Origin of the sequence: Microbacterium sp. NPDC089320, from assembly GCF_040684875.1 — a bacterium.
Classification (GTDB): Bacteria; Actinomycetota; Actinomycetes; order Actinomycetales; family Microbacteriaceae; genus Microbacterium.
The window spans coordinates 615,899-672,314 of sequence record NZ_JBFBGY010000002.1 but is presented as its reverse complement, the minus strand read 5'-3'; the positions used below and the strand labels follow the sequence as shown (position 1 = coordinate 672,314).

Sequence of the window (56,416 nt, the reverse complement as noted above, 5' to 3'; positions counted from 1 at the left end):
GGGGAGGTCGGGCACGAGCACGATCACCGAGTAGGCGACGATGAAGCCGAGTCCGAGCACCGTGAGGGGAACCGTGGAGGCCGATTCCCAGCGATGCAGCCTCGTGTCGGCATCCCCGGGGTCGTGCGCGGCGGGCGGGTTGTTGGGCACCGCGTCGGTCATCGCGACCACCGTCTCACGCGACGCGGATCCCAGGGGATGCGGCGCACGGCGCGCACGGCGCGCACGCTCGGGGGCTCTGGCGACGGGCGCGCGCTGCGGTCTCCCGAGACCCACCGCAGCCAGAGGGTGTCCTCGCTGCCTTCGAGCAGCAGTGCACGCGCCACGAGGGTCAGGGGAACCGCCAGCAGAGCACCGATCGGCCCCATGATCACGGTCCAGAACACGACGCCAAAGAAGCTCAGCGTCAGGCTGAGGCCGACCGCATCGCTCACGAACAGGGGCTGGATGAACACCTGCAGGAGGACGTTCACGACGCAGTACACGACCACGACTCCGAGCAGCAGCGGCCATCCGCCCACCAGAAGGGCGAGGATCGCCGGGGGAACGAGCCCGATGACGAACCCGATGTTCGGGATGAAGTTCGTCACGAAAGCCAGGACGGCCCAGAGGACGGGGGCCGGGACCCCGAGCCACCACAGCGCGAGGCCGTCGAGCGTCGCGACGATGGCGCCGAACACGGTGTTGACCACGTAATAGCGCCGGATGTTCGTGTTCAGCCGCGATATCCGTGCGATCGTCGCGGCTCTCCGCGCGCCGAACACGGTCGATGCGTGCGAGTAACGTCCGGCGTCCACCGCCATCACGACCACGTAGGCGCAGACCAGGAAGAGAGCGACGGCGATGCCGATCACGGCGCCGCTCACGCTCCGGGCGACAGTGATCAGCGCAGGCACGACCACGCTCGCGGCGTTGTCGCCGTCGGCGTCCGGGGCTCCGATGCCCTGAAGGACCCAGCTGTCGAGCTGCGATGCGACAGGGGCGAGATCGCCACCGGGGGAGAGATCGCCGAGAAGGTGCGCGAACTGGTCTCCGGCGATCCAGAGCAGCCAGCCCATCGCGAGCAGCACGGAATAGGCGAGGACGACGATCGCCGTCACGCCGAGCGACTGCGGCCACCCGCGTCGGACGAGTGCGCTGCTCGCCGGGCTGCAGATCACGACGACCACCAGCGCGACGGCGAGCGGCGCGATCACGTCTCGGAGCAGCCACAGCCCCGCGAGCGCGATGGTCGCGCACGCGAGCACCACGAGGATGTGGGTGCCTGCGGCGCGGGACATGCTCACGGCGCGTCTGCAGGTGATCCGGAGGCGCCCGGGAACACGGTCGCCCAGTCGTCTCGCACGCTCACGACGACGTATCCGGCGTCGACGGCGCCGGATAGAGCCGTCTCGGCTCCGGCATCGTAGGGGGTGTCTTCGCGGGAGTCGTCGTCGTGGTGGATCAGCAGGGCCAGGCCGGGGCGGGGGCCTCGGCGCGCGAAGTCGAGCATCGGCATGTCGCCGTTGGAGTTCCCGGCCGCGAAGAGCGGTCGACGTCCGATCCTGCTCCAGATCCGCACCGGCTTCTCCGGCCCGTCGTCGAAGAACGCCAACGACGGCGCGTAGCGCACCACCGCCTTCTCCGCGTCGTAGCCGAGCCCGAAGGCCGAGCCGATGACACGCTCCGGCGGGATGCCGTAGTTGCTCTGCGTCATGGGGCGCATGAAGTCGCGCTCGCCGCCCGACACGATGTAGCAGGTGAAGCCATGACGTTCGAGGTACCGCAGGAGCTCCACCATGGGCTGGTAGACCGCGTCGGCGTAGCGTCGCTGAAGCACGGGATGCGTCGCGGTCGCGAAGAACTCGGACACTGAGGCGGCGTACCTCTCTACGCTGACGCCGTCGGTCAGTCCGCCGAGGGCTTGCAGGATGACGGCCAGATCGGAGTCGTCGCCGGAGTAATGCTTGTCGATGGCTCTCCCGAGCCACGCGAGATCGCCGCTCACCGCGGCCAGGTAGGGCTGCTTGTGAGCGAGCTCCGGGTCGAGCTCGGCGGCGATGCGCCACTGTTCCACGACGTAGTGCAGCTGAGTCGGCATCGGCTTCTCGGACCACAGGGTCCCGTCGTTGTCGAAGACGGCGATGCGCTCTGCGACGGGGACGGCGTCCGGGCCGTCGGTGACCGACCGGACGAACCGCTCGATGGCGTCCCGCGTCGCACCCTCGCGCCAGGATCGCAGCTGTGCCGGGTCGTCCATCGCGCTCTCGATTCTCTCGATGACGGTGCGTCGTGCGGGCCTCTCGTCGGCCATCCTGACACCCACCGAGCGAGCGGGGGCCGCCTCGTCACCCGCTTCGGGCGAGGTGATCCCGGGCCGACGTGAGACTGATTCGAAGAAAAACCGCACGCCGGTCTTATTGCTAGCTAAGCTAGTAGTCATGGAACGCTACAATCACCTGCGCTGGGTGGGTCTGGTCTTCATCAGCATCGCCGTCTCGCTGATCATCGTCGACTCGACGATCGTGAACGTGGCGATTCCGGCCATCGTCGAGGACCTCGGCATCACGTCCACAGAGGTGCAGTGGGTGCAGGAGGCGTACACGCTCGTATTCGCCGCGCTGCTGCTCGTGTTCGGCAGCCTCGCGGATCGGTTCGGACGTCGGCGAGTGATGATCACCGGAGTCGCGGTCTTCGCGGCATCCTCGGTGCTCGCGGCGCTCGCTCCCGATGGCGGGATGCTGATCATCGCCCGTCTCGCGCAGGGGGTGGGCGGATCGATGATCCTGCCCACCACACTGTCGATCATCAACGCGACCTTCCGCGGGCGCGAACGCGGCATCGCCTTCGCGGTGTGGGGGTCGACGATCGGTGGAATGGCGGCCGTGGGCCCCCTGCTCGGAGGATGGCTGACGACCGCCTTCTCGTGGCGGTGGGCATTCGGGATCAACATCCCTCTGGGCATCATCATCATCGTCGGTGTGCTGCTCACGGTGGCGGAGTCGCGCAGTGACCGGACGACCAGGATCGATGTGGTCGGGGCGATACTCTCGGTGATCACGATGGCCAGCCTCGTGTTCGCTCTCATCGAGGGACGCACGTACGGCTGGTGGCTCGTCGACCAGCGCCCTCAGATCGGCGACTGGACGTGGCCGCTGGACGTCTCTCCGATCCCGTTCGCCTTCGCGCTGGCGGTCGTGGCACTCGTCGCTTTCATCCTGTGGGGTCTGCACAGGCAGCGCCAGGACAAGCCGACGCTGCTGGCCCTGCGTCTGTTCGCCATCCCCTCGTTCCGCAACGGCAACATCGCGGCGACCGTCGTGTCGCTGGGAGAGTTCGGGATCATCCTCGCCCTGCCGCTGTGGCTGCAGTTCGTCCTGGGCTTCGATGCCCTGCAGACCGGGCTCCTGCTCCTCGCGCTCGCGCTCGGATCGTTCGTCGCGAGCGGCGCCGCGGGGGCGGCGAGCGGCAGGATCGCTCCGGTCTGGGTCGTGCGTGTCGGCCTCATCGCCGAGATCATCGGGGTCGCCGGTGTCGGCTTCGTCATCGCACCCGACGCGTCATGGGTGCCGCTGATCCCGTTCCTCTTCGTCTACGGCCTCGGCGTCGGCCTCGCGACCGCCCAGCTGACGGGCGTGGTGCTCGCCGACGTCCCCGTCGACGACAGCGGCGCGGCGTCGGGAACGCAGTCGACGTCTCGACAGCTCGGCGCAGCACTCGGCGTGGCGGTGCTGGGAACGGTGCTCTTCACGAGCACGGCAGGGATCCTCGCGTCATCGCTCGACGCGCGCGGCGTTCCGGCCGATCAGCGCGATCAGATCGTGTCGGCCGTCGTCGACAGCGCGGGCGCGGCGATCAGCGGACTCGAGGCGCAGCCCGAGACAGCCGAGATCGCCGACGATGCGAAGGCGGCGTTCTCCGACGGCACGCGTTTCGCTGCATGGACCGCGGCAGGATTCCTCTCCCTGGGTCTGCTGTCGACGATCTCCCTCGGGGCGGCTGCGACGTCTCGGCGCGAGGAGGATCACTCGGACGCGACCCGGACGGCCTGAGCGCGTCTCGCCGGTGACCGCGGCCGTCGTCGGCTGTACTGGTCAGGGGCCGGGTGGCGGCTCGAAGTGCGGGATGGGGTCGGGTCGCTCGCCGCGCTGTCCGTGGTGCGCGGCGCGGGCGTCCTCCGTGGCGGGCACGGCGTAGACGGGCGGCGCAGCGAGAGCTCTGCGAGGGAACCGACGACCTGTGATGGTGCTGGCTGTCACCTTCAGCACGAACTGCTTCGGAGCCGCGGTCCACGATCGCAGGTGTTCGACTCCGACTCGGTGCAGCTCGGACTCGCTGGTCACCTGCATCGCCACGCCGCGGACCACCACGCTCCAGAAGTCGGCGTCATCCGCCCCGTCGACCTCGACAGCCACCGGCGACCTCGAGGCGACGGCCAGGAACTTGGAATCCAACGCTGATCGGATGTAGATGACGCGATCGACGCAGAGGTGGTTCACCGGCCGGATGTCGGGAGCCCCGTCCGCCTGGACGAATGCGAGTCTGCACAGCTCGGTCGTGCTCACGAGGTTCCAGCACTCGTCCGGGGTGAGGGCGACTGCGTCAGCGTCGTGGTCTGCATCGGTATCGGTCATCCCGAACCTCCTGTATCGGCGGGCATCGATGCGCGGTGGTCGTGTCGTCAGCCTGCAGTGGCGTGCCGGACGGCACAATCGGCCCCTCACCCTGCGGGGGTGAGCGCGGTTCCCACGAGGCGATGAGATCCGGTCATGCTGGATGAGCCAGGGGCCGCCGGGGGGCGACCGTCGGCACGAGTGGCGTCTTCGGGCAAGGGCGTCACGCGGGATGCCTCGCCTCGGCGATACTCCCTCGGGCGAGGCATCCTCTCCCTGGTCGGCCAGCCGCGGTGCGCGAGTGTCGGGATTCACGGGTTCGGAAGTCTCCGCAGAGAGGTGATGCATGAGAGTCGTCCGGGCAGCGCGACGATACCCTGTCATCGGCGTCACTGTGCTCGTGCTGGCTGTCGTGCTGGTCCTGCACCTCGTCGACGCCGCGACCGCCGGTCGATGGGTCGCCACGGCCTATGTCGCGCTGTTCATCGTGTGGACATCGGTCGGAATGGTCCGCGAGCTCATGCGTGGTCATATCGGGCTCGACGTGCTCGCGATCGTGGCGATGATCGCGACGCTCGGCGTGGGCGAGTACATCGCATCGCTCATCGTCGTGCTCATGCTCGCCGGCGGGCAGGCCCTCGAGGACTTCGCGGGTCGCCGCGCGAAGCGCGATCTGTCCGCACTGCTCGACCGGTCTCCCCGCTCCGCGCACGTTCTCGTCCAGGGCGACGGAGCGGGCTCGGACGACGTTCGAGACACACCCGTCGACGACGTGGCGGTCGGAGACGTCATCCTGGTGCGGCCGTCCGAGATCGTGCCGGTCGACGGCGTGCTGCTGTCGGACGCGAGCAGCTTCGATGAGTCCTCGTTGACCGGCGAGAGCATGCCCGTCGTGCGGGGGACCGGCGATGAGGTGCTGTCGGGTGCGATCAACGGCACGCGAGCGGTCAGGATGCGCGCGGTGCGCGTCAGCGAAGACAGTCAGTATCAGCAGATCGTCGCTCTCGTGCGGGCGTCGGAGGACTCTCGGGCCCCGGTGGTGCGATTGGCCGACCGGTTCGCGATCCCGTTCACCGTCGTGTCGATCGCTCTCGCGGCGACGGCATGGATGCTGTCGGGCGACCCGACACGGTTCGCCGAGGTGCTCGTGCTCGCAACGCCGTGTCCGCTGCTGATCGCGGCTCCGGTGGCGTTCCTCGGCGGGCTCTCTCGTGCCGCGAAGGCGGGCGTGATCATGAAGGGCGGCGCGGTGATCGAGCAGGTCGCGAGGGTGCGATCCGCCGCGTTCGACAAGACCGGCACCCTCACCCAGGGCCGCCCGGAGCTCGTCGACGTCCGAGCGGAGGTGGGTTTCGATGCGGACGAGGTGCTGTGCCTCGCTGCGTCCGCTGAGCAGTATTCTTCGCACGTGCTCGCCGACGGCATCCGCCGGGCGGCGGAGAGCCGTGGACTGACGCTCCGTGCCGCGGAGAGCGCGCGTGAGGAGGCGACGAACGGAGTCCTCGCTCGGATCGGTGGGAAGGCGGTCGTCGTGGGCAAGCCTGCTCTCATCGAATCGCTCACCCAGGACACCGTGCGGGCGTCACTGGGCGCGAGCGAGGCCGCAGCATACGTGGCGGTCGATGGTCGTTTCGCGGGTGTGATCGTGCTGTCGGACTCTCCGCGGCCGGAAGCCCGCTCAGTGATCGACTGGCTGCGAGCTCATGGGGTCGGTCGCGTGATGATGCTCACGGGCGATGTCCGGCCGACGGCCGAGTCGGTCGCGCGCCAGGTCGGGATCGACGAGGTTCATGCCGAGCTGCTGCCGCCGGAGAAGGTTCAGCTGGCGACCGATGTCCGGCCGAGGCCCGTGATGATGGTGGGAGACGGTGTGAACGATGCGCCTGTGCTCGCCGCCGCCGACGTCGGTGTCGCCATGGGGGCGCGCGGCGCGACTGCCGCGGGAGATGCTGCCTCCGTCGTCATCCTGGTGGACTCGCTGGCGAAGGTCGTCGATGCGCTCGCCATCGGCCGGCACACGCTGCGCGTCGCCCTGACCGCGATCTGGATCGGCATCGCCCTGAGCGTCGGTCTGATGATCGTCGCGATGACGGGGATCATCCCTGCGGTCGTCGGCGCGCTCGTGCAGGAACTCGTCGACCTTGCGACGATCCTCTATGCCCTCCGAGCGCTCAGCGGGCCGCGCGTCGACTCTGACCTGCTCGGTCACAGCGACACGTCACGACCCGACATCGTCGCGCAGGCCCCCGAGAAGCACTGAACTCACGCGTCCGCCGCATCGACGGTCACGGCGTTTCCCCAGACCCAGCACCGGTAGGTCTGGTCTCCGGCGCGGAACTCGACGCCCGCGGCGAGTGGCGTCGACCGGGCGAGCTTCGCATCGACCAGGACCGCTTCGGGCCCGAAGCGCACCCAGACCCGAACGGCGCGATACGGCTGCGGGTAGATCGTGACCGGCTGCTCCCGAAGCCGCAGCTCACGGTCCGTCAGCGACTGCAGGGGTCCGGCGCGTGCTGCGGCGAGGATGGCCTGATGCTGCGCGCGCATGTCGTAGTGGGCCGCAAGACGCTTGCTCGTGCCCATGCCGGCTCCCTTCTCCGGCCCGATGGCAAGGGTAGCAAGATTCGAAGTTATGTTCTATTCTCGAACCATGCGACCGGCTCCTGCTCATCTCCCCGCCACTCTATGGATGGTCGACGACATTCCGTCGCGCATGGTCTTCGCCGGGCGTCGGTGGAAGGTCACCGACACCCCCACGCGGCTCGGAGATTCCGGCCGGCCAGTGGCGTCGGCGTCGGGGTCGGCGTCGCAGCGAGGGTCGCACGGGTGGCGATTCCAGGGCACCGACGACGACGGTCGCTCGCTGGTGTTCGACGTCTTCGAGGGGGCGGACGGCTGGCACGTGCACCACAGCTACGACTGAGCATCTCGGAGCGTCTCCCGAATCGTCCGTCCGCAGCCGGGACTCCGCACGATGCAACGAGAAAAGCCGCCTGGAACCAGGCGGCTTTTCTCGTAGGTGTGTGCCCCCGACAGGAGTCGAACCTGCGACCTACGGTACCGGAAACCGGCGCTCTATCCACTGAGCTACGGAGGCGTACCGGTCGACAATATCACTGCTCGGGAGTGGTCTCCGACCCACCGGCCTCGGTGACCGGCGCGTCGCCCAGTTCGCCGAGGGCCGCGGCCAGCTTCTCGGCGAGGTAGCGGTGGCCGTCGGTCGACGGGTGCTTGCGTCCGACCTCGACGTCGATGACCGACAGATAGTTCTGCTCTGTGATCCAGTTCTGCGCGACGGGGGAGATGTACCACCAGCCGCGAGCCGCGGCGAGTTCGCCGAGATCGGTGTCGATGCGCGCGGTCTCCGCCCCGACGGGGAGCTCGTGCGGCGCCGGGCCGAGGATGACGATCGACGCCTGCGGGAACTTCGCCGTCATGGCGTCCCACGCCGCGGTGACGGCCTCACGATATCCGGCTGCGCCCTGCGCCCGGTCGTTGATGGAGCCCTGCAGGATGATCAGGTCGGGGGCGAGCGTCGGGTCCAGTGCGGCGATGCGCTCGCCGAACGCAGGGCCGTCGAGTCCGGGCTTGAGGTAGCCGCTGCCGCGGACTCCGTCGACGATCGTCTCGCCACCGATGAGGTCGGCGAGCAGATAGGCGTATCCCTGGGTGGGCTCGGTCGCCGCCGAGCCGTAGGTCCAGGAGTCTCCGAATACGAGAACGGTCGGATGCTCGGGCAGGAGAAGCGGAACCGGCGCGATCGCGACCGATTCATCGGCTGCTGCCGCCGCCCCGACGGGTGCCGAGGCCGGCACCGGAACCCAGGGCCGCCACACGCCGAGGACGACTGCCGCGAGCGCCAGGATCACTGCGACGGCGAGGCCCGCGACGGGCAGACGGTGGCGGGCGGATGCGGCCTTCATGGCATGACTGTAGATCACGATTCCGCCCTCGCAAATTCGGGTTCGTGACGCGCCGTAAACTGGGAGGCCTATGAACCCTGAATCGCTCGCCACAGCCCTCCTCGCCGTCCTCGCACCGATCGCCGAGGAACGACGTCCTGGCGAGCCGCTCGCGCTCACCGCGTCGGACATCGTGTTCGAGCGCCCGCGCAACCGCGACCACGGCGACTGGGCCTCGAACATCGCGATGCGCCTGGCGAAGCCCTTCGGCACAAACCCGCGCGAGCTGGCGCAGCAGATCGCCGACGGCCTCGCGCGGGTCGACGGGGTGCAGACCGCAGAGGTCGCGGGCCCGGGCTTCATCAACATCCGTCTGGACGCGGCCGCCGCCGGCGCACTGGCCAAGGTCATCGTCGATGCGGGCGCCGAGTACGGTCACAACGACACGCAGGCCGGTCACAGCATCAACATCGAGTTCGTGAGCGCGAATCCGACCGGCCCGCTGCACATCGGTCATACGCGCTGGGCCGCGCTGGGCGATGCGATCGCCCGTGTGCTCGCGGCCTCGGGTGCGAAGGTCGCCAGGGAGTACTACATCAACGACGCGGGCGTTCAGATGGAGCGTTTCGCGAACTCGGTGCTGGCCGCGGTGAAGGGCGAGCCGACGCCCGAGGGCGGATACGCCGGAAGCTACATCGGCGACCTCGCCGCTCGTGTCGTGGCCGCGCGACCTGACCTGCTCGAACTCGCCGCCGACGAGCAGGTGGTCGTGACGCGCGAGCTCGCCTACGGCTTCCAGCTCGAGGAGCAGAAGCAGTCGCTCTCGAAGTTCAACGTCGACTTCGACGTGTGGTTCTCCGAGCGCACGCTGCATGCCAAGGACGCCGACGGCGTCAGCTTCGTCGATCGCGCCGTCGACCGCCTGCGCGAGCAGGGTCATGTCTTCGACGACGAGGGCGCCGTCTGGGTGCGCACGACCGACTTCGGCGACGACAAGGATCGCGTGATCCGTCGCTCGAACGGCGAGTACACGTACTTCGCCGCCGACGCCGCGTATTACCTGAACAAGGGCGACCGCGGCTTCGAGTACAAGCTGTACCTGCTCGGGGCCGATCATCACGGCTACGTCCACCGTCTCAAGGCGATCGCCGGGGCGGCAGGGGAAGATCCCGAGAAGAACGTCGAGGTGCTCATCGGTCAGCTGGTCTCGGTCGGGGGAGCGCGCCTGAGCAAGCGCGCGGGCAACATCATCGAGATGGACGATCTGCGCGAATGGCTCGGCACCGATGCGTTGCGCTATTCGCTCGAGCGTTCGCCGGCCGACTCGCCGCTCGCTCTCGATCCTGAGCTGCTGCAGAAGCGCACGAACGACAACCCGGTGTTCTACGTGCAGTACGCGCATGCCCGCACGCACAACGTCGCGCGCAACGCCGCCGATTCCGGAGTGGATCGCTCGGAGTTCGCCCCCGAGACGCTCACGCACGAGACCGAGAGCGCTCTGCTGGGCGCTCTGCAGGAGTTCCCGCGCATCGTGGCGTTCGCGGCCGAGGTGCGCGAGCCGCACCGCGTCGCGCGCTACCTCGAGGAGCTCGCCGGCCTGTACCACCGCTGGTACGACAACTGCCGTGTGATCCCGCAGGGCGACGACCCGATCGAGACGGTGCACCGCACGCGCCTGTGGCTCAACGACGCCGCCGGCCAGGTGTTCCGCAACGGTCTCGATCTCCTCGGCGTCTCCGCACCCGAGCGCATGTGACCTCTGCCGCCGTCCGGGCCGTAGGGCAGGATGGCAGCATGAGCGACGACAACCACACCCTTCCTTATCCCTCCGCGGGTTCTGAGCACCCGACGCTCGTGATCCCGGGCGGCAAGGACGGCGGGGATGCCGGTGCGACACCGCCCCGGCGGGCGCGTAGGCGCTGGCCCTGGGTGCTGCTCATCGTCGTGGTCGCTCTCGCGGCCCTCGCCGTCGCCGCCGAGCTCATCGCCCGCGCTGTGCTGCCCGGCATCGTGCGGAGCATGGTGATCGAACAGCTCGATCTGCCCGCCGATCAGCAGCTCGATGTCGAGACCGACGGCCTGCTCGTCCCACAGCTGATCGGGGGAACGCTCGACGCGCTGCATCTCTCGACCGACTCGGTCACGCTGCAAGGGGTCACGGGCGCCGTCGACGTCACCGCGACGGGGGTCCCGCTGCGCGGCGGCGACCTCGCGTCGGCCTCCGGCACGATCCGCATCGACGAGTCGCAGTTCACAGCCCTCCTCTCGAACACGGACCTGCCGATCGAGACGGTCACGCTCAAGTCGCCGAACGCGACGGTCGCTGGTTCCGTGACGGTCCTCGGGCTCGCGATCCCGGTCTCCCTGACCGTGACTCCCGGGGTGGCCGAGGGGGATCTCGAGCTCACACCGGTCGGCCTCACCGTCGGCGGACTCGAGGTCGATGCGGATCAGGTCGGGTCGAGTCTGGGAGCCCTGGGGGAGCAGCTCACCCGGACGCAGCGCATCTGCATCGCGGATCAGCTTCCGGCCGGCATCACTCTCACGAACCTCGAGATCGAGGGATCGGAAGCGGTGATCGACGTCGACGTCGACGGCGCGATCGCCACGGATGAGACTCTGCTCCAGACGGGCACCTGCCCCTGAGGACGGATCAGTCCTCGTCGCTCCCGAGCCGGGCCTCGCGCTCGGCCTTCTGGGCCTCCCGCAGCTCGGCAGTCGCGAGGGCGACCTCCGCCTCGGCGCGCTGGACGCGGCGCTGCGGGAAGGTCGTCGCGCCGAACCGCGCGTGCACACGATCCTTGCGCTCTTCCTCCGACGTGACGATGTAGGCGCTGGCGATCAGGATCACCTGCGTCGACAGGTTGAGCCAGATGAGCAGCGCCAACAGGGTCGCGAACGAGGCGAGGAGCGGGTTGCTGGTCGCGCCGCCGATGAAGAGTCCGGAGAGCTCCTGCAGCACCAGCAGTCCGACTCCGCCGATGAGCGAGCCGACCCACAGGGAACGCGCCGAGGGGTGCAGACCGGAGAGCAGACGGAACACACCCGCGATGAGCACCGTGTCGAGTGCGAGCACGACGACCAGTGAGACGATCCGTATGCCCCACGACGACGCCGGCGAATCCTCGGGGATGCCGAGCAGCCCGCTGATCCAGGTGATCCCGAGTCGGCCGGCGAACGTGACTCCCGCGGCGGCGACGAACAGCACGGCCACGCCGACCGCGAGCAGGAGATTGCGGAGAATGACCCAGATGAACAGCACGTCTGCGTGGGCCGTCCCGGCGAGGACGCGTACGGCCGTGCGCAGCGACCCGACGGCGCCGAGCGCCGAGCCGATCAGCGCGATCGTCGAGATGGCTCCGGCGACGGAGAGGGAGATCGGCTCTTTGAGATCGTCGGGGTTCACGACTCCGTCCTCCCCGATCAGGCCGGGAACCACGGACTGCACGGCCGAGATGATGGCGTTCCAGGCGTCGGGGTTGCCGGCGAGCCACAGAGCGGCGATGGAGAATCCGAGGAGCACGGCGGCGAAGACACTGAACAGCGCGCGATACGTGACGCTGTCGGCGAGCATCGCCCCCCGACGCTCGGAGTAGAGCAGGAACGCGCGGACAGGACGCCGTGTCAGAGCCCAGCGGATCGCTGACGCGCTGACGCGTGCGATCAGGCCGGGGCGTCGGGCATCGGGCGCTGCGGAATCGGTGCTCATCTTCACCACCTTACGAGTCCGCGTGATGTGCCCGGAGGGGGTTGACGCCGGGCGTCACCATGACTGAGGCGGCATGCGCGGTGCCATAGAATCGGGGGCAACCTCGCAGTGCGCGCATCCGCCCGAGACCCGTCCCACGATTGGTGTTCCTTGCTTTCCCCTGCCGACTCGCTCGCCCCGGAATGGCTCGTTGTGCCCGACGACGCGAATGACCTCCCCGCCGCCGTATGGCCGGCCTCCGCAGAGCGCGGCGACGACGGAGCGCTGCGGCTCGCAGGACTCTCCGCCATCGATCTCGCTGAGACGTACGGCACGCCACTGCTCGTGATCGACGAAGACGAGGTGCGGTCCCGAGCCCGTGCCTTCCGCTCGGCCTTCGACACGGCTGCCGCCGACCATGACACGACGGCGCGGGTGTATTACGCAGGCAAGGCGCTGCTGACCACGACGATCGCACGCTGGGTGGTCGATGAGGGTCTCCGCATCGACGTGTGCACCGGTGGTGAACTGGAAGTCGCGCTCGCGGCGGGCGTCTCTGCAGCGTCACTGGGGTTCCACGGGAACAACAAGTCCGTCGCCGAGCTCGAGCGTGCGGTCGAGGTGGGCATCGGCACGATCATCGTCGACAGCGCGATCGAGATCGAACGGCTTGCGGCGATCACCGCCCGGACGGGCGCCGTGCAGCGGGTGCTGGTGCGGGTCATCAGCGGCGTGCATGCCGAGACCCACGATTTCCTCGCGACGGCGCACGAAGACCAGAAGTTCGGCTTCCCGCTGGCCGAGGCCGAGCAGGCCGTCGCCCGCATCCGAGAGATTCCCGGACTCGAGTTCGTCGGCCTCCACTGCCACATCGGATCGCAGATCTTCGGCGTCGCCGGCTTCCGCGAGTCGGCCTCGCGCGTGCTCGAGCTGCACGCCGCACTGCTCGACGGAGGAGCGGTTCCGCAGCTCAACCTCGGCGGAGGATTCGGCATCGCCTACACCAGCGTCGACGACCCGACGCCGATCGAGACGCTGGCGGGCGAGATCGTCGCCGCCGTGGCCGAAGGCTGCGCCGCGCGGGGCATCGCCGTGCCTGCGCTGTCGTTCGAGCCGGGCAGGGCCATCGTCGGAACCGCCGGGGTGACGATCTATGAGGTCGGGACGACCAAGGACGTCGCGCTCGACTCGGGAGCCACCCGACGCTACATCAGCGTCGACGGAGGAATGAGCGACAACGCCAGGACCGCGCTGTACGAGGCGCAGTTCTCGGCCCGTCTCGCCTCGCGGACCGGCACCGGCTCGCCGCAGCTCAGCAGAGTCGTCGGCAAGCATTGCGAGTCCGGCGACATCGTCGTCGACCATGAGTACCTGCCGGCCGACGTCTCACCCGGTGACCTGCTGGCCGTCCCCTCGACCGGGGCGTACTGCGCACCGCTCTCGAGCAACTACAACCACGTCCCTCGCCCCCCGATCGTCGCGGTGCACGACGGCCGATCGGCGATCATCGTTCGCGGTGAGACGATCGCCGACGTGCTGTCTCGCGACGTCGGCGTCGCGGACGCCGAGAGCAACGGGTGAATCCGCGCGACGAACGACGCGGACCCCGACGACGCACGACTGAACCACCCTCCCAAGGAGAGATGCAATGACGACTGAGTACCGACGACTTCGCGTGGCGCTCCTCGGCGCCGGAGCGGTCGGCTCCCAGGTGGCCGCCCTTCTGCTGCGGCACGGCGACGAGCTGGCCGACCGTGCGGGTGCCACATTGGAGCTCGCCGGCATCGCGGTGCGCGATCTCGATGCGCCCCGCGACACCGATCTGCCGAGGGAGCTGTTCACGACCGATGCCGAGTCGCTGATCCTCGGCTCCGACATCGTGATCGAGCTGATCGGCGGCATCGAGCCCGCTCGCACGAGCATCCTGCAGGCGATCGGCTCCGGCGCCGACGTCGTGACCGCCAACAAGGCGCTGCTGGCCACTCACGGTCCTGAGCTCTTCGAAGCGGCCGACCGCGTGGGCGCATCCGTCTACTACGAGGCAGCGGCCGCAGGCGCCATCCCGATCATCCGCCCGCTGCGTGACTCGCTCGCGGGCGACCGCGTGGTCCGCATCATGGGCATCGTGAACGGCACGACCAACTACATCCTCGATCGCATGGAGACCGAGGGTGCCGATTTCGCCGACGTGCTCGCCGACGCGCAGCGCCTCGGCTACGCCGAGGCCGATCCGACCGCCGACGTCGAGGGATACGACGCCGCGCAGAAGGCGGCGATCCTCGCGAGCCTCGCCTTCCACACGGCCGTTCCGCTCGATGCCGTGTACCGCGAAGGCATCACGACCATCACCGCGTCGATGATCGACGAGGCGCGCGCGGCCGGGTTCGTGATCAAGCTGCTCGCCGTCTGCGAGCGCATCGAAGCGAACGGCACCGAGTCGATCTCCGTCCGCGTCTACCCGGCTCTCGTGCCGACATCGCACCCTCTCGCATCGGTGCACGGGGCCAACAACGCCGTGTTCGTCGAGGCGGAGGCTGCCGGCTCGCTGATGTTCTACGGCGCGGGCGCCGGCGGGGTGCAGACCGCATCCGCCGTCCTCGGCGACGTCGTGTCGGCGGCTCGACGCCACATCGCCGGCGGCGTCGGCGTGGGGGAGTCCACCAGGGCCAACCTGCCGGTCGTGCCGATCGGTCATGTCACCACCCGCTACCAGATCACCCTCGAGGTGTCGGATGCGCCGGGTGTGCTCGCGACGGTGGCGGGAATCCTCAGCGACGGAGCGGTCTCGGTCGCCACCGTCGTGCAGACGGTCGAAGGAGAGGATGAGCCCACCGCTCGTCTCGTCATCGGCACGCACCGGGCCACGGACGCCGCGCTCAGCGCCACGGTGGACGCCCTTGCCGCCAGCTCTGTCGTCGAGCGGGTCGTCTCGGTGCTCCGCGTGGAAGGCGAGTGACCATGGCGGCAGGGCGCACGGTCGAGGTGACCGTTCCCGCGACCAGCGCCAACCTCGGTCCCGGTTTCGACACGCTCGGACTCGCGCTCAGCGTCTATGACACTCTGCTCGTGACCGAGCTCACGGCCGGCGAGCTCGAGATCGAGGTCTCAGGTTCCGGCGCGAGCGAGATCCCTCGGGATGCCTCGAATCTGATCGTCCGCACGATCGCCCATGTGTACGCCGATGTCGATCGCCCCCTCCCGGGGCTGCGCATCATCGCGGAGAACGGCGTGCCGCACGGGCGCGGACTCGGTTCCTCCGGCGCGGCGGTCGCGGCGGGCATCCTCGCGGCCAAGGGGCTGCTCGACGGAGACGTCGAGATCGACGACGCCGACATGCTGCGCCTCGCCACCGAGATCGAGGGGCACCCCGACAACGTCGCCCCGGCGTTGTTCGGCGGGCTGACGATCGCCTGGATGGGCGAACGAGGCCCCCAGCACAAGAAGCTCCTCGTACACCGCGGCGTCTCGCCTCTCGTGCTCGTGCCCTCGTACACGATGTCGACGTCGAAGGCGCGGTCGCTGCAGCCGCCTCACGTGTCGACGGCGGATGCGGTCTTCAACCTCTCGCGCTCGGCCCTCCTCATCGCGGCGCTGACGCAGAGTCCGGAGCTGCTGCTCGACGCGACGGCCGACCGGCTGCACCAGGACTACCGAGCCGAGGCGATGCCCGAGACGCAGAGGGTCGTCCAGACGCTTCGCGCAGCAGGCTTCGCCGCGGTGGTGTCCGGCGCCGGGCCCAGCGTGCTGGTTCTCGCCGACGGCCCCGGAAGCCGCCAGGACGCCGTGGAGCTGGCCGCGTCGACGACCGACACCCCGTGGGATGCGCTGCTGCTCGCGGTCGACGTCCGTGGTGGTACAGTGGGGAATCGAGCGGAGGGCTCCACGTGACTGCGTGAATCTGGCCCCATTGCAACTCTGCAAGACCCGCACGCAAACCCCTGTCGCACTGCTCTCACCGAGAACGTTGTTCTTTCCGAGAACCCAGTGCAGAGGCTGGCTGGCGCCGAGCGTCAGCCCGTGCGGTCGCGCGCAGCACCCGTTGTGCGCGTGCCGCTCATGTCCCCGAGACCAAAGAGGGAGTACTCGTGGAGAATTTCTCCGAGACCCAGAACGACCAGGCGGCACCCGCCGCCGAGGCTGCGGCGAAGGCCGCGAGCTCCGACGCCGCGACGACCGCCGCGACCGAGGTCGCACCGGCCCGCAAGCGTGCTCCGCGCCGTGCGAGCACCGCGACCGCCGCCGCGAAGGCCGAGAAGGCCGCGGCATCCACCGACAGTGCACCGGCGTCTGAGGCTCCTGCAGCCGAGGCGCCCGCCGCCGAGGCGGCCCCCAAGGCGAAGGCGCCGCGTCGTAGCCGTGCCAAGAAGGCCGACGCAGAGAACACCGAGGCTCCGGCACCGGCCGCCGAGGCTCCTGCCGCCGCCGCTGAGGCTCCGGCAGCCCCCGCGTCTGCTCCCGTCGAATCCGCCGAGGCACCGGCCGCGAAGACCACGGACGACGCAGCCTCCGCAGACGCGGCGTCTGCGGACTCCGGTTCCGGCGATGAGCCGAAGAAGACCACCGGCCGTGGCCGCCGCACGGCCAAGAAGCCTGCAGCCGAGCCCGAGGCTCCCGCATCCGACAAGTCCGCTGACGCCGCGCCTGCGGAGGCAGCGCCGGCGGGCGACTCCTCCTCGGACTCCGCCGAGGGTGAGGAGCAGTCCGGTCGCGGTCGCAACCGCAACCGCAGCCGCAACCGCGGACGCGGCCAGAACGGCAACGGACAGGGTGGCGAGCAGCAGCAGGCTCAGCAGCAGAACACTCCCGCCGACGACGAGGGCGGCAACGGCCGCAATCGTCAGCGCAACAAGCGCCGCGGTGGTGCACCGACCGACGAGTTCGACACCGAGATCGGCGAGGACGACGTTCTCGTCCCGATCGCGGGCATCCTCGACGTGCTCGATAACTACGCTTTCGTCCGCACCACCGGATACCTCGCCGGACCCAGCGACGTCTACGTCTCGCTCGGACAGGTCAAGAAGTACAACCTCCGCAAGGGCGACGCGATCGTCGGTTCGATCAAGCAGCCTCGTGAGGGCGAGCAGCAGGGGCGTCAGAAGTACAACGCTCTCGTGAAGGTCGATTCGATCAACGGCCTGTCCATCGACGATGCCGCCACCCGCGTCGAGTTCGGCAAGCTCACCCCGCTCTACCCGCAGGAGCGTCTGCGTCTCGAGACGGCGCCCGAGAAGCTGACCCAGCGCATCATCGACCTCGTCGCCCCGATCGGCAAGGGTCAGCGCGGTCTCATCGTCGCGCCTCCGAAGGCCGGCAAGACGATCGTCCTGCAGCAGATCGCCAACGCGATCGCCCAGAACAACCCCGAGGTCCACCTCATGGTCGTGCTCGTCGACGAGCGCCCCGAAGAGGTCACCGACATGGAGCGCACCGTCAAGGGCGAGGTCATCGCCTCGACCTTCGACCGCCCCGCCGAGGACCACACCACGGTCGCGGAGCTCGCCATCGAGCGTGCCAAGCGTCTCGTCGAGCTGGGTCGCGACGTCGTCGTGCTGCTCGACTCGATCACGCGTCTCGGCCGTGCGTACAACCTCGCGGCTCCGGCATCCGGCCGCGTGCTCTCGGGCGGTGTCGACGCGTCCGCTCTGTACCCGCCGAAGCGGTTCTTCGGTGCTGCGCGCAACATCGAGAACGGCGGATCCCTCACGATCCTCGCCACGGCTCTCGTCGAGACCGGCTCCAAGATGGACGAGGTGATCTTCGAGGAGTTCAAGGGAACCGGCAACAGCGAGCTGCGTCTGTCGCGTCAGCTCGCCGACAAGCGCATCTTCCCGGCTGTCGACGTCAACGCCTCGAGCACCCGCCGCGAAGAGATGCTGCTGTCGACCGACGAGGTCAAGATCACCTGGAAGCTGCGTCGTGCCCTCGCCGGCCTCGACCAGCAGCAGGCGCTCGAGGTCGTCCTGGGCAAGCTCAAGGAGACCCACTCGAACGTCGAGTTCCTCGTGCAGATGCAGAAGTCGATTCCGACGCTCCCCTCGGGCGCGCACGGACACGACAGCAACATCCGCTGAGCGGAGCCCAGGTGTTCGAGTCCGTCCAGACTCTGATCGACGAGCATCGCCGGGTGCAGGAGGAGCTCTCCGACCCGGCGGTGCACGCCGACGCTGCTCGGGCGAAGCGCGTCAACCGTCGCTACGCCGAGCTGTCGAGGATCGTCGCCGCCTACGAGGCGTGGGTGGCGGCATCCGACGACCTCGACGCCGCGCGCGAACTCGCGCGGGAAGATGAGGCGTTCGCGGCCGAGATCCCGGCACTCGAAGAGGGACTGCAGACGGCGCAGGAAAGACTGCGACGCCTCCTCATCCCACGCGATCCCGACGACGCCCGTGACGTCATCATGGAGATCAAAGCGGGGGAGGGCGGCGCGGAATCGGCGCTGTTCGCGGCCGACCTGCTGCGGATGTACATCCAGTACGCGGCGTCGAAGGGGTGGAAGACCGAGCTTCTCGAGCGCAACGAGTCAGACCTCGGCGGCTACAAGGACGTGCAGGTCGCGATCAAGGGTTCGTCCACCGACCCCGCGCAGGGCGTCTGGGCTCACCTGAAATACGAAGGCGGGGTGCATCGCGTGCAGCGTGTGCCGGCCACCGAGTCGCAGGGGCGCATCCACACCTCGACCACCGGTGTGCTGGTGTTCCCCGAGGTCGATGAGCCCGACGAGATCGCGATCAACCAGAACGACCTGAAGATCGATGTCTTCCGGTCGTCGGGTCCGGGCGGCCAGTCCGTGAACACCACCGACTCGGCGGTGCGCATCACGCACCTGCCCAGCGGCATCGTCGTGTCGATGCAGAACGAGAAGTCGCAGCTCCAGAACCGCGAGGCCGCGATGCGCGTGCTCCGCGCACGCCTGCTGGCGAAGCAGCAGGAGGAGCTCGATGCCGCAGCGTCCGATGCGCGCAAGTCGCAGATCCGCGGCATGGATCGATCCGAGCGCATCCGCACGTACAACTTCCCCGAGAACCGCATCGCGGACCACCGCACGGGGTTCAAGGCCTACAACCTCGATCAGGTGATGGACGGCGCACTCGAGCCGATCATCGAGAGCGCGATCCACGCCGACGAAGAGGCGCGACTCGCCGCGGTCGGCTCCGACTCCTGAGCAGACGCTCCGCTGCGCGGGATCGCGGCGCTGATCAGGTGCGGGCCGCGTACCGGTGCTCCGGCCGCCCGGTCGCACCGTAGCGCAGACGCACCTCCACGACCGTCCGAGCAGCGAGAGCCGCGAGGTGCCGCTGCGCGGTGGCGCGGGAGATCCCGACGCGCTCTCCCACTTCGGCCGCCGACGCCTCGCCGTCGCCGAGAGCGGCGAGCACGAGCTGCTCGGTGGCTGATCGCGAGACCGACACCGGTTCCCCGGCGCCATGGAGGATCGCCAGCGCGCGATCGGTGTCCTCCTGTCGGAGGGGCCGGTCGCCGGCGAGCAGATTGCGATACCTCGCATAGCGCTCGAGCAGTCCGACCAGTGCGCGACGATCGAACGGCTTCAGCAGGTACCCGACGGCGCCTGATCTGAGCGCCCGTCGAATCGTCGGCGCGTCGTCGGCGGCCGAGATGAGGATCGCGTCGACACCGCTCTCGCGCACGAGGGCGATGCCGTCGCCATCCGGAAGGAAGATGTCTGCCAGCACAAGGTCAGGACGCGACGAGCGGATGCCGTCCCGGGCCTCGGCGAGGGAGCGCACCGGCTCCAGGGCCGAGAACCCCGGCTGGTCGTCGACGATGCTCTGGTGCAGCCGTCCGACACGGAAGTCGTCGTCCAGGATCAGCACCCGCAGGGGATCGGTCATGGGTTCTCCTCAGTCATGGGGGTGTCGGTCACAGCGCCTCCGAGTCGCGCGGCGAACACCGCGCCGTGCTCGTCGCCTCCGCCGTCGATGACCCAGAGGTCTCCTCCGCTGCGGCGCGCGATGTCTCGAGCCAGCGGGATGCCGAGGCCGCGACCGTGCACGCGATCGGGGTCGTCCTCACCCGGGGGACGAGGCGACAGAGGGTCGATTCCCGCGAGGCCCTGTCCTGAGTCCGCGACCGTCACGACGAGCGCATCGCCGTCGCCGAGAACGGCGACCTCGACCCAGCGGGGGATCCGTGTTCCGGCGACGGCCGCGGTCACCGCGTTGTCGACGAGGTTGCCGACGACGGAGGCGACGTCCTCCGGTTCTGCCACGCTGCCGAGAAGCTGACTCTCGTCCGCGATCCGCAACGAGACTCCGCGCTCACCGGCTTCGATCCCTTTGGCGCCCAGGAAGGAATGCAGAAAGGGATCGCTGAGCAGGTCGAGTCCGGCGACCGGGAACGCGACCGAGCCGCGCTCGACGAGTTCATCGAGAAATCCCCGGGCGTCATCGACCCTGGCCGCGTCGATGAGTCCCGCGACCACGTGCATCCGGTTGGCGAACTCATGACGCTGCACGCGCAGCGCCGCGGTCACGGCTCGTACGGTCTCCAGTCGTTCCGTGAGCGCGACGAGGTCGGTGCGGTCACGGATGATCAGCACGTGTCCGAGAGGCCTGCCGTCGCGGATCACCGGTCGAGAATCGAGGTAGAGCACACGGTCGTTCACGACGGCGCTCGACGTCGCCGGCGCCCCCGTGGCGGTCTTCACGACAGCGTCCGGAAGGGCGAGGTCTGCGAGCGGTCGTCCGACGGTCGCCTCGAGGCCGAGCAGCCGGTCGGCTGAATCGTTGCTCACGCGAACGACCCCGGCCGTGTCGACGGCGAAGACACCGTCATCGACGCCGTTCAGCACCGCTGCCTGGTTCTGCACGAGAGCCACGAGCTCCTCGGGCTGCACGCCCAGGGTCAGTCGCTCCCAACGACGGCGCAGCAGCAGGAACGCCAGGAGAGCGAGGGTCAGCGCGCCGGCGGCGGCGGCACCGATCACGGCGAGCAGGGGAGGCAGGTCGTCGAAGACTCCTGTGCGCTCGAACCCCACGCTCACCTCGCCGACGGGGATCCCCGCCTCGTCCAGCACGGGGACCTTGGCACGAGCAGACTCGCCGAGGGTTCCGGTCTGCCAGTCGACGACCTCGTTGCCGGCGAGCACCTCTGCGAAGGGCGTGCTGACCAGCTGGCCCAGGCGCGAGGGCGTGGGATGGGCGAGGCGGATGCCGTCTTCGTCGGCGATGACGACGAACAGCGCGCCGGTGCGGTCCGAGACGTCCGATGCGAGGCGCTGCAGGGCACCCGTCCTGAGGTCGTCCGGGTCCGGCACCTCGTCCGCCGCCGAGATCCGAGCGACCTCGTCGCGGACCTGCGGATCCTCGGCGAGCGTTCGGGCGATGCCGAGGGCGGTCGACTCGGCCTCCGCGCGGAGCTGCTGCACGGCGAGAACGAGATACACGCCGGTGCACAGCAGCACGACGAGCGCGACCGTGGCGAGGTGCAGCAGCAGGGCGCGGGTCGCGAACCGAGGTCGCGTCGTCGTCGTCGACACCGTGGTCCTCTCTGAGCCGTCTGCGCGCAATATGCGCAGAACCCACGCTACGCGCACAACATCGAGGAATGCGGCATACCGCGCTCTGGAGGGACGGATTGCCTAGTCTCGTCAGGATCCGTCGCAGTGGACGGAGCTTCGACGAAGGAGTCACAGCATGATCGATGCACTCACCGGACTGCCGGCGGCGGTGGAAGAGGCGCCCACGTACGACGTCGCCTTCGTGCCACCGGAGTGGGTTCTCGTCCTGCTCGGTTTCACCATGGTGCTGGCGTTCATGACGCTGATCATGACCAAGCGACTCACGCCCATGGTGGCGCTGATCCTCGTGCCGACCGTGTTCGGGCTGTTCGCCGGTGCAGGCCTCGGCATGGGCGACATGATCCTCGACTCGATCGCCACGATGGCTCCGACGGCCGCACTGCTGATGTTCGCCATCATGTTCTTCGGCATCATGATCGACGTCGGCCTGTTCGATCCGCTGATCCGGCTGATCACGCGTCTGCTCGGGGATGACCCGGCGAAGGTCGTACTGGGCACGGCGATCCTCGCCGGTGCTGTCTCCCTCGACGGTGACGGCTCGACGACCTTCATCATCACGACGTCGGCGATGCTCCCCATCTACCTGCGCCTGGGGATGAGCCCGGTCGTCCTCACATGCGTCGCCGGGTTGATGAACGGCACCCTGAACATCGTTCCCTGGGGCGGGCCGACCGTGCGGGCCGCGACCGCGCTCGGGCTCCAGCCGACCGACATCTTCGTCCCCATGCTGCCCGCCCTCGGCGTCGGCATCGTCGTGACGCTGGGCTTCGCGTGGATGCTCGGACTGCAGGAGCGACGTCGCCTCGGGCGGCTCGGATCCGACGAGCTGCTGACCGGGGCTGACGGCGGCGCCTTCTCGACTGTGCCCAAGATCTTCCGCGGTGCCGGACCGAAGCCCGGCGCCCGTGCCGCGCTGCGCACCGGGAACATCGTCGTCGTAGCTGGCGGACGCGGCCCTGTCGCGGCGGCGGATGTCGACCCCGCAGACACCGCCATGGCGGACACCATGCTCGATCCCGCCCGCTCCACGCTGCGGCCCCGGCTGATCTGGTTCAACCTCGCCCTCACGGTGGCCGTCATGGTGCTGCTCGTGCTCGACATCATGCCGCTTCCCTACGTGTTCATGGTCGGCGCCGCCGTGGCGCTGCTGGTCAACTTCCGGGGAATCAAGGAGCAGGCGTCCGAGATCGTCGCGCACGCTCCGAGCATCGTCGGCGTGGTGTCGATGGTCATCGCCGCCGGCGTGCTGGTCGGCGTCCTGTCCGGAACCGGCATGGTCGACGCGATGGCGACATGGATCACCGACGTGCTGCCACCCGCACTCGGTCCGTTCCTGGCGCCGATCACCGGGGTCCTGTCGATCCCGTTCACGTTCTTCATGTCGAACGATGCCTTCTACTACGGCATCCTGCCGGTGCTCTCGCAGAGCGCCGCGGCCTTCGGCATCGACCCCGTCGAGATGGCGCGGGCGTCGATCATCGGACAGCCGGTGCACCTGCAGAGTCCTCTCGTTCCGGCGATCCTGCTGCTCGTCTCGCTCGCCGGCGTGAATCTGGGCGATCACCACAGAAAGGTGCTGTGGCGCGCGGCGATCGTGTCGCTGGTGATGCTCGTCGTGGGCATCCTGTCGGGAGCGATCCCCTTCTTCGTCGCGCAGTGAGGGCGATATGCTCAGCGCGTGATCACCTTCCTGTTCCGCGCGCTGATGTACGTCGTCTCGGCCGGCCTGGGCCTCATCGTGGCGGATCTCGCACTCGAGGGATTCCAGATCCAGTGGGACAAGTGGTGGGGATTCGTGCTCTGCGTCCTGATCTTCGCGGTCGTGCAGAGCGTGCTGTCACCGTGGGTCAGCAAGATCGCCGATCGCTATGCTCCGGTCCTGATGGGCGGCATCGGGATCGTCTCCACGCTCATCGCCCTCGTGATCGTCGTGCTGCTGCCGATCGGCGGGCTGCGCATCGTCGATCTCGCGGGCTGGCTGCTCGGGTCGGTGATCGTCTGGCTCATCACAGCACTGGGGAGCGTGCTGCTGCCGCTGATCTTCCTTCGCAAGAAGGTCGAGTCGGTGAAGTCTCGCCGGGGGACGGCCTGACCGGTCGGCGGTGTCAGATCGAGTAGTCGGGTGCGGTGAGCACCGCTCTGGTGTTTTCGCCCACGGCACGTGCACGCGGTTTCGCCGGCACGCCGACGAGGATGCTGTCAGCGGGTGCATCGCGGGTGACCACCGCATTCGCTCCGACCACTGAGCCCGCGCCGATGGTGATCGGACCGAGGATCTTCGCCCCCGCGCCGACGGCGACCCCGTCACCGAGGGTGGGATGCCGCTTGCCGGCGTCGCGTGTACGACCGCCGAGGGTGACCCCGTGATACAGCATCACGTCGTCGCCGACCTCTGCCGTCTCGCCGATGACCACCCCCATGCCGTGGTCGATGAAGAAGCGCCGCCCTATCCGCGCTCCCGGGTGGATCTCGACGCCGGTGAGCCACCGCGCGATCTGCGAGTTCGCCCGAGCGAGCAGTCGCAGCCTGCGGCGCCACAGTCCGTGCGAGACCCGGTGGGCCCAGATGGCGTGCAGGCCCGGATAGAGAAGAGCGACTTCCGCAGCGCTGCGCGCGGCCGGGTCGCGAAGCCGGGCTGCGACGATGTCCTCGCGCATTCGGCCGATCATGTCCATCGAGCGGGTCAATCTTCGCGCAGGTGCTCGTACAGCGCGGTCGACAGGTAGCGTTCGCCGAACGAGGGGATGATGACGACGATGGTCTTTCCCGCAGCTTCGGGGCGCTGGGCGACCTGCAGAGCGGCCCAGATGGCGGCGCCGCTCGACATGCCCACCAGGATGCCCTCTCTGCTCGCCGTCTCCCGCGCGACGCGGATGGCGTCATCGAAGGTGACGTCGATGACCTCGTCGAGGACATCGCGATCGAGGATGGGGGGCACGAAGTTCGGGCCGATGCCCTGGATCTTGTGCGGCCCGGGGTGTCCCTCGGTCAGGATCGGGGAGTCCTTGGGCTCGACGGCGACGATCTGCACGCCGGGGACGCGCTCCTTGAGCACCTGGCCGACGCCCGTGATGGTGCCGCCGGTGCCGATGCCGGCGACGAGGTAGTCGACCGAGCCCTCGGTGTCGCGGAGGATCTCCTCGGCCGTGGTGCGGCGGTGGATCGCGGGGTTCGCCTCGTTGGCGAACTGCTTCGCCAGCACAGCACCCGGCGTGCGGGCGGCGATGGCCTCGGCCTCGGCGACCGCGTGCGTCATGCCCTTGGTGGGGTCGGTGAGGACGACTTCGGCGCCGAACGCCTTGAGAAGCAGGCGGCGCTCCTTCGACATCGACGCGGGCATGGTGAGGATCACCTTGTAGCCGCGCGCGGCGCCGACCATCGCCAGTGCGATACCGGTGTTGCCGCTCGTCGCCTCGACGATCGTGCCCCCGGGCTTCAGCTCGCCCGAGGCCTCTGCAGCGTCGACGATCGCGATGCCGAGCCGGTCCTTGACGCTCGAGGCGGGGTTGTAGAACTCGAGCTTGGCGAGCACGGTCGCGCCGAGGCCCTCGGTGACCCGGTTCAGACGGACCAGGGGAGTGTTGCCGAAAGCGGTGGTGATGTCGTTGTGGATTCCGGGCATGGGGAGAGCCTTCCTGTGCGGGGGACTGCGCGCTCCAGCCTATGCGAGGGCCCTCGGGCGGTGGGCAATATGACACCTGTCGCGCGCTCTACGCTGGATCCATGTCCGATCTCTCCCTCGCTTCCGCCGTGCACGCGGCGGCCCGACAGCTCGCCGACGCAGGCGTCACGGATCCTCTCGTCGACGCGGAGCTGCTCGCCGGTCACGTCCTCGGCGCACGGCGCGGTGAGGTGCAGGCGTCGATCATCCGCGGCGATGCGATGAACGCGGCGGATGCCGAGGCGCTGCGGGCGCTCGTCGCTCGGCGCGCCGCGCGGGAGCCGCTGCAGCACATCACCGGGACGGCGCCGTTCCGGCACCTCGAGCTCGCGGTCGGCCCCGGCGTCTTCGTCCCACGGCCCGAGACCGAGACGGTCGTGCAGTACGCGATCGACGCGCTCCTCGGGTCCCCCCTGCCCGAGCCGATCGGCATCGATCTCGGCACCGGCAGCGGCGCGATCGCCCTCGCCATGGCGACCGAGGTGCCCCATTCGCGCGTCTTCGCCACCGAGCTCTCACCCGACGCATACCCGTGGGCGGCGCGGAACACCGCGGGCGTGGCCAACCTGACCCTCGTGAACGAAGACCTCGCGCACGCGTTCGCAGAGCTCGACGGCACCGCATCCGTGGTGATCTCGAACCCGCCCTACGTCCCCGACGCCGCGGTGCCGCGCGACCCCGAGGTGCGCCTCTTCGATCCGTCGATGGCGCTGTACGGGGGAGAGGACGGCCTCGACATCGTGCGGGTGCTCAGCGTGCGCGCGCTCGAGCTGCTGCACCCGGGCGGACTGCTGGTCATCGAGCACGGCGAGCTGCAGGGCGAGGAGATCCGCAGCATCCTCACGCGCGACGGCTGGCGGGCCGCCGCGACGCACCGCGACCTCACGCTGCGCGACCGCGCGACGACCGCTCTGCGCCCCTGACGCCCGAACACGAACCGCACAGGCATCCCAACTAGAATCGGATCGTCATGTCCTCCATCTTCGATTGCGGCGACGAGGCCCAGCTCCTCGCCGGCATGCGCCACGCCCGCCAGGCCATCGCCCGCGGCGAACTCATCGTCATGCCCACAGACACGGTCTACGGCGTCGCCGCCGACGCGTTCTCTCCCGCGGCCGTTCAGCGACTGCTCGACGCCAAGGGTCGGGGACGCAATCAGCCGCCGCCCGTCCTGGTCGGCACCAAGGAGACGCTGCACGCTCTCGCCGAGTCCGTGCCCGAGCCCGTCCAGCGCCTCGTCGACGCCTTCTGGCCCGGCGGACTGACCATCGTGCTCCCCGCACAGCCCTCGCTCGTCTGGGATCTCGGTGACACCGAGGGAACGGTGGCCGTCCGGATGCCTGAGGGGCGTGTGGCCCTCGAACTGCTCGCCGAGACCGGCCCGCTGGCGGTGTCCAGCGCGAATCTCACCGGTCGCGCGTCGGCGATCTCGGCGTTCGACGCCGAGCGGATGCTGGGTGACAGCGTGTCCGTCTATCTCGCAGACGGCGTGAGCCGCGACGGGATCGCATCGACGATCGTCGACGCGACCTCCCTCGTGCCCCGGGGAGCGGAGCCCGCCACCGGCGGCGTGCGCATCCTCCGTGCCGGCGCCGTCAGCCGCGAACGGCTGGCGGAGGTGCTCGGCGATCTTCTCGAGCCCGAGGTGCAGGCTCCGGAAGCGGACGGGGATTCGTGAAGCAGTACCTCTTCACGATCATCCTGACCGCCGCGATCACCTTCGCGTTGACCTGGGCGGTCTGGAAGCTGAGCCTGCGCTACAAGCTGTACCCCGGCATCCGTGAGCGGGATGTGCACACGACTCCCACTCCGCGCCTCGGCGGAGTCGCGATCTTCCTCGGCATCGCGGCGGCGATCGGGGTGTCGGCTGCGAATCCGTTCTTCACCACGATGTGGATGCCGCCGCAGACGATGTGGTCGATCCTCGCGGCGTCCCTGCTGATCGCCGTCATCGGCGTCGTCGACGACCTGTGGGATCTCGACTGGATGATCAAGCTCGGCGCGCAGTTCCTGGCCGCCGGGATCATCACCGTGGGCGGGGGACTGCAGATCCTCTCCCTGCCGTTCGGCGACCTGATCGTCTTCTCGAGCTGGCTGAGCATCACGATCACGATGTTCGCGATCGTGATCGTGATGAACGCGGTGAACTTCATCGACGGCCTGGACGGTCTCGTCGCCGGCGTGTGCCTGATCGCCAACGGCGTGTTCTTCGCCTACTCCTACATCCTGACGCGTGACACCGGCGCCTCCAGCTACTTCAATCTCGCCTCCTTCCTCGCGGCGGTGCTGATCGGCGCCTGCCTCGGCTTCCTGCCCTTCAACTGGAGCCCGGCGAAGCTCTTCATGGGCGATTCGGGAGCGCTGGTGATCGGGCTGCTCATGGCGACGTCCGCGATCGCCGTGACCGGCCAGCTGGAGCCCTCGGCCCTCGATCCCGAACGGCTCGGACGATCGCAGCTCCTCGGCGCCTTCATCCCGATCCTGCTGCCTCTGCTGGTGGTGCTGCTGCCGCTGCTCGATTTCGGGCTGGCTGTCCTGCGCCGGATGAACGCGGGCAAGTCACCGTTCTCCCCCGACCGCAAGCACCTGCACCACCGCATGCTCGACCTCGGTCATCGCGACCGCGACGCCGTGCTGATCTTCTACGCCTGGACCGCGGTCATCTCGCTCGCCGTGCTCCTGATGTATGTGGGAGCGCGCGAGGACTGGCCGGGCCAGTACCTCCCCGGAGTCGTGTTCGGCCTGGTGGGAATCGCCGCATGCCTCGTCATCACCCTGAATCCTCTGCGCCGACGGAAGCCCGCGGCGTCTGCTGAATCCGACCCGACACCCGTGGAGTCCCCGTGAGCCCGAGCCCTGTTTCCAGCAATCCGATCCTGCGGAAGACGCTGATCTGGTCCGCGGTGTCGATGGCGGTCCTCGCGATCGTCGCCGGGGGGATCGGACTCCTCGTCGCCGGCACGGAAGGCCTCGTGAGCGGTCTGCTGGGTGTCGTGCTCGCGATGCTGTTCCTCGGCATCACCGCGCTCAGCATCCTCATCGCCAACCGCTGGTTCGGCGATCCGCTCTACGTGCAGCTGTTCTTCGCGATCGTGCTCGGTGGCTGGCTGCTGAAGCTCGGGCTCTTCGTCGTGATCATGATCGTGCTCAGCGGTCAGCCGTGGATCGCGCCGATGGTGTTCTTCCTGTCGATCGTGACCGGCGTCGTCGCGACCCTGGTCATCGACGTGCTCGTCATCACGCGTATGCGCCTGCCGAATGTGAGTGACGCGTCGCTGCCGTCCGAGGCGCCGACGGACCGCGCGCCGGGGGTCGAGCTGCCCACCGTGGTGCCGGAGGACCGTGCCCCGGGGCGCCACCACATCGTGCCCGAACCCCCTGAGCAGGACGGGTCAGGGGAACAGCCCGCGCGGTCTTAGGGCACCCTCTTATTCTGATAGTGTTGAGACGTGCCCGCCGCTCGCCCGCGAGCGCTTGCGCTTGAAGCACACCGACCATCGTCGCCCCGGTTCTGACCGGTGCCCCGAAGCTGGAGCCCGCGCTGTTCAATCTTGCTGCGACCCTGATGCCCAAACTCGCCTCTGACGGCGAGTTCCACGGACCTTCGATCGACGAGTTCTTCCCGGAGATCCTCTTCACTGTGGTGGGCATCCCCGTCCACCGAATCCACCTCGTCCAGTTCATCGCCGTCGTCGCCGTCGTGCTGATCCTGGTCCTCGGAACCCGCCGGATGAAGGTCGTCCCCGGGCGCTTCCAGAGCGTCGTCGAGATGGGACTGGACTTCGTCCGCTCCAACATCGCGCACGATCTGCTCGGTCGCAAGGACGGCAACCGATTCCTGCCGATCCTCACCACGATCTTCTTCATGGTGCTGTTCATGAACATCACGGGAATCATCCCGTTCCTGAACATCGCCGGAACGAGCATCGCGGCTGTTCCTCTGACGCTGGCACTCGTGAGCTACGTCACGTTCATCTACGCGGGCATCAAGAAGAGCCCCGTCGGCTTCTTCAAGAACGCGCTGTTCCCGGCCGGCGTGCCGTGGCCGGTCTACATCATCGTGACCCCGATCGAGTTCCTCTCGACCTTCATCATCCGTCCGGTCACGCTGATGCTCCGACTCCTGATGAACATGGTCGTCGGACACATGCTGCTGGTGCTGTGCTTCGCAGCCACCCAGTTCTTCTTCTTCACCGCAGGTGGCGGCTGGGCCGCTCTCGGTGTCGGAACCCTCGCCTTCGGCGGCGCCTTCACCCTCTTCGAGATTCTGGTCGCCGTCCTCCAGGCATACGTCTTCACCGTCCTCACCGCGGTCTACATCCAGCTCGCGGTCGCAGAAGAGCACTGAGCGGGTCGGCAACTGCCGTCCCACCCAACGAAAGGAAAAACCCGTGGACGCTACTACGGTTCTCGCAGACATCAACGGTCACCTCGCATCGGTCGGCTACGGCCTCGCAGCGATCGGTCCGGCCATCGGCGTGGGTATCGTCGTCGGCAAGACCATCGAGGGTGTCGCTCGTCAGCCCGAGCTGGCCGGCCGCCTCCAGGTCCTCATGTGGATCGGTATCGCCTTCACCGAGGCGCTTGCATTCGTCGGCATCGCCGTCGGATTCATCCCCTTCCCGTAATCCGAACCGACTTCTGAAGGAGACAGGATGCTGAACGCTCTTGTCACGAACCTCGCAGCAGAGGGTGAAACGCACAACCCGCTGATCCCTGCGTGGTACGACATCATCTGGTCGGGTCTGTGGTTCCTCGTCATCCTCGTCGTCGTGTGGAAGGTCGCCCTTCCGAAGTTCACGGCAATGCTCGACAAGCGGTCCGCCGCGATCGAGGGCAACATCGCCAAGGCCGACGAAGCACAGAAGCAGGCTGAGGCTGCGCTCGAGGAGTACACCCGTCAGCTCGCCGAGGCACGCACCGAGGCTGGTGAGATCCGCGAGGCCGCCCGTGAGGACGGCAAGAAGATCGTCGCCGAGGCCAAGGACGCCGCATCGACCGAGGCCGCGCGCATCACCGCGACCGCGCACACGCAGATCGAGGCCGAGCGTCAGACGGCTCTCGTCTCGCTGCGCAGCGAGGTGGGCTCGCTCGCCATCGACCTCGCCGGTGGCGTCGTCGGTGAGACGCTCTCCGACGACGCGCGTGCGACCGCGGTCGTCGACCGCTTCCTCGCCGACCTCGAAGCATCCGAGAAGGCGGCTCAGTAATGGGCAGCGCGACCACTCAGGCACTCGCGGCATCCACTCAGGCGCTTGCCGCAGCGAACGGCGTCACACTCGACACGGCCAGGGAGCTGTTCGCAGCCGCCCGTGCCGTGGCCGAGTCGTCCCAGCTGAGCGGCGCGCTCGCCGACCCCGCGGCTCCGGCCGTGGCGCGACAGAACGTCGTCGCAGCGGTGTTCGGCGGGTTCTCTCAGGATGCCCAGAGCATTCTGAGGGCCGTCGTCGCCGAGCGGTGGTCCTCCGCGTCCGAGCTCGTCGACGGTGTCGAGGAACTCGCCATCCGCGTCGCGGCGATCGCTGCGCCGCAGACGGACATCGGGGGAGAGCTGTTCGGTTTCTCGCGCGTGATCGCCGCGAACCCGGAACTCGAGCTCGCGCTCGGGAGCCGGCTCGGAGCAGAGGACGCGAAGGCCGCGCTCGTCGAGAAGCTGCTCGCCGGCGGCGTCAGCGACGCCACGTCGCTGATCGTCACGTCGCTGGTGCGTCAGCCTCGCGACCGCCGCATCCGTCAGATGCTGGCACGCGCGACGCGGATCGTCGCCAGCCAGGGCGACCGGGTCGTCGCGACGGTGCACACCGCGAAGCCCCTCACCGACGCTCAGCGCACCCGTCTCAGCGCAGCGCTCTCGCAGCGCTACGACGGCACGGTGTCGCTCAACGAGGTCCTCGACCCCGCCGTCGTCGGAGGCCTGCGCGTGCAGATCGCCGATGACGTCATCGACGGCAGCATCTCCGCCCGTCTCGCCGATCTTCGCCAGAAGCTCGCCGGCTAACACGACTTCGCGCGGGGAACCGCGCACCCAGATACAAAGGGAAGACAATGGCAGAACTATCGATCAGCCCCGACGTCATCCGTGACGCGCTGAAGGACTTCGCCGCAGCATACGAGCCCTCGGGCGCAGCGGCGACCGAGGTCGGCACCGTCATCGACGCCGCCGACGGCATCGCGCATGTCGAAGGACTGCCGGGCGTCATGGCGAACGAGCTCGTCGCCTTCGCGGACGGCACCAAGGGCCTCGCGCTCAACCTCGACGAGAACCAGATCGGTGTCGTCATCCTCGGAGACTTCACCGGCATCGAGGCTGGACAGGAAGTCACCCGCACGGGCGAGGTCCTCTCGGTCCCCGTCGGTGACGGCTACCTCGGCCGTGTCGTCGACCCGCTGGGAAACCCGATCGACGGTCTCGGCTCGATCGCGACCGAGGGCGTGCGCGAGCTCGAACTGCAGGCGCCCGGCGTCATGCAGCGCAAGTCGGTGCACGAGCCGATGCAGACCGGCATCAAGGCCATCGACGCGATGATCCCCGTCGGCCGCGGCCAGCGCCAGCTCATCATCGGCGACCGCCAGACCGGCAAGACGGCCATCGCGATCGACACGATCATCAACCAGAAGGCCAACTGGGAGTCCGGCGACGTCAACAAGCAGGTCCGCTGCATCTACGTCGCGATCGGTCAGAAGGGTTCGACCATCGCTTCGGTGAAGGGCGCGCTCGAAGAGGCCGGCGCCCTGGAGTACACCACCATCGTGGCGGCTCCGGCGTCTGACCCCGCCGGATTCAAGTACCTCGCTCCTTACACGGGTTCGGCCATCGGCCAGCACTGGATGTACGGCGGCAAGCACGTCCTCATCATCTTCGACGACCTGTCGAAGCAGGCCGAGGCCTACCGCGCCGTGTCGCTTCTGCTGCGTCGTCCGCCGGGCCGCGAGGCATACCCGGGTGACGTCTTCTACCTGCACTCCCGTCTGCTGGAGCGTTGCGCGAAGCTCTCCGACGAGCTCGGCGCCGGCTCGATGACCGGTCTTCCGATCATCGAGACCAAGGCGAACGACGTCTCGGCGTACATCCCGACCAACGTGATCTCGATCACCGACGGCCAGATCTTCCTCCAGTCCGACCTCTTCAACGCCAACCAGCGCCCGGCGGTCGACGTGGGTATCTCGGTCTCGCGAGTCGGCGGTGACGCTCAGGTCAAGTCGATCAAGAAGGTCTCCGGAACGTTGAAGCTGGAGCTCGCGCAGTACCGCTCCCTCGAGGCCTTCGCGATGTTCGCGTCGGACCTCGACGCGGCATCGCGTCGTCAGCTCTCCCGCGGCGCGCGTCTGACGGAGCTGCTCAAGCAGCCGCAGTACTCGCCGTACCCCGTCGAGGAGCAGGTCGTCTCGATCTGGGCCGGAACGAAGGGCAAGCTCGACACCCTCGAGGTCTCCGACGTGCTGCGCTTCGAGCGCGAGCTGCTCGACTACCTCCGTCGCAACACGAAGGTCCTCGACACCCTGCGCGAGACCAACGTCCTCGACGACGACACGGTGGCTGAGCTCGACAAGCACACCGACGCTTTCCTCCTGGAGTTCCAGGGTGGCAAGGGGCAGGCCATCGGCGCCCCCGGCCACGAGGAGCACGCTGCAGCTGAGGCTGATGACGTCAACCAGGAGAAGATCGTCAAGGGTCGTCGCGCGTAATCGCGTGAGGAACTGATTTCATGGGCGCTCAACTCAGGGTCTACAAGCAGAAGATCTCTTCTGCTCAGACGACCAAGAAGATCACGAAGGCGATGGAACTCATCGCGGCTTCGCGCATCCAGAAGGCGATGGCACGCGTCAAGGCGTCCAGCCCCTTCGCGCGAGCCGTGACGAGGGCCGTGTCCGCCGTCGCGACGCACTCGAACGTCGACCACCCGCTCACCCGCGAGCCCGAGACGATCCGCCGCTCCGCGGTCGTGATCTTCTCCTCGGACCGCGGTCTCGCAGGAGCCTTCAACTCGCAGATCCTCCGTGAGGGTCTCGAGGTGGCGGAGCTCCTGCGCGGGCAGGGCAAGGAGCCGGTGTTCTACCTCGTCGGTCGCAAGGCCGTCGGCTACTTCCAGTTCCGTCGCATCGCGGCCGCTGCGGAGTGGACCGGCGACACCGACACCCCGTCGTTCCACACGGCGGAGGAGATCTCGGCCACGCTGCTCGAGGACTTCTCGCGCGGTGCGGACGAGGGCGGCGTCGACGAGATCCACCTCGTGTACAACCGCTTCGTCAGCATGATGACGCAGTCGCCGGAATCCGTGCGCCTGCTTCCGCTGGAGATCGCGGAAGCCGATGACTCGGAGGCGGGCAGCGCTGTCTACCCGCTGTACGAGTTCGAGCCGGATGCCGAGACAGTCCTCGACGCGATCCTGCCGGTGTACATCCAGAGCCGGGTCTTCAACGCTCTCCTGCAGTCGTCTGCCGCAAAGCAGGCCGCGACGCAGAAGGCGATGAAGTCCGCCAGCGACAACGCCGACAAGCTCATCACCGACTACACCCGTCTGCGCAACAACGCGCGTCAGGCGGAGATCACGCAGCAGATCGCGGAGATCGTCGGCGGCGCCGATGCCCTCTCGTCGAGCAAATAGACCATCAGGAAAGAGACGAAAATGACCACCACCGCCACGGCTGACCAGCCGGCGACCGCGGTCGTCGGGCGCGTCGCACGCGTCAACGGTCCGGTTGTCGACATCGAGTTCCCGCACGACTCGATCCCGGACATCTACAACGCTCTGAAGACCACGATCGCCATCGGCGAGGAGTCGACGGAGATCACGCTCGAGGTCGCGCAGCACCTCGGCGACGACCTCGTGCGCGCCATCGCCCTGAAGCCCACCGACGGCATCGTCCGTGGCCAGGAAGTGCGCGACACCGGCGAGGCCATCTCGGTTCCCGTCGGCGACGTCACCAAGGGCAAGGTCTTCAACGTCATCGGCGAGGTTCTCAACAGCGAGCCCGGCGAGACGGTCGAGATCACCGAGCGCTGGCCGATCCACCGCAAGGCGCCGAACTTCGACCAGCTCGAGTCGAAGACCACCATGTTCGAGACCGGCATCAAGTCGATCGACCTCCTCACCCCGTACGTGCAGGGTGGAAAGATCGGTCTGTTCGGTGGCGCGGGTGTCGGAAAGACCGTCCTCATCCAGGAGATGATCCAGCGCGTCGCGCAGGACCACGGTGGTGTGTCGGTGTTCGCCGGTGTCGGTGAGCGCACCCGTGAGGGCAACGACCTGATCCACGAGATGGAAGAGGCGGGTGTCTTCGACAAGACCGCCCTCGTGTTCGGCCAGATGGACGAGCCGCCGGGAACGCGTCTGCGCGTCGCCCTCTCGGCTCTGACGATGGCGGAGTACTTCCGCGACGTGCAGAAGCAGGACGTGCTGCTCTTCATCGACAACATCTTCCGCTTCACGCAGGCCGGTTCCGAGGTCTCCACGCTGCTGGGCCGCATGCCCTCCGCCGTGGGGTACCAGCCGAACCTCGCCGACGAGATGGGCCTCCTGCAGGAGCGCATCACCTCGACGCGTGGTCACTCGATCACCTCGCTGCAGGCGATCTACGTGCCCGCCGATGACTACACCGACCCGGCTCCGGCGACGACGTTCGCCCACCTCGACGCCACCACGGAGCTCTCCCGTGAGATCGCGTCGAAGGGTCTGTACCCGGCCATCGACCCGCTGACCTCGACGTCGCGCATCATGGACCCCCGCTACTTGGGCGAGGACCACTACCGCGTCGCCACCACGGTCAAGCAGATCCTCCAGAAGAACAAGGAGCTGCAGGAGATCATCGCGATCCTCGGTGTCGACGAGCTCTCCGAAGAGGACAAGATCGTCGTGTCGCGTGCACGTCGCATCCAGCAGTTCCTCTCGCAGAACACCTACATGGCCAAGAAGTTCACGGGCGTCGAGGGTTCGACGGTTCCGCTCAAGGAGACCATCGAGTCGTTCGATGCGATCACGCGCGGTGACTTCGACCACGTCGCCGAGCAGGCCTTCTTCAACGTCGGTGGCATCTCCGACGTCGAAGAGCAGTGGGCGAAGATCCAGAAGGAGAACGGCTGACCATGGCATTGCATGTCAGCCTCGTCTCCGCGGATGCGGAGGTCTGGACGGGAGAGGCGAGCCTCGTCGTCGCCAAGACCGTCGAGGGCGAGATCGGATTCATGGCGGGCCACGAGCCCGTCCTGGCGATCCTCGCCCAGGGCGAGGTCCGGATCACGCAGACGGATGGCACCAAGGTGCTCGCCAACGCGCAGGACGGCTTCCTCTCGATGGAGAGCGACGTCCTGACGATCGTGGCAGGCAACGCGGCTCTCATCGCCTGATCAGTTCTGTTCATCGCGTCCGCCTCGACCCCCAGTGGGGTCGGGGCGGACGCGTCTGTATCCCCGAGGTCTCATGAAGATTCTGCTGCCACCGTCCGAGACCAAGCGAGCCGGCGGAAGCGGTGCGCCTCTCGACGAGAGCTCATTGGCGCTCCCCGGTCTGGCCTCCGAGCGCCGAGCGGTGATCGATGCGCTCATCGATCTGGCGCAGGACGAGGGCGAGGCACGCCGTGTGCTGAAGCTGAGCGCGAGGCAGGCCGGCGACGTCGAGCACAATCGGATGCTGCGCTCCGCAGCGACGATGCCGGCCGTGGATCGGTACACCGGGGTTTTGTACGACGCCCTCGACGCGGGCAGCCTCAGCACCGTGTCCCGTCGCTGGCTCGCCTCGCATGTCCTGGTCCACTCGGCGCCGTTCGGCCCCATCGGCGCCTTCGACCTTATTCCGTCGTACCGGCTCGCGGCGGGGACCTCGTTGCCCGGTCTGCCTCCGCTTCGCAGGCATTGGGCGGACGCGACCACGGCGGCGCTGTCACGCGACGCCCCCGATTTCATCCTCGATCTCCGCAGCGAGGCCTACGTCGCGCTCGGTCCTGTTCCGGACTCCGTGCCGTCCGCATATGTGCGCGTGGTCACCGAACACGGACGAGCCCTCAACCACTTCAACAAGAAGTCGAAGGGGCTGCTCGTGCGTGCGCTGGCGGAGGACCGGCCGAGGGTTCGATCGCTGCGCACTCTCCGGACGTGGGCGTCGAGCAGAGGGCTCGTGTTTCGCCCTGCTGATGTCGCCGGTGTCGAGGAGCTCGTCGTCGCGGAATGACGGCGCGTGACGGTCAGGGCACGGTCTCCGCGTGTGTCGTTGCCCCACGTATCTGCACACCGATATGGTGGGTGTCGCGGCGCGCACAGCGTCCGCTCCATCGGATCCGGAGGGGATCATGTACAACGACTATTACGACAACGGGGCGGCTATCGCCGGTCTGTTCGTCGTCTTCCTGATCAGTCTGCTCTTCGCGCTGGCGTTCTATGTGATCTCGTCGATCTTCCTCATGAAGATCTTCGAAAAGGCCGGCGTTCAGGGCAAGTGGCGCGCGTGGGTGCCGGTGTACAACACGATGATCTTCGCGAAGCTCGGAGACATCTCTCCGTGGGTCGTCCTCATCGGCATCGGTCTCTCGTTCATCCCGTACCTCAACTTCCTGACGGGCATCGCTCTCGCCGTGGTTCTCGCTCTCGCCGCATGGCGGGTCGGCCTCAAGCTGCAGAAGGACGCCGTCTGGGTCGTCCTGTTCGTCCTGCTCTCGATCGTCTGGTACGGCATCAACGCGTTCGACAAGTCGCGCTGGAACCCGAACATCGTTCCCGCGCCGTGGGCCGGGAACAGCTTCCTCGCGGACTCCACCGTCTGGGACGGCGTTCCCGTCCAGCCGCGCCCTGCCGCCGGTCCCGGGTACGGCGCCCCGCAGGGCTACGGTGCCCCTCAGCAGGGTTACGCACCTCCTGCCCCGCAGGGATATGCGCCTCCCGCTCAGCCCGGCTACGCTCCGCCGGCCCAGCCCGGCTACGCGCCTCCCGCTCAGCCCGGCTACACGCCGCCCGCGGCTCCGTCGACCACCGGTGCTCCGCCGGCTGCGCCGTCGACTCCGCCCACGGCACCGCCCACCGCACCGCCGGCTCCGCCCGCAGCGCCTCCGGCTGCTCCGCAGGTTCCGCCCACGGATCCCACTCAGCCTCCGGCCTGATCTCCACCACAGAGCCCTCGACATCCGTCGGGGGCTCTGTGCTGTGCGCGGTGCGCCGCGGCGTGGTGAAGAGGAAGGGGCGGAAGACGATAACGTGGAGGCATGCTCATGACGCTGCCCAGAGTCGGCGCCGCAGGACTCCCCGCGATGGCCGAGGGGGCACGTGCGGCCGTTGCGGCGTCCACTACGATGTGTGAGTGTCCTGGGGCAGCCCGACCCGCAGGAAATCCGGAGGCGACCCGTGGCTGAGACGACGACGAAGACGCGCCGCGTCACGATTGCGCAGCGTTCGCTGCTCCTCTCCTGGGCAGGCGTCACCGACGTGGGTCGGCGGCGTGAGTCGAATCAGGACGCATTCTTCGCCGATTATCCGCTCTTCATCGTCGCGGACGGCATGGGTGGTCACGCCGGCGGGGAGATCGCGAGCCAGAGCACGATCAAGCGGCTCGACGCCGTGGTCGCTGCCGGCGCGGTCGATCGCGGATCCATCGAGGGTGCGCTGGAGATGGCGGTGGCCGACATCGCCGACCATCCGGAGACCACCGACGAGGGCACCGGGACGACGCTCACCGGCGTCTTCCTCGAGTTCGAGGACGACGAACCGCATTGGACGTCGCTCAACATCGGCGATTCACGCGTGTACCTCCTCAGAGACGATCGGCTGGTGCAGATCACCACCGACCACTCGGTCGTGCAAGAGCTCATCGCCGCAGGCAAGATCAGCCCCGAAGAGGCGGAGGGTCACCCGTACAGCAACGTGATCACTCGAGCGGTCGGGGCGAGCGAATTGACCGCTCCCGACTACGTCACGATGGATGTGCGTCCGGGAGACCGCTTCGTGATCTGCTCGGACGGACTCACGAAAGAGCTGACCGACTACGGCATCCAGCACTTCCTCCGCGAGAATGCCGATCCGGCGGCCGCCGTCGACGCGATGCTCGCTGCGGCCCTCGAGAACGGTGGCCGCGACAACGTGACGCTCGTCATCGTTCAGATCGCGGAGGAGACGTCGTCGGTGCCGGACGAGTCTCCCTCCCCAACGGGCGAGTTCTCCGACTAGCGTCGCGGCCCTGTGGAGGGGGGCTCTGAGGGGCCCGCCTGAGGTCCACTGGAGGCATGGACTCTCTGCCGATTGCGATCCCTGCTGCTCCGGTGCCGGCTCGCAAGCCTCCGACACCGTTCATCGCGGCGCTGGTCCCCGTGGCCGCCGGAGTGGCGCTCTGGCTCGTCACCGGCTCGCTGTTCTCGCTGTGCTTCGCCGTTCTCGGCCCGCTGATGATCGTCGCGTCACTGATCGACGGGTCACGGTCCCGACGCAGGGCGTCGCGTGCGGCTGCGACCGACAGTGCTGCGGCGTGGTCGCTGGCCGAGGCCCAGTTGACCCGGCTCCACGAGGACGAGCGCCGACTGCGATGGCATCGGCATCCCGACGCAGCGGCATGTCTCGCGCAGTCGCCACTGCGCGGTCTCGAGCCACCCGACGCCGCCATTCTGGTCGTGGTCGGCAGCGGCACCGGCGACAGCGCCGTGCAGGCGTCGGGCGGTGACGGAGACCGAGAACGCGACTTCCGGATGCGATGCACCAGGGTCGAGGGCGTGCCGACGACGGTTCCCCTGGGCAGTGGCATCGCACTGCGTGGTTCGTCCCCCGTCGTCGCCGCCGCTGCCAGGGCGCTCGTCGTGCAGCTGTGTCTGAGATTCGGGGTCGCGCAGATGTCCGTCGCCGGCAGTCGTCTCGACGAGCTGGGGCTCGCGGGTTTCCCGCACGCCCGCTTCGAGCGGCGGGGCTCGTTCCGACTGGCCGTCGCGCGTGGTGCTGATCCGCGGCCGCCGGCCGACGCCGTGATCTGGCTGTTGGACCGCGACGGCACCGTTCCCGAGGGGGTCACGACCGTCATCGACATCGCGGAGCCCCGTCGCGCGAGCATCCGCACGCCGCAGGGAATCGCCGAGGTCGAGGCCGAGTGCCTGTCCCATGATCAGACCGTGGCGATCGGGGCGAGTCGCGCAGAGGGAGGAGATGACCTCGATTCCCTCCCCGCATCCGTGTCGTTCGGCGAGCTGTTCCAGCCGGAGTCGACGGACGGTCTGCCGGCCGTGGTGGGCCGGGGCGAACGGGAGGACATCCTCCTCGACATCGTCGATGACGGGCCGCACGCGATCGTCACCGGGACCACCGGAACGGGCAAGAGCGAACTGCTGGTCTCGTGGGTGACGGCGATGGCATCTGGCCATGGGCCGGATCGAGTGACGTTCGTGCTCGCCGACTTCAAGGGCGGCACCGCCTTCGAGCCGCTGCGCATGCTTCCGCAGGTGGCTGCGGTGATCACCGACCTCGATGAGGAGGGTGCCCGGAGGGGCGTCTCCAGCCTGACGGCCGAACTGCGACGCCGAGAGTCCGTTCTCGCTGACGCCGGCGCGCGGGACATCCGCGAGATCGGCATGGCGAGACTCGTCATCGTGGTCGACGAGTTCGCGGCGTTGCTGCACGACCACCCTGACCTCGGAGCCGTCTTCACGGACATCGCCGCACGGGGAAGGGCGCTCGGCATGCACCTCATTCTCGGAACACAGCGCGCGTCGGGTGTGATCCGTGATGCGTTGGCGGCCAACTGTCCGCTCAGGGTCAGCCTGCGGGTCGCGGACGCCGCTGACAGTCGGGCGGTCATCGGCGCCGACGACGCGGCGGAACTCCCCGGCGGGGTCGCGTCGAGAGGCTTGGCGCTGGCCCGCCGCCCCCAGGACGCTGAGCCGATCGCGATGCGGGTGGCTCTGACGGGCGTCGCCGATCTGAGAGCGGTCGCGTTGCGATGGGCTGACGCCGACACGCCTGTCAGTCCCTGGCTGCCGCCGCTTCCTCGAATTCTCCCTCTCGCGCAGCTGCAGGCGCAGGCGAGGACGAACAGCGGGGTCATCTTAGGCCGAGCCGACGATCCGGAACGCCAGGACCAGCCGCTCGAGCTTCTGTCGATCGGATCCGATCGAGGAATCGTCTTCCTGGGAGGATCCGGATCCGGTCGCAGCTCGGCATTGCGGGCGCTGGCGAGGCAGCATGCGGCGCCCCTCTGGGTGCCGACCGATCCGGAGCAGTCCTGGGACGCTGTCGTCGCCCTCGCAGAACACGGGAGCCCGCGTGGGGGACTCATCCTCTGCGATGACGTCGACGTGAGGATCGGTGAACTTCCCGTCGAGTACGGTCAGCACCTCGCCCAGCTCTGGGAACAGGTTCTACGCAACGGGGCCGGAACCACGATCGCGATCACAGCGACGAAAGCGTCGGCACCCCTCGGGCGGGTTCTCGACGCGCTGCCGCGGCGCGGGCTGCTCAGGATGCCGAGCAAGGTCGATCACCTTGCCGCGGGTGGTGACGCCGCGGGTTTCGATGCGCACCGACCTCCGGGACGGATGCGGCTGGGGGACCGGGAGGTCCAGCTGCCCTGGGTCCCGGAAGAGCGACTGCGGTCGTCGGCGAAGGCCTCGCACAGCTCTCGACGTCGGGAACGGGAGGGGGAGGGGTGGACTCCGCGGTCTGCGATCACGGCGCTCGTCACGCCGGGGGTGTCTGCGACCGCCGAATCACTGGCGGCTGCGTACCCCGAATGTGACGTCGTCCTGCTGGACGGTGCGACGCGAGAGGCGCGTGCATCGACGCGCCCGGCCATGGTGCTCGGCGACGCAGACGTATGGCAGCGCCATCGGACGTTGTGGCAGCGGGTGCGTCACGAGGGCGAAGTTCTCATCCGAGTCGAGAACGCCGCCGAGCTCCGGCAGCTCGCCGGTGTACGAGAGATCCCTCCGTATGCGCGATCGCACGCGGGCCGGGCCTGGTCGCTCGTCGGAGACTCCGGCCCGAGTCGGGTCGTCATCCCGGCACTCGCGCCGCGGCGATGACAGGCTCTCGTCGAGGTCAGATGGCGTTGCCGGGACGGATGATGCCGACAGGCGCCCCGCCGCCGAGCACCTCGAGGGGCAGTGCCGCGGCGAGTGTCGCCACGTCCGCATCAGTGAGAGCACCTGCGCGCGCGAGCAGAGTCGCAGCCACGACGGTCGATGCGCGGGCGCCGCCGTCGAGCATCTTCAGGGCGACGGTCGTCCCGTTCGGGGCGACCATGACCATGACACCTTCGGCGCCGCCCTTCGCGAACACGCCGAGGGTCTCGATCGCGATGGTGTCGGGACGGCCGGGGCCATCGATCGTCCACGGGTGCTCGCGCACGGCGCGCACCAGCGACCCGGCGACGCGGTGCAGCGCGAACGGAGAGCGGTCTGACGCGGTGCCGATCCGGTGTATCGACCGGGCGAGGCCGGTCAGCGTGATCGCGTAGACCGGAGCACCGCAGCCGTCGATCGCCGTGTGGGCGACCTTCTCGCCGGTGAGCCGCTCGATCACCTCGCGAATGTGCAACTGAAGCGGGTGTGCGGGGTCCAGGTAGCTGTCGGTGGGCCAGCCCGTCGCGACGCAGGCGCGGAGCATGGCCGCGTGCTTGCCCGAGCAGTTCATGCGGATGCGCGTCTGCGCACCATGTTCGCGCACGAGCTCGTCGCGGGCTGCGGTGTCGCCCGGCCACGCCGGTGGGCAGCCCAGGTGATCCTCCGTGAGGCCGCCCTCGGTGAGCACGTCGCGAACCACGGAGGCGTGGCGATCCGTGCCGCTGTGGCTCGCGGTCGACATGGCGAGCTGCTCGCCCTCGAGAGCGGCGCCCGCAGTGATGCACGCCACGGCCTGCAGAGGCTTGAGGCTCGAGCGCGGAAGGATCAGGGCGTCGGCGTTGCCGTATCGAGCGACGATGTCGCCGTCGGGTGAGAGAACCACAGCAGCGCCCGCGTGACGGGACTCGATGAACCCGCTGCGTTCGACGACGGCGAGTTCCACGGCATCTTGAACGGTGAGAGTCTCCAGCACCTCCCCAGGATATCGTCGGTCGGGTGCGCGACGCGCCACCCCGCCCATCACCCGGCACCCTCCGGGTGGCAGACTGTCGATATGGCAGATCGACTCGCGCCGCTCGGCGAGCACCATTACTCACTCACCTCGACCTGGACCGGGAACTCCGGCACCGGCACCAGCGGCTACCGCGAGTATCGGCGTGACGTGACGCTCGAAGTCGACGGCAAGCCCGAGATCCTCGCATCAGCCGACAAGCCGTTCCGGGGCGATCCGTCGCGGTGGAATCCCGAGGACCTGCTCCTCGCCTCGTTGTCGGAGTGCCACCTGCTCTCGTACCTGCACGCCTGCGTCACTGCGGGCGTCGTCGTCGTCTCTTACCGTGACACGGCCTCGGGCATGATGCGCGAGGACGGGCGTGGCGGCGGCGCGTTCGTCGAGGTGATGCTTCGCCCCGAGGTCGTCGTCGCGGACGCCTCGATGATCGATGCGGCCGAACGTGCGCACGCGCAGGCGAACGCCTGGTGCTTCATCGCGAACTCGATGAACTTCCCGGTGCGGCACGACGCGTCGGTCCGAGCGCAGCAGAGCTGAGCGGCGACGTCGTCAGCGGCGTTCGTGGGGGAGGGCCTGCTTGATCTTCTCGATCGTGCCCTGAGCGGGCGCCTCGTTGTAGGCGTCGGCGAGCTCCTGCCCGGACAGGGCGTGGATCGCCGCCATGATCTCGTCCGTCGCGAGTCTCCGGGCGCGACCGCTCGTCGCGGGTCCGTGAGGCGACAGGTCGAGAGGCTCGCCGAAGCGCACGGTGATGCGCTCCTTCAGAGTCGGCATCTTGGCGCCGACCGGCATCACCTTGTCGGTGCCGATGAGGCCGACCGGAACGACGGGTGCACCGGTCTGCAGAGCGAGGAACGCCACTCCGGTGCGCCCCTTGTAGAGTCGTCCGTCCGTCGAGCGCGTGCCTTCGGGGTACAGGGCGACGGCGAGTCCCTCGTCGAGAAGCTGTCGCTGCACGTCGAGGGCGTCGAGCGCAGCCTTTCCCGCTCCGCGGCGGACCGAGATCGCTCCGATGGACTCGAAGAACGTCTTACTGAGCCAGCCCTTGAATCCGGGGCCCTCGAAATAGCTGGACTTCGCGAGGAAGTGCACGGGTCTCGGCGCCGCCACGGGGATCGCGATCGAGTCGATGAACGACAGGTGATTGCTCGCGAAGATGACCGGGCCGTCCTGGGGGACGTTCTCCCTGCCCTCGATGCGGGGCCGGTAGATCGTGCGCGCGAGTGGGGTGATCAGGCTGCGACCGAGTGCGTAGGCGAAGCCGGCGTGTCGAGGCTTCTCAGTCTCTGCGGGCGAAGTTTCGGGCTCCACGGACTGCTCTGACGTCATCAGAGCAGATTACCCCGGCAATCATGCCCCCGTGGGAATGAAGCGCCCGAGCGCGCCTCCCAGCATCAGCAAAGGGGTGTGCGAGATGATGGGGTGTCCCGCCCGCGATCCTGAGGTTCAACTGTGCGCAAGCGTCCGCTCATCGTCCTGTCCACCGTCGCCGCGGCGACCCTTCTCCTGGCCGGGTGCTCCGGAGACTCGACGCCCGAGTCCACAGGTACGCCCGCCCCTTCCGCCGAGACGTCCTGCCTCGCGGACCTCGCGTCCGGCGCGGGCTCCGACGCTGTGACGGTCGAAGGCTCCGGCGCGGAGGCCAAGGTCACGGTTCCGGAGGGCACCGACCTCGCCGAGGCCCAGCGTTCGGTCGTGGTCGAGGGTGACGGTGAAGACGTCATGCCCGGTGACCTCGTGTCTCTGCGCTACCAGCTCATCGATGCCACGACCAACGAGGTGCTCAGCACCTCGGAACGCGGTCCTGACGGTGTGCTGTCGGCTCTGCTCGCCGCGCAGCAGCCGCAGCAGATCGTCGACCCCACCCAGTCCACGGTCTTCACGGTCGCGGCAGAATGCCTCCCGATCGGTTCCAGCGTCGTCCTGACGCTCCCCGCCGCGCAGGAGGGCATGAACCCGAGCGTCCTCTACGTCGAGACGATCGAGCAGCTCCCCACGACCGCATCCGGCTCTGAGGTCGACGCGCCCGAAGGCATGCCGACCGTCGAGCTGGATGACGCCGGCTCGCCGACGATCACCCTCCCGGATTCCGAGGCTCCCACCGAGACCGAGGTGGCCGTCCTCAAGCAGGGCGACGGCGCCGTCGTGGGCGCGGGAGATCTGGTCACTGTGCAGTACCGCGGTGTGAAGTGGTCGGACGGCTCGGAGTTCGACTCCAGCTGGAGCCGGGATGCCGCACCGTCGCAGTTCCAGACCAGCGGTGTCGTCACGGGCTTCAAGATGGCACTCGAGGGCCAGAAGGTCGGCTCGCAGGTCATCGTCACCATGCCTCCCAAGGACGGCTACGGCGAGGGCGAGCTCAACGACACCGATCTGACCGGTGAGACGCTCGTCTTCGTCGTGGACATCCTCGCGACCACGCCGATCGAGCAGGCTCCGTAAGACGGCGGAGTCGGGGGCTTGCCATAGGCTGGCGGCATGCGTCGTATCATCGTCCTCGGCTCCACCGGTTCCATCGGCACCCAGGCGCTCGACGTCATCCGCGCGAATCCTCGTCGCTTCGAACTCGTCGGGCTCGCGGCCGGAACCAATGCCGAGATGCTCGCTGAGCAGGCTGCGGCATTCGGCGTCGAGAGCACCGCGCTGGGCGCAGCCGAGGCCGAGCAGCTCGTGCGTGACGTCGAGGCTGACGTGGTCCTCAATGCGATCACCGGGTCGATCGGACTCGGCGCAACCCTGGCGGCGCTGAAGGCCGGCAGAACGCTTGCTCTCGCCAACAAGGAGTCTCTCGTCGTCGGGGGCGAACTGGTTCGCGCGGCAGCCGCCCCCGATCAGATCGTCCCCGTCGACTCCGAGCACTCGGCTCTCGCGCAAGCGCTGCAAAGCGGCACCCATGCCGAGGTGCGACGCCTGGTCGTGACCGCGTCCGGCGGTCCGTTCCGCGGCCGTACGCGAGACCAGATGCTCGACGTCACGCCGCAGGAGGCTCTCGCGCACCCGACCTGGGACATGGGACGCATGGTCACGACGAACTCGGCGACGCTCGTGAACAAGGGCCTGGAGGTGATCGAGGCGCACCTGCTGTTCGACGTCGCCTACGACGACATCGAGGTCGTGGTCCATCCGCAGTCGATCGTGCACTCGATGGTCGAGTTCATCGACGGTTCGACGATCGCGCAGGCATCTCCGCCGGACATGCGCCTGCCCATCTCGCTGGGGCTCGACTGGCCGAGCCGTGTGGGCGGCGTCGGACAACCCCTCGACTGGACTCGCGCGACCTCATGGACCTTCGAGCCGCTCGACGACGATGCCTTCCCGGCGGTCGACCTCGCCAAGGCCGTCGGCCGTGCGGGTGCGACCTTCCCCGCGGTCTACAACGCGGCCAACGAGCAGGCGGTCGATGCCTTCCACGACGGGCGTCTGCCGTTCCTCGGGATCGTCGACACGATCTCTCGGGTCGTCGATGCCCACGAGCCGCCGCAGACGCTCACGGTCGAGTCGCTGGCCGACGCGGAGGAGTGGGCGCGTCGCAAGGCCGATCAGCTCATCGCCCGGGCCTGACCGAGCGGTCCGCGGCAGCATCCCGCCGGGTCCACTCGGTCGATCAGCGAGCGGATGCCATCGCCGGCATCCGCGCCCGGGTCAGTCCTCGCCAGGGTAGGGGACGGGCCAGTGCGAGTCGGGCACGGGCCATCCGGCTGCTCGCAGTGCACGGCGCGCCAGCTCACGGGCCGAATACGGCGTCCGGACGCCCCGGATGTCGCGATAGTCCTGATGACCGGGGCCTGCCCACAGGATCGAATCGCCTTCTCCGACCAAGCCCACGGCTGCGACGATCGCCGTCTCGGGCGGCGAGTACTCATGGATCTGTGCGTCGGGGCGCGCGGCTCGTGCACCGGCCACGAGTGTGGCCCTGATCGAGTCCGGGTCTTCGAAGCGGGGATGATGGTCCGTGATGACGAGGATGTCGCTGCCCTCGACCGCCGTGCGGGCCATGTCGTAGCGCTTGCTGGCATCGCGGTCGCCGTCGGCGCCGAAGAGCATGAGCACCTTGCCCGGGGTCACACGGCGGACTGCCGCGAGAGTCTTCTCGAACGCGTCCGGGGAGTGTCCGAAGTCCACGAACACGACGGGGCCGGTGTCGCCGGACACGAGCTGGGTGCGTCCGGGGAGGTGCGCGAGGATCCCGCCGTCGCGCTCCAGAGCCGTGGCGATGCGGTCCCATTCGTAGCCGCCCTCGAGCAGCATCACGATCGCGAGCGCCGCGTTCGCGGCCATGTGCGGACCGATCACGGGAACCGTCGTGGTGAGAGATCCTGCCGGACCGGTCAGGGTGAAGGTCGTGCCGGTTGCGCGCTCATCGTCGATCACGACGACCCAGTCGGCGCGGGCCGCGGCGTCGGGATCGGCGGCGATCGAGGGCGTGCCGACGGTGACCACGGGGATCTCCGAGCGCTGGACGACGGTGGCCCCTGACGGCGAATCGAGGCACACCACTGCACGGGTCGCGCGATCCGGGCGGAAGAGGGCCAGCTTCGCCTCGAAGTACTCCTCCATGTCGGCATAGTCATCGAGGTGGTCGTGGCTGAGGTTCGTGAAGCCGGCGACATCGAAGCGGATGCCGTCGACCCGGTGGCGCGAGAGCGCCTGTGCGCTGACCTCGACGGCCACGGCTTCGACGTCGCGCTCGCGCATCAGGGCGAGGAGCGCATGCATCTCGGAGGCCTCGGGAGTGGTGAGTCTCGAGACGATCACCTCGCCGGCGATGTGCCGTTCGGCGGTCGACGAGAGCCCGGTGACCACGCCGAGCTGGTCGAGGATGCCCTCGAGAAGGTGCGAGACGCTCGTCTTGCCGTTCGTGCCGGTCGTCGCGAACAGCAACGGGAGCGGCGCGCCTGCTCCCGTGCCGTAGACCCAGGCGCTGAGCGCACCGAGAACCGCCCGCGGGTCGTCCACCACGAGCACAGGCAGCCCCGCCGGTTCGGCGATCTCGGCGCCGTCCTCATCGGTGATGATCGCGACGGCGCCCTTCTCGGCGGCGGTGACCGCGAAATCGGCGCCATGGCGGTTCACGCCTCGGATCGCGACGAACGCCTCGCCGGGGCGGAGATCGGCGGTGGCGAGGGTGATGCCGGACAGGGTGACTCCGGTCACCTCGCCGCGGACGTCTCGGGCGAATCGAGAGGCGAGTTCGGACAGCTCACGCCGGGGCGGATTCGCGGGGCGGAGCACGGGAGGCAGGCTCGGTTGTTGTTCAATCGACATGTCGCTTCCATGTTCTCACGCTCGCGGCGAGATGACCGGGTGCGGCACGTCTCCCCGGCCGCATGCGACCGGGGAGACGTGCCGGTTCGTCACGCCGCGCGGCGGTACGCCAGTACCGAGACCACGAGCGCGGCGAGGCCGGCGACGAGCCCGCCGGCGCCGAGCGCGGTTCCGACCGCGTTCGACGGTGCCTCGTCGTCGGCCGCGTCGGCCCCCGCGGAGTCCGCGTCCTCGGCATCCTCCGCAGAGTCATGCTCGCCGTGTCCGTCGGCAGACGCCGCGGCGACCTCGACCACGGGCGCAGGCGCATCGAGGCTGTGCGGGTCCTCGCCGTCGTCGGCGAGCTGAGTCCACTCGGTGCTGCCGTCGACGCATGTCTGGATCACCGGGAACGCGAGAGACGCGGGTGCGTCCTCGTCGAGGCCGACCGCCATGCTGACCGCGCCGCGCAGCTCGTTGGGCACCGGTGTGACGGCGGTGTAGGTGACAGCGCTGACGAGCCCGTCATCGCCCTTCTCGATATCGATCGTCCAGTCGCTGTCCGCGGTGGGCGCGACCGATGCGAGCCCCTCCGGCATGGAGACCTTCAGCGAGGTGGTCGGAGAGTTCTCGCAGCCGTGGGCGAACGAGAAGGTCAGAACGCCGTGATCTCCGGCGATCAGCTCGTCCGGGCTGACGCTGACGTGCGCACTGGCCATCGTCGGGATGGCGAGAGCGAGAATCGCACCTCCGATGAGTCCGGCGGTGACGGTGCGGCGGGTGGTGGTGGAACGCATGGTGATACTCCTGTGTGCTGATCTGCGGGCGCGACGGTGTGCGCGTCATCCGCGGGAAGGGAAACGCCTCGGGAAGGCGATGCGAGATCAGGCGAGTGCAGGAGGTCCGCGGCGCGACACGGAAGCCGCGAGATGATCCTCGTCGGGTGCGCGGATCGAGAACACGGGGAGCACAGGATGCTCGGCCAGAGGCCGGAACACCGCGACCGCGTTGCGCAGGCGAGCGTGCACCCATCGTGCGATCGCCCGCACCGACGATTCGCCGTGGCACACGAGAGCCGTGGTGAGCAGCGCGGCGATGACGTGTCCCACGATCATGAGCAGGTCCGGGGCGGTCGCGGTGACCACGGGGCCCAGCGCTGCGAGATCGAGGTGGTGCTGATGCCCCGACGGTGCCATCGTTCCGGTCGGCGTGCCGAGCAGCTGGAACACCAGGTGGAAGAGCCCCTGGCTCATCACCACGGTCAGGGCGGTTCGTGCACGAGACACACGGGCGCCGATGAGCAGTGCGGCGAGCGGGACGAGGAGCGTGGCGACAGCGAGCACGAGGAGCGGATGCGGGGCGGCTCCGCCCGCGGTGGTGTGTGACGCGGCGGCGATGAGCGTGGCGGCGCCGGATGCCGTCGCTGCGCGCAGAAGTCGCAGCTGGCGGGAGGTCACGAGACCAGCCTATCCGTGCCGCGCCGTCGCGCCGTGCAGCTCTCGGGGCTGATTCCTAGGCGTCGAGCACTAGCTTGGGGGAGTGGAAGCACTGCTCTATCTGGCCGGCATCGTGTTCATGCTGATCGGCCTCGGTCTGTCGATCGGTCTGCACGAGGTCGGTCACCTCGTGCCGGCCAAGCTGTTCGGCGTGCGCGTCGGTCAGTACATGATCGGCTTCGGCCCACGGATCTGGTCCAAGCGGATCGGCGAGACCGAGTACGGGTTCAAGCTGCTTCCGCTCGGCGGCTTCATCTCGATGTCGGGGATGTATCCGGCATCCACGACCTCCGGTCCCGCCAAGGGCGTCTTCCGCGCTCTCGTGCAGGACGCGCGCTCGGCCAACGACGAGACGATCGCGGAGGGCGCCGAGGATCGCGTCTTCTACCGGCTCCCCGTGTGGAAGCGCGTCGTCGTGATGCTCGGTGGCCCGCTGATGAATCTGCTCCTCGCGGTCGTCATCTTCACCGTGCTCGTCTCGGGGATCGGCGTGCAGCAGGGAACCACCACGATCGCCTCGGTCAACGAGTGCGTCCTCCCCGCGGGGTCGTCGGCGACCGAATGCGCGCCGGACGACCCTGCCACGCCCGCGGCAGAAGCCGGGGTCCGGCCGGGTGACGTCCTGGTGTCCGTGGACGGGCAGCCCGTGTCGACGTTCGCGCAGGCGACCGCCATCGTGCAGGCGGCTCCGGGGGATACCCTCGAGCTGGTGGTGCTGCGGGGCGGCGCCGAGGAGACGCTGAGCATCACCCCCATCGAGGCGGAGCGCACCATCACGGATGCGAGCGGCCAGCCGGTCATCGGCGATGACGGGCAACCCGTCGTGCGAGAGGTCGGCTATGTCGGCATGGCCGCGCAGATGGGTTTCGTGCAGCAGCCGCTCTCCGCCGGACCGCAGATGGCCGCCGACACCGTCGCCCGGGTGGGGTCGATGATCGTGACACTTCCCGTTCGGATCTGGGACGTGGGCGTCTCGCTGGTCACCGGTTCGGAGCGAGACCCGAACGGCCCGCTGAGCGTGGTCGGCGTCGGGCGCATCGCGGGTGAGGTCGCGGCGACCGATGCGCCCGTCCTCAATCGGTTCTCCGTGCTCCTCGGGCTTCTCGGGTCGCTGAATGTCGCACTGTTCGTGTTCAACCTGATCCCGCTGCTGCCGCTCGACGGCGGCCATGTCGTGGTCGCGCTGTGGGACGGCATCCGACGTGCCTGGGCGAAGCTCTTCCGTCGTCCGCCGCCCGCTCCCGTCGACGCGACGAGGCTCGTGCCGCTGACGGTCGTCGTGGCCACGCTTCTCATCGCGATGGGGGCCGTGCTGCTCCTCGCGGACGTGTTCAACCCCGTGAAGCTCTTCGGCGGCTGACCGGCCGTCGCCGCAGAGCAGACCTGACCGCGCCTGTCGCCGATCAGCTGAGCGCGTGCGACACCAGACGCTCGAGAGTGCGGATGCCGTCGCGCGACAGGATCGATTCCAGGTGCCCCTGGACCGATGCGAAGCGATCGCCGCGAAGCGCGTAGACATCGCCCGAGTCCGGGTCGGCCGACACGTCCACCGCCCCGACCGACGTCGTGCCGGGCGCTACGCGTGCCGTGAAGGTGTTGTAGAAGCCGATCGAGGCGTCCTCGCCGAACACGGGCACCGACTTCTGCAGCCCCTGGTGCGGCGCGGCGAGGGGTGTCAGCGCGATGCCGAGACGATCACTGAGGATCTGGTGGCTCAGGCACACCGCGAGAAGGGGCGACCGGGCATCCACGCGGCGCGACACGACATCTCGCAGTCGGCTGATGCGGTCGCTCTCCACGTCACGGGGATCACCGGGTCCAGGCCCCGCAACCACGAGGTCTGCGGCATCGAGCTCTGCGTCGTCGGCATCGCTCCAGGCGCGGATCGTGACATCGAGACCCAGATGGCGCAGCTGGTGCGCCAGCATCGTGGTGAAGCGGTCCTCCGCATCGACGACGATCGCCGACCGGCCTGCGAATGGGCCGGTCAGATCGTCGCCCTGCGGATTCAACCAGAAGTCCGCGAGTCGCGCGTTGCGTGACGAGAGAAGATCCGACACGGCCGAGTCATCGGCGAGGCTCTGTGGCTCGCCCGGGGCGTCAGCGTCGTCGCGTGCCTCGGCGACGCGGTCTCGGTCGATCGCGCCGATGGCACCGAGGACGCCGGCGGCCTTGCCGTGGGTCTCCGACACCTCGCCGTGCGGATCCGAGTGCCGAACGAGCGTCGCACCCACCGGGACGCTGAGCGAGCCGTTCTGCAGATAGACGGTTCGTATCAGGATCGGTGCATCGAGGTCGTGCCCTCCGTCGACGTTCGGAGTGAACAGGGCGGCGACGCCGGAATAGTAGCCGCGCGGCTTGCTCTCGTGGCGATGGATCACCGCGCACGCGTTCTGCATCGGAGAGCCGGTCACGGTCGGCGCGAACATCGTCTCGCGGAGGATGTCGCGGGGGTCCAGAGTGCTGCGCCCGCGGAGCATGTACTCGGTGTGGGTGAGGCGCGACATCTCCTTCAGATGCGGTCCGGTGATGCGCCCGCCGTCGGAGCAGACCGCGCTCATCATCTTGAGCTCTTCGTCGACCACCATGAAGAGCTCCTCGGTCTCTTTGGTGGAAGAGAGGAAGTCGACCAGCGTCTCGCGAGTCGCACCGCCGGCCGGGTGGCGGAAGGTGCCCGAGATCGGGTTCATGGTGACGACGCCGCCTCGCGCGACGACGTGCGCTTCCGGGCTCGCTCCGACGGCGATGTGGCCGGGCGTCACGACCGCGAACGTCCAGTACGCGCCGCGTTCGTGCGTCAGCAGGGCGCGGAACCAGGTGAGGGCCGCGGTGCGGTCGTCGACATCGATCTCGGCGGTGAAGTCGCGACGGATCACGAAGTTCGCGCCTTCACCGCGGCCGATCTCGTCGGCGATCACGGTCTCGACGATCGCAGCGTATTCGTCGTCGGCGATGTCGAAGCCGCCCTCACGCAGCGGGACCGGGGCGGACGGCAGCGCCGAGACCAGCTCAGGCGCCGGGAGGTGCAGGTGCTCGTCGACGACGATGCAGCGCAGTGGCGCGCCGTCGTCCTGGGCGACGAACCCGCGTTCGCGCACCTGACGGTACGGGACCATGGCGAAGATCTCCCGCGGAGCTCCGTCGATCGTGAGCGGGATGTCAGCGAGCAGGTCGACGTCGACGACCTCGCCCGTGAGCAGTTCGACGGTGTCGGCGCCATCGCGCGCTATCAGCACGAAAGACGCAGACGGATCTGCTGTGAGCTCGGCAAGACGTGAGAGGGTCATCGGTGTCTCCTGTGCGTGGCTCCGGCTCGGCTCAACGAAAAGACCGCCCCGGAGGCGGTCTGGATTCGTGGGAACGCGAACACACCGCCTAAGAGGCGGGCCACCAGGTGAAGTTCGCGAGCATGGGCTGAAAACTATCACACCGACGCGTCCCGGATCGGCCGCATGACGCGAGATGCGCACCGCCCGGCGTCCAGCCCGCGTGCATCCAGGCGGCGTAGGCTGGGAGTTGTGCCAGCCGTGAATCTTGGGATGCCGAAGATCCCCGAAGTCCTCGCCCCGCGCCGCAAGTCTCGCCAGATCAAGGTGGGCAAGGTGCTCGTGGGCGGCGACGCCCCCGTCACCGTGCAGTCCATGACGACGACGAAGACGACGGACATCAACGCGACGCTCCAGCAGATCGCCGAGCTGACCGCATCCGGATGCGAGATCGTCCGTGTCGCGGTGCCCCACCAGGACGACGCGGACGCGCTGAAGATCATCGCCATGAAGAGCCAGATCCCGGTCATCGCCGACATCCACTTCCAGCCGCGCTACATCTACACCGCGATCGACGCGGGCTGTGGCGCCGTGCGAGTGAACCCCGGCAACATCCGCGAGTTCGACGGCAACGTCGGCAAGATCGCCGAGGCTGCCAAGGCCGCAGGCGTCTCGCTGCGCATCGGCGTCAACGCCGGTTCGCTCGACCGCCGCATCCTCGCCAAGTACGGCAAGGCCACGGCGGAGGCGCTCGTCGAGAGCGCCGTCTGGGAGGCATCGCTGTTCGAGGAGCACGACTTCCACGACTTCAAGATCTCGGTCAAGCACAACGACCCGATCGTCATGGTCAAGGCATACCGCCAGCTCGCCGAGCGGGGCGACTGGCCGCTGCACCTCGGTGTGACCGAGGCGGGTCCCGCCTTCCAGGGAACCATCAAGAGCGCCACGGCGTTCGGAATCCTGCTCGGAGAGGGCATCGGAGACACCATCCGCGTGTCCCTGTCCGCTCCGCCTGCCGAAGAGGTCAAGGTCGGGCATCAGATCCTGCAGTCGCTGAACCTCCGCGAGCGCAAGCTCGAGATCGTCTCCTGCCCGTCGTGCGGGCGTGCTCAGGTCGATGTGTACACCCTCGCCGAGAACGTCACCGAGGGGCTGAAGGACATGACCGTGCCGCTGCGCGTCGCGGTCATGGGATGCGTCGTGAACGGGCCCGGCGAGGCTCGCGAGGCCGATCTCGGTGTCGCATCCGGCAACGGCAAGGGACAGATCTTCGTCAAGGGCGAGGTCATCAAGACCGTTCCCGAAGCGGACATCGTCGCGACGCTGATCGAAGAGGCCAACAGGATCGCTGCCGAGATGGGGCCCGAGGCGCCCCTCGGCACCGCCCAGGTCGTCACGGTCTGACCTCTGAGCAGTCCCTCCGATCGACACGGTCGCGCTTCCCCTCCGAGGAGAGACGGCGATCGTCATGAACATCTCAAGGAGCCCCATGTCCTCGTCGACCGTCGTGTCGTTCGCCGGTGGCGATGTCTCGGGATCGAGCACCGTCACCCGGGTCGAGTCCACAGCCGCGGGGACCGTCGTCGTCGCCGACGCCACGCCTTTCCACCCCGTCGATCACACGTGGCCCGATCAGCCGGGTGACAGCGGTGAGATCACGCTCGACGGGTCGGCGGTCCGCGTCTCCGAGGCGGTGATGGCGGCCACCTCTGATGAGGGTGAATTCGCCGTCGGCGCGGACATCCCGGTCAAGCGCGGCGCTGAGGGGTGGACCTGGCTCGTCGGCCACCCGCTCGAGGGGGAAGCCCCGTCCTGGCTGATCGAAGGGGCGCGCGTGGAACTGTCGGTGGATTCGTCCCGGCGGGCCGGCCTCAGTCGCGGACACACCGCCTGCCACCTCGCATCGCTGTCGCTCGACCTGGCGCTCGCCGACCTCTGGCGCAAGGATCCGGGAGCGGATGCCCTGGGCAATCCGAACTTCGAGGGCAAGGCGAATCAGTCCAGCCGCATCCACGCCGACGGGGCGGTGGACGAATACCGGCTGGGCAAGAGCCTGCGCCGGGCAGGCTTCGACACCGAGACGTTCGCCGCGACGCTGGCTGACCGTGAGGCCGCGATCAACGCGCGGCTGGCCGAATGGGTGGCATCGGGCGCGCCGAGCAGAGTGGTCACCGACGGTGCGACGATCGTCGACCGCCGTACCTGGCACTGCGAGCTTCCGGAGGGCACGGCGGAGATCCTCTGCGGCGGCACGCACGCGGCGTCCCTCGCCGAGTTCGTCTCGATCTCCGTGACCCTCGATCTGACGGATCCGCAGCTGCTCGTCATGACCACGCGGGCGGTGCCTGCAGCGTGAGCCCTGCTCAGCGCACGAAGCCGCTCTGCACCCGGCCACCTGCGCGGTCGAGTTCGTCGTCGACCGCGGCTGCGAAGCCGACGTAGTCCTCAGCGAGCAGAGGGGTGCTCAGCAGCTCGGCCCGCTCACGGCTGAGGTCGCGGAGCCGCCGCGGCAACCATTTGCCCGTCGCGATCCAGTGTCCCTCGCGGAGAAGCATGAGCTCCGCGATCCTCTCGAACAGGATGGCGGCCTCGACCCGCTGTTCGAGTGGGTCCGTCGCGTCCCGGAGGTCGTCGAGCACGTCGGTGATGACGTAGCGACGGAGGGCGGATTCCTGCGCGTTGAGCGAGGGGCCCTCGTCGAGCAGCGTCCGCCAACGACGGCGGAGCGCGGAGAGGCGACCATCGTCGCGTATCGCGATGCCCTCGACGAGCATGTGCACCGTCACCGGGCGGTGCTGGGCGACACCTCGGTCGGCCCACTCGTCGAAACCCGAGGGGGTATAGGCGAAGACCTCGAAGATCTCACCCTCGAACTCGTGGGTCGAGGCCTCGCTCGTCTGCGCCTCGGATGCGAACAGGTCGTCCCCGAGGAGAAGCAGGTCGATGTCGCTCGACGGCGTCCGGTCTCCTCGGGCGGTGCTCCCCGCCACGACCGCGACGTCGGCCCCGGGGTAGCGAGCGGCGACGAATCGTTCCGCGATGGCGAGGTGGTCCACGCCGCCAGCGTAACGCCCGCCGCAGGGGTGCCCGGGTCAGCGAGTCGCCGCGCCGATTCCTTGCTCCGACTCAGAGGGTGAACTCGATCTCTCCTCGGGTGATGTCCACCCTCTCGACGCGGAGCCGCACGATCGAGCCGGCGACGGTGTCGGCCGGCACCGGGGCAGAGCCCGTCACCGCGGGATCGGCGATCTGGACGGTCGCTCGCTCGTCGCGCATCTCGATCACGGTCGCATCCACGGATGCGCCGACCAGGGGCGACATCAGTGCGGCCTCGACGCAGTTGATCGTGGCGGAATCGAGTCGCGAGGCACGCTGCCCGGACTCCTGCATCAGAGCAGGAAGCTCGGCAAGCGACTCGCGAACCCAGTCGGGAACCTCGCGGCCCTCGGACACGGCGAGACAGATCGCGAGCGACCAGCGATCGACGAGTCGACGCAGCGGCGCCGTGGCGTGAGCGTATGGCGCCGCGATGGCGGCCTGTTCCACGTCGGGCGGCACCGAGCCGTCGAAGGTCACGTACCCTGCGCCGCGGAAGAGCGATGCCGCCGCTTCGAGGATCGGGAGGGTCAAGGGGTCTTCGCGATCCAGTTCACGCAGATAATCGCCGTATCGGCCCGTCGTCCACGGACGGCCGAGCGCCTCGGTCTGATGACGGAACGCGTCGAAGGACTCATCATCGGGCTGGGGCATCGTCCGCAGGATCCCGATGCGTGCCTCGATCATCAGCGACGCGGCCGCCATGCCGGTCATCAGGGACAGCTGAGCGTTCCACTCCTCGACGGGTAGCGGATGCCGGCGTTCGATCGAGTAGGTTCCGTCGATGCCTCGCACGACCTCTTCGTCCGGGAGGTTCAGGCTCGCACCGCCGCGGATCTTCTCCTGAGCGATCCGTAGAGCCCCGATCTCCGGCAGCAGCTCGGCCGGGCCCGCTTCGCCCCGA

General features: G+C 68.6%; 53 protein-coding genes and 1 tRNA gene (2 of these 54 cut by a window edge). 34 read left to right on the top strand and 20 right to left on the bottom strand.

The window, feature by feature from the left end:
* The 3 genes in view from AB0N61_RS07825 to AB0N61_RS07815 are tightly spaced (at most 2 nt apart) and all read right to left on the bottom strand, a layout consistent with a single transcriptional unit that may run on beyond the window.
* Window positions 1-162: the 5' portion of an ion channel gene (locus AB0N61_RS07825; protein WP_363362920.1), read on the bottom strand. The gene continues 552 nt to the left of window position 1, outside the view; only the first 162 of its 714 coding nucleotides appear in the window; the start codon lies at window positions 160-162; the stop codon falls past the left edge of the window.
* On the bottom strand, window positions 159-1,280 hold the full coding sequence (locus tag AB0N61_RS07820; RefSeq protein WP_363363180.1) for an AI-2E family transporter: 1,122 nt from the start codon (window positions 1,278-1,280) through the stop codon (window positions 159-161). Before AB0N61_RS07820 ends, AB0N61_RS07825 begins: the two co-directional genes overlap by 4 nt.
* Before the next feature lie 2 nt (window positions 1,281-1,282).
* On the bottom strand, window positions 1,283-2,293 hold the full coding sequence (locus tag AB0N61_RS07815; RefSeq protein WP_363362919.1) for an HAD family hydrolase: 1,011 nt from the start codon (window positions 2,291-2,293) through the stop codon (window positions 1,283-1,285).
* Window positions 2,294-2,420: 127 nt separating this feature from the next.
* Between AB0N61_RS07815 and AB0N61_RS07810 the strand changes: the two genes are divergently transcribed.
* The gene (locus AB0N61_RS07810) at window positions 2,421-4,031 is read left to right on the top strand and encodes an MFS transporter (RefSeq protein WP_363362917.1); all 1,611 of its coding nucleotides are present in this window, start codon (window positions 2,421-2,423) and stop codon (window positions 4,029-4,031) included.
* 42 nt (window positions 4,032-4,073) lie between these two features.
* Here the strand turns inward: AB0N61_RS07810 and AB0N61_RS07805 are convergent, their stop codons facing one another.
* Window positions 4,074-4,613 (bottom strand): pyridoxamine 5'-phosphate oxidase family protein, encoded by a 540-nt coding sequence (locus AB0N61_RS07805; protein ID WP_363362915.1) that lies wholly within the window; start codon window positions 4,611-4,613, stop codon window positions 4,074-4,076.
* Between the two features lie 325 nt (window positions 4,614-4,938).
* On the opposite strand from AB0N61_RS07805, the gene AB0N61_RS07800 reads away from it, so the two are divergent.
* Window positions 4,939-6,852: a heavy metal translocating P-type ATPase gene (locus AB0N61_RS07800; protein ID WP_363362914.1), complete on the top strand. Its 1,914-nt coding sequence runs from the start codon at window positions 4,939-4,941 to the stop codon at window positions 6,850-6,852.
* A 2-nt stretch (window positions 6,853-6,854) separates the two neighbouring features.
* Here AB0N61_RS07800 and AB0N61_RS07795 read toward each other — a convergent pair whose 3' ends face one another.
* On the bottom strand, window positions 6,855-7,175 hold the full coding sequence (locus tag AB0N61_RS07795; RefSeq protein WP_363362912.1) for a hypothetical protein: 321 nt from the start codon (window positions 7,173-7,175) through the stop codon (window positions 6,855-6,857).
* 106 nt (window positions 7,176-7,281) lie between these two features.
* Between AB0N61_RS07795 and AB0N61_RS07790 the strand changes: the two genes are divergently transcribed.
* Complete coding sequence (locus tag AB0N61_RS07790) at window positions 7,282-7,515, top strand: hypothetical protein (RefSeq protein WP_363362910.1); 234 nt, start codon at window positions 7,282-7,284, stop codon at window positions 7,513-7,515.
* A 101-nt stretch (window positions 7,516-7,616) separates the two neighbouring features.
* Here AB0N61_RS07790 and AB0N61_RS07785 read toward each other — a convergent pair.
* Together AB0N61_RS07785 and AB0N61_RS07780 are read right to left on the bottom strand one after the other, a co-directional pair.
* Window positions 7,617-7,689, bottom strand: a tRNA-Arg gene (locus AB0N61_RS07785).
* Between the two features lie 16 nt (window positions 7,690-7,705).
* A complete protein-coding gene (locus tag AB0N61_RS07780) occupies window positions 7,706-8,515 on the bottom strand; it encodes an SGNH/GDSL hydrolase family protein (RefSeq protein ID WP_363362908.1) in 810 nt (269 codons plus the stop codon).
* A gap of 70 nt (window positions 8,516-8,585) precedes the next feature.
* On the opposite strand from AB0N61_RS07780, the gene argS reads away from it, so the two are divergent.
* Window positions 8,586-10,250, top strand: coding sequence for an arginine--tRNA ligase (argS, locus tag AB0N61_RS07775; RefSeq protein WP_363362907.1), 1,665 nt, complete (start codon window positions 8,586-8,588; stop codon window positions 10,248-10,250).
* A gap of 38 nt (window positions 10,251-10,288) precedes the next feature.
* Window positions 10,289-11,140 carry a DUF2993 domain-containing protein gene (locus AB0N61_RS07770; RefSeq protein ID WP_363362906.1) on the top strand — a complete coding sequence of 284 codons (852 nt, stop codon included), beginning with the start codon at window positions 10,289-10,291 and terminating at the stop codon, window positions 11,138-11,140.
* A gap of 7 nt (window positions 11,141-11,147) precedes the next feature.
* Here the strand turns inward: AB0N61_RS07770 and AB0N61_RS07765 are convergent, their stop codons facing one another.
* Window positions 11,148-12,203, bottom strand: a complete 1,056-nt coding sequence (locus AB0N61_RS07765; protein ID WP_363362904.1) for a YihY/virulence factor BrkB family protein — start codon at window positions 12,201-12,203, stop codon at window positions 11,148-11,150.
* A gap of 150 nt (window positions 12,204-12,353) precedes the next feature.
* Between AB0N61_RS07765 and lysA the strand changes: the two genes are divergently transcribed.
* From lysA to prfA, 5 genes are all read left to right on the top strand, one after another.
* Window positions 12,354-13,763: a diaminopimelate decarboxylase gene (lysA, locus tag AB0N61_RS07760; RefSeq protein WP_363362902.1), complete on the top strand. Its 1,410-nt coding sequence runs from the start codon at window positions 12,354-12,356 to the stop codon at window positions 13,761-13,763.
* Window positions 13,764-13,830: 67 nt separating this feature from the next.
* Entirely contained in the window at window positions 13,831-15,138 is a 1,308-nt protein-coding gene (locus AB0N61_RS07755) for a homoserine dehydrogenase (protein ID WP_363362900.1), read from the top strand.
* Window positions 15,139-15,140: 2 nt separating this feature from the next.
* Complete coding sequence (gene thrB / locus AB0N61_RS07750; RefSeq protein WP_167944734.1) at window positions 15,141-16,070, top strand: homoserine kinase; 930 nt, start codon at window positions 15,141-15,143, stop codon at window positions 16,068-16,070.
* 197 nt (window positions 16,071-16,267) lie between these two features.
* Entirely contained in the window at window positions 16,268-18,253 is a 1,986-nt protein-coding gene (rho, locus tag AB0N61_RS07745; protein ID WP_363362898.1) for a transcription termination factor Rho, read from the top strand.
* 11 nt (window positions 18,254-18,264) lie between these two features.
* The gene (gene prfA, locus AB0N61_RS07740; RefSeq protein ID WP_167944732.1) at window positions 18,265-19,344 is read left to right on the top strand and encodes a peptide chain release factor 1; all 1,080 of its coding nucleotides are present in this window, start codon (window positions 18,265-18,267) and stop codon (window positions 19,342-19,344) included.
* A 34-nt stretch (window positions 19,345-19,378) separates the two neighbouring features.
* Here prfA and AB0N61_RS07735 read toward each other — a convergent pair whose 3' ends face one another.
* Complete coding sequence (locus tag AB0N61_RS07735; protein WP_363362896.1) at window positions 19,379-20,032, bottom strand: response regulator; 654 nt, start codon at window positions 20,030-20,032, stop codon at window positions 19,379-19,381.
* Window positions 20,029-21,678, bottom strand: coding sequence for a sensor histidine kinase (locus AB0N61_RS07730; protein ID WP_363362894.1), 1,650 nt, complete (start codon window positions 21,676-21,678; stop codon window positions 20,029-20,031). The genes AB0N61_RS07735 and AB0N61_RS07730 overlap by 4 nt, the downstream gene beginning before the upstream one ends.
* Window positions 21,679-21,835: 157 nt before the next feature.
* Here AB0N61_RS07730 and AB0N61_RS07725 point away from each other — a divergent pair, with 157 nt between their 5' ends.
* Window positions 21,836-23,380 carry a CitMHS family transporter gene (locus AB0N61_RS07725; RefSeq protein WP_363362893.1) on the top strand — a complete coding sequence of 515 codons (1,545 nt, stop codon included), beginning with the start codon at window positions 21,836-21,838 and terminating at the stop codon, window positions 23,378-23,380.
* 18 nt (window positions 23,381-23,398) lie between these two features.
* Window positions 23,399-23,812: a hypothetical protein gene (locus AB0N61_RS07720; protein WP_363362892.1), complete on the top strand. Its 414-nt coding sequence runs from the start codon at window positions 23,399-23,401 to the stop codon at window positions 23,810-23,812.
* A gap of 13 nt (window positions 23,813-23,825) precedes the next feature.
* Here AB0N61_RS07720 and epsC read toward each other — a convergent pair whose 3' ends face one another.
* Complete coding sequence (gene epsC / locus AB0N61_RS07715; RefSeq protein WP_363362890.1) at window positions 23,826-24,395, bottom strand: serine O-acetyltransferase EpsC; 570 nt, start codon at window positions 24,393-24,395, stop codon at window positions 23,826-23,828.
* Between the two features lie 8 nt (window positions 24,396-24,403).
* Window positions 24,404-25,342, bottom strand: a complete 939-nt coding sequence (gene cysK, locus AB0N61_RS07710) for a cysteine synthase A (protein ID WP_363362889.1) — start codon at window positions 25,340-25,342, stop codon at window positions 24,404-24,406.
* Window positions 25,343-25,443: 101 nt separating this feature from the next.
* Between cysK and prmC the strand changes: the two genes are divergently transcribed.
* The 16 genes from prmC to AB0N61_RS07630 all read left to right on the top strand — a co-directional run bounded on the left by prmC (window position 25,444) and on the right by AB0N61_RS07630 (window position 41,359).
* Window positions 25,444-26,304: a peptide chain release factor N(5)-glutamine methyltransferase gene (gene prmC / locus AB0N61_RS07705; protein ID WP_363362884.1), complete on the top strand. Its 861-nt coding sequence runs from the start codon at window positions 25,444-25,446 to the stop codon at window positions 26,302-26,304.
* Between the two features lie 47 nt (window positions 26,305-26,351).
* Window positions 26,352-27,059 carry an L-threonylcarbamoyladenylate synthase gene (locus AB0N61_RS07700; RefSeq protein ID WP_167944718.1) on the top strand — a complete coding sequence of 236 codons (708 nt, stop codon included), beginning with the start codon at window positions 26,352-26,354 and terminating at the stop codon, window positions 27,057-27,059.
* On the top strand, window positions 27,056-28,228 hold the full coding sequence (locus AB0N61_RS07695) for an MraY family glycosyltransferase (protein ID WP_167944716.1): 1,173 nt from the start codon (window positions 27,056-27,058) through the stop codon (window positions 28,226-28,228). The genes AB0N61_RS07700 and AB0N61_RS07695 overlap by 4 nt, the downstream gene beginning before the upstream one ends.
* On the top strand, window positions 28,225-28,800 hold the full coding sequence (locus AB0N61_RS07690; RefSeq protein WP_167944714.1) for a hypothetical protein: 576 nt from the start codon (window positions 28,225-28,227) through the stop codon (window positions 28,798-28,800). The genes AB0N61_RS07695 and AB0N61_RS07690 overlap by 4 nt, the downstream gene beginning before the upstream one ends.
* 146 nt (window positions 28,801-28,946) lie before the next feature.
* Window positions 28,947-29,729 carry a F0F1 ATP synthase subunit A gene (gene atpB, locus AB0N61_RS07685; RefSeq protein ID WP_363362882.1) on the top strand — a complete coding sequence of 261 codons (783 nt, stop codon included), beginning with the start codon at window positions 28,947-28,949 and terminating at the stop codon, window positions 29,727-29,729.
* 43 nt (window positions 29,730-29,772) lie between these two features.
* Window positions 29,773-30,009, top strand: a complete 237-nt coding sequence (gene atpE / locus AB0N61_RS07680; protein ID WP_042541851.1) for an ATP synthase F0 subunit C — start codon at window positions 29,773-29,775, stop codon at window positions 30,007-30,009.
* Between the two features lie 27 nt (window positions 30,010-30,036).
* Window positions 30,037-30,591, top strand: a complete 555-nt coding sequence (locus tag AB0N61_RS07675) for a F0F1 ATP synthase subunit B (protein WP_167944707.1) — start codon at window positions 30,037-30,039, stop codon at window positions 30,589-30,591.
* Window positions 30,591-31,379 carry a F0F1 ATP synthase subunit delta gene (locus AB0N61_RS07670; protein ID WP_167944704.1) on the top strand — a complete coding sequence of 263 codons (789 nt, stop codon included), beginning with the start codon at window positions 30,591-30,593 and terminating at the stop codon, window positions 31,377-31,379. The genes AB0N61_RS07675 and AB0N61_RS07670 overlap by 1 nt, the downstream gene beginning before the upstream one ends.
* A 47-nt stretch (window positions 31,380-31,426) precedes the next feature.
* The gene (gene atpA, locus AB0N61_RS07665) at window positions 31,427-33,067 is read left to right on the top strand and encodes a F0F1 ATP synthase subunit alpha (protein ID WP_167944702.1); all 1,641 of its coding nucleotides are present in this window, start codon (window positions 31,427-31,429) and stop codon (window positions 33,065-33,067) included.
* 20 nt (window positions 33,068-33,087) lie between these two features.
* Window positions 33,088-33,987, top strand: coding sequence for a F0F1 ATP synthase subunit gamma (locus AB0N61_RS07660; RefSeq protein ID WP_053095762.1), 900 nt, complete (start codon window positions 33,088-33,090; stop codon window positions 33,985-33,987).
* A 21-nt stretch (window positions 33,988-34,008) separates the two neighbouring features.
* Window positions 34,009-35,463 carry a F0F1 ATP synthase subunit beta gene (atpD, locus tag AB0N61_RS07655; RefSeq protein ID WP_167944700.1) on the top strand — a complete coding sequence of 485 codons (1,455 nt, stop codon included), beginning with the start codon at window positions 34,009-34,011 and terminating at the stop codon, window positions 35,461-35,463.
* Between the two features lie 2 nt (window positions 35,464-35,465).
* Window positions 35,466-35,726 carry a F0F1 ATP synthase subunit epsilon gene (locus AB0N61_RS07650; RefSeq protein ID WP_053095764.1) on the top strand — a complete coding sequence of 87 codons (261 nt, stop codon included), beginning with the start codon at window positions 35,466-35,468 and terminating at the stop codon, window positions 35,724-35,726.
* 73 nt (window positions 35,727-35,799) lie between these two features.
* Entirely contained in the window at window positions 35,800-36,546 is a 747-nt protein-coding gene (locus AB0N61_RS07645; protein WP_363362878.1) for a peroxide stress protein YaaA, read from the top strand.
* Window positions 36,547-36,664: 118 nt separating this feature from the next.
* Window positions 36,665-37,468 carry a large exoprotein gene (locus AB0N61_RS07640; RefSeq protein WP_363362876.1) on the top strand — a complete coding sequence of 268 codons (804 nt, stop codon included), beginning with the start codon at window positions 36,665-36,667 and terminating at the stop codon, window positions 37,466-37,468.
* A gap of 241 nt (window positions 37,469-37,709) precedes the next feature.
* Complete coding sequence (locus AB0N61_RS07635) at window positions 37,710-38,528, top strand: protein phosphatase 2C domain-containing protein (protein WP_363362874.1); 819 nt, start codon at window positions 37,710-37,712, stop codon at window positions 38,526-38,528.
* A gap of 56 nt (window positions 38,529-38,584) precedes the next feature.
* Window positions 38,585-41,359, top strand: coding sequence for an FtsK/SpoIIIE domain-containing protein (locus AB0N61_RS07630; protein ID WP_363362872.1), 2,775 nt, complete (start codon window positions 38,585-38,587; stop codon window positions 41,357-41,359).
* A 16-nt stretch (window positions 41,360-41,375) separates the two neighbouring features.
* Here AB0N61_RS07630 and AB0N61_RS07625 read toward each other — a convergent pair whose 3' ends face one another.
* Window positions 41,376-42,371 (bottom strand): asparaginase, encoded by a 996-nt coding sequence (locus AB0N61_RS07625; RefSeq protein WP_363362870.1) that lies wholly within the window; start codon window positions 42,369-42,371, stop codon window positions 41,376-41,378.
* 81 nt (window positions 42,372-42,452) lie between these two features.
* On the opposite strand from AB0N61_RS07625, the gene AB0N61_RS07620 reads away from it, so the two are divergent.
* Window positions 42,453-42,947, top strand: coding sequence for an OsmC family protein (locus AB0N61_RS07620; RefSeq protein ID WP_363362868.1), 495 nt, complete (start codon window positions 42,453-42,455; stop codon window positions 42,945-42,947).
* Window positions 42,948-42,959: 12 nt separating this feature from the next.
* Here the strand turns inward: AB0N61_RS07620 and AB0N61_RS07615 are convergent, their stop codons facing one another.
* Window positions 42,960-43,739 carry a lysophospholipid acyltransferase family protein gene (locus AB0N61_RS07615; protein ID WP_167944687.1) on the bottom strand — a complete coding sequence of 260 codons (780 nt, stop codon included), beginning with the start codon at window positions 43,737-43,739 and terminating at the stop codon, window positions 42,960-42,962.
* A 123-nt stretch (window positions 43,740-43,862) separates the two neighbouring features.
* On the opposite strand from AB0N61_RS07615, the gene AB0N61_RS07610 reads away from it, so the two are divergent.
* On the top strand, window positions 43,863-44,852 hold the full coding sequence (locus AB0N61_RS07610) for an FKBP-type peptidyl-prolyl cis-trans isomerase (protein ID WP_363362866.1): 990 nt from the start codon (window positions 43,863-43,865) through the stop codon (window positions 44,850-44,852).
* Between the two features lie 36 nt (window positions 44,853-44,888).
* Window positions 44,889-45,971 carry a 1-deoxy-D-xylulose-5-phosphate reductoisomerase gene (dxr, locus tag AB0N61_RS07605; RefSeq protein WP_363362864.1) on the top strand — a complete coding sequence of 361 codons (1,083 nt, stop codon included), beginning with the start codon at window positions 44,889-44,891 and terminating at the stop codon, window positions 45,969-45,971.
* An 81-nt stretch (window positions 45,972-46,052) separates the two neighbouring features.
* On the opposite strand, the gene AB0N61_RS07600 is transcribed toward dxr, so the two are convergent.
* The 3 genes from AB0N61_RS07600 to AB0N61_RS07590 form a co-directional block, all read right to left on the bottom strand.
* Entirely contained in the window at window positions 46,053-47,675 is a 1,623-nt protein-coding gene (locus AB0N61_RS07600) for a UDP-N-acetylmuramoyl-L-alanyl-D-glutamate--2,6-diaminopimelate ligase (protein ID WP_363362862.1), read from the bottom strand.
* An 89-nt stretch (window positions 47,676-47,764) separates the two neighbouring features.
* Window positions 47,765-48,451: a YcnI family protein gene (locus AB0N61_RS07595; protein WP_363362860.1), complete on the bottom strand. Its 687-nt coding sequence runs from the start codon at window positions 48,449-48,451 to the stop codon at window positions 47,765-47,767.
* Window positions 48,452-48,538: 87 nt separating this feature from the next.
* Window positions 48,539-49,111: a hypothetical protein gene (locus tag AB0N61_RS07590; protein ID WP_363362858.1), complete on the bottom strand. Its 573-nt coding sequence runs from the start codon at window positions 49,109-49,111 to the stop codon at window positions 48,539-48,541.
* Window positions 49,112-49,193: 82 nt separating this feature from the next.
* Here AB0N61_RS07590 and AB0N61_RS07585 point away from each other — a divergent pair, with 82 nt between their 5' ends.
* Window positions 49,194-50,510, top strand: a complete 1,317-nt coding sequence (locus AB0N61_RS07585) for a site-2 protease family protein (RefSeq protein ID WP_363362856.1) — start codon at window positions 49,194-49,196, stop codon at window positions 50,508-50,510.
* Window positions 50,511-50,553: 43 nt separating this feature from the next.
* Here AB0N61_RS07585 and AB0N61_RS07580 read toward each other — a convergent pair whose 3' ends face one another.
* The gene (locus AB0N61_RS07580) at window positions 50,554-52,437 is read right to left on the bottom strand and encodes a chorismate-binding protein (RefSeq protein ID WP_363362854.1); all 1,884 of its coding nucleotides are present in this window, start codon (window positions 52,435-52,437) and stop codon (window positions 50,554-50,556) included.
* Between the two features lie 252 nt (window positions 52,438-52,689).
* Between AB0N61_RS07580 and ispG the strand changes: the two genes are divergently transcribed.
* Both ispG and AB0N61_RS07570 read left to right on the top strand, forming a co-directional pair.
* Window positions 52,690-53,820 carry a flavodoxin-dependent (E)-4-hydroxy-3-methylbut-2-enyl-diphosphate synthase gene (gene ispG / locus AB0N61_RS07575; protein ID WP_167944670.1) on the top strand — a complete coding sequence of 377 codons (1,131 nt, stop codon included), beginning with the start codon at window positions 52,690-52,692 and terminating at the stop codon, window positions 53,818-53,820.
* Between the two features lie 85 nt (window positions 53,821-53,905).
* Complete coding sequence (locus AB0N61_RS07570) at window positions 53,906-54,772, top strand: hypothetical protein (RefSeq protein WP_363362852.1); 867 nt, start codon at window positions 53,906-53,908, stop codon at window positions 54,770-54,772.
* A 7-nt stretch (window positions 54,773-54,779) separates the two neighbouring features.
* Here the strand turns inward: AB0N61_RS07570 and AB0N61_RS07565 are convergent, their stop codons facing one another.
* Window positions 54,780-55,472, bottom strand: coding sequence for a nucleotidyltransferase domain-containing protein (locus tag AB0N61_RS07565; RefSeq protein ID WP_363362851.1), 693 nt, complete (start codon window positions 55,470-55,472; stop codon window positions 54,780-54,782).
* Between the two features lie 70 nt (window positions 55,473-55,542).
* On the bottom strand, window positions 55,543-56,416 hold the 3' portion of the coding sequence (locus AB0N61_RS07560) for an RNB domain-containing ribonuclease (protein WP_363362849.1). Its footprint extends 542 nt past the window's final position; only the last 874 of its 1,416 coding nucleotides appear in the window; its start codon lies beyond the right edge, outside the window — the gene reads right to left on this strand; it ends in the stop codon at window positions 55,543-55,545.

What these genes read in the sequence shown, in the direction of transcription:
- AB0N61_RS07580 (WP_363362854.1), bottom strand. Translation starts at nt 52,437, where the DNA reads ATGACCCTCTCACGTCTTGCCGAGCTCACAGCAGATCCGTCTGCGTCT.
- AB0N61_RS07650 (WP_053095764.1), top strand. Translation starts at nt 35,466, where the DNA reads ATGGCATTGCATGTCAGCCTCGTCTCCGCGGATGCGGAGGTCTGGACG.
- ispG (WP_167944670.1), top strand. Translation starts at nt 52,690, where the DNA reads ATGCCGAAGATCCCCGAAGTCCTCGCCCCGCGCCGCAAGTCTCGCCAG.
- AB0N61_RS07800 (WP_363362914.1), top strand. Translation starts at nt 4,939, where the DNA reads ATGAGAGTCGTCCGGGCAGCGCGACGATACCCTGTCATCGGCGTCACT.
- AB0N61_RS07620 (WP_363362868.1), top strand. Translation starts at nt 42,453, where the DNA reads ATGGCAGATCGACTCGCGCCGCTCGGCGAGCACCATTACTCACTCACC.
- atpB (WP_363362882.1), top strand. Translation starts at nt 28,947, where the DNA reads ATGCCCAAACTCGCCTCTGACGGCGAGTTCCACGGACCTTCGATCGAC.
- argS (WP_363362907.1), top strand. Translation starts at nt 8,586, where the DNA reads ATGAACCCTGAATCGCTCGCCACAGCCCTCCTCGCCGTCCTCGCACCG.
- AB0N61_RS07700 (WP_167944718.1), top strand. Translation starts at nt 26,352, where the DNA reads ATGTCCTCCATCTTCGATTGCGGCGACGAGGCCCAGCTCCTCGCCGGC.
- AB0N61_RS07790 (WP_363362910.1), top strand. Translation starts at nt 7,282, where the DNA reads ATGGTCGACGACATTCCGTCGCGCATGGTCTTCGCCGGGCGTCGGTGG.
- AB0N61_RS07815 (WP_363362919.1), bottom strand. Translation starts at nt 2,293, where the DNA reads ATGGCCGACGAGAGGCCCGCACGACGCACCGTCATCGAGAGAATCGAG.
- AB0N61_RS07765 (WP_363362904.1), bottom strand. Translation starts at nt 12,203, where the DNA reads ATGAGCACCGATTCCGCAGCGCCCGATGCCCGACGCCCCGGCCTGATC.
- AB0N61_RS07780 (WP_363362908.1), bottom strand. Translation starts at nt 8,515, where the DNA reads ATGAAGGCCGCATCCGCCCGCCACCGTCTGCCCGTCGCGGGCCTCGCC.
- AB0N61_RS07595 (WP_363362860.1), bottom strand. Translation starts at nt 48,451, where the DNA reads ATGCGTTCCACCACCACCCGCCGCACCGTCACCGCCGGACTCATCGGA.
- AB0N61_RS07675 (WP_167944707.1), top strand. Translation starts at nt 30,037, where the DNA reads ATGCTGAACGCTCTTGTCACGAACCTCGCAGCAGAGGGTGAAACGCAC.
- AB0N61_RS07795 (WP_363362912.1), bottom strand. Translation starts at nt 7,175, where the DNA reads ATGGGCACGAGCAAGCGTCTTGCGGCCCACTACGACATGCGCGCGCAG.
- AB0N61_RS07600 (WP_363362862.1), bottom strand. Translation starts at nt 47,675, where the DNA reads ATGTCGATTGAACAACAACCGAGCCTGCCTCCCGTGCTCCGCCCCGCG.
- AB0N61_RS07660 (WP_053095762.1), top strand. Translation starts at nt 33,088, where the DNA reads ATGGGCGCTCAACTCAGGGTCTACAAGCAGAAGATCTCTTCTGCTCAG.
- AB0N61_RS07810 (WP_363362917.1), top strand. Translation starts at nt 2,421, where the DNA reads ATGGAACGCTACAATCACCTGCGCTGGGTGGGTCTGGTCTTCATCAGC.
- epsC (WP_363362890.1), bottom strand. Translation starts at nt 24,395, where the DNA reads ATGGACATGATCGGCCGAATGCGCGAGGACATCGTCGCAGCCCGGCTT.
- AB0N61_RS07725 (WP_363362893.1), top strand. Translation starts at nt 21,836, where the DNA reads ATGATCGATGCACTCACCGGACTGCCGGCGGCGGTGGAAGAGGCGCCC.
- AB0N61_RS07770 (WP_363362906.1), top strand. Translation starts at nt 10,289, where the DNA reads ATGAGCGACGACAACCACACCCTTCCTTATCCCTCCGCGGGTTCTGAG.
- AB0N61_RS07645 (WP_363362878.1), top strand. Translation starts at nt 35,800, where the DNA reads ATGAAGATTCTGCTGCCACCGTCCGAGACCAAGCGAGCCGGCGGAAGC.
- AB0N61_RS07735 (WP_363362896.1), bottom strand. Translation starts at nt 20,032, where the DNA reads ATGACCGATCCCCTGCGGGTGCTGATCCTGGACGACGACTTCCGTGTC.
- AB0N61_RS07805 (WP_363362915.1), bottom strand. Translation starts at nt 4,613, where the DNA reads ATGACCGATACCGATGCAGACCACGACGCTGACGCAGTCGCCCTCACC.
- cysK (WP_363362889.1), bottom strand. Translation starts at nt 25,342, where the DNA reads ATGCCCGGAATCCACAACGACATCACCACCGCTTTCGGCAACACTCCC.
- atpD (WP_167944700.1), top strand. Translation starts at nt 34,009, where the DNA reads ATGACCACCACCGCCACGGCTGACCAGCCGGCGACCGCGGTCGTCGGG.
- AB0N61_RS07755 (WP_363362900.1), top strand. Translation starts at nt 13,831, where the DNA reads ATGACGACTGAGTACCGACGACTTCGCGTGGCGCTCCTCGGCGCCGGA.
- prmC (WP_363362884.1), top strand. Translation starts at nt 25,444, where the DNA reads ATGTCCGATCTCTCCCTCGCTTCCGCCGTGCACGCGGCGGCCCGACAG.
- AB0N61_RS07615 (WP_167944687.1), bottom strand. Translation starts at nt 43,739, where the DNA reads ATGACGTCAGAGCAGTCCGTGGAGCCCGAAACTTCGCCCGCAGAGACT.
- AB0N61_RS07670 (WP_167944704.1), top strand. Translation starts at nt 30,591, where the DNA reads ATGGGCAGCGCGACCACTCAGGCACTCGCGGCATCCACTCAGGCGCTT.
- AB0N61_RS07630 (WP_363362872.1), top strand. Translation starts at nt 38,585, where the DNA reads ATGGACTCTCTGCCGATTGCGATCCCTGCTGCTCCGGTGCCGGCTCGC.
- dxr (WP_363362864.1), top strand. Translation starts at nt 44,889, where the DNA reads ATGCGTCGTATCATCGTCCTCGGCTCCACCGGTTCCATCGGCACCCAG.
- AB0N61_RS07570 (WP_363362852.1), top strand. Translation starts at nt 53,906, where the DNA reads ATGTCCTCGTCGACCGTCGTGTCGTTCGCCGGTGGCGATGTCTCGGGA.
- atpA (WP_167944702.1), top strand. Translation starts at nt 31,427, where the DNA reads ATGGCAGAACTATCGATCAGCCCCGACGTCATCCGTGACGCGCTGAAG.
- thrB (WP_167944734.1), top strand. Translation starts at nt 15,141, where the DNA reads ATGGCGGCAGGGCGCACGGTCGAGGTGACCGTTCCCGCGACCAGCGCC.
- AB0N61_RS07640 (WP_363362876.1), top strand. Translation starts at nt 36,665, where the DNA reads ATGTACAACGACTATTACGACAACGGGGCGGCTATCGCCGGTCTGTTC.
- AB0N61_RS07820 (WP_363363180.1), bottom strand. Translation starts at nt 1,280, where the DNA reads ATGTCCCGCGCCGCAGGCACCCACATCCTCGTGGTGCTCGCGTGCGCG.